Raw genomic sequence first — 55,382 nt, 5'->3', positions numbered from 1 at the left:
GCCGGGGGGTCGTCGTCGGTCACGCAGCGGAGTCTCACCATGCGGTGTCCGTGCTCCTTTCCGGGTCGGGCCACCGAGCCGGGGCCGGGGTGGACGGGCCGGCGTGCCGTGGCGCGCTCAGCGCCTCGAGCGCGGAGTCACGGTCGGCCGGGGGACGAGGGGTGGGCGCCGGGCCACTCGCCGGCGCGGTGTCCCCGGCGGGCCCGCGGCCGGCGGTGGTGACCAGCGCGGCCAGGCCGGTGGTCAGCGGTACGGCGGCCACCAGGCCGAGCGTCGCCACCGCGCTGCGGACGATCTCCTGAGCCAGGAACTCGCTGGTGAGGATCTCGCTCACCGACCGGCTGTCCACGGTCAGCAGGAGCAGCAGCGGCAGCGAGGCGCCGGCGTACGCCAGCACGATGGTGTTGACCGTGGAGGCGATGTGCGCCCGACCGACGCGGGTGGCCGCCCGGTAGAGCTGCAACCGGGACAACCCCGGGTTGGCGTGGGCCAGCTCGGTCACGGTGGCCGCCTGGGTGACGGTGACGTCGTCCAGCACGCCCAGTGAACCGATGATGATGCCGGCGAGGAGCAGGCCGTGCAGGTCCACGTCGCGCTGGTACATCGACAGCGTGGTGGCCTCCTCGCTGCCGAACCCGGTCAGGTGGGTGGCGGCGGTGGCCAGGCTGCCGAGCACGCCGGTCAGCACCAGGCTGCCCAGCGTGCCGAGCACCGCGACCGAGGTCTGCGCGGTGATCCCGTGGGTCAGGTACAGCACCACGAACATGATCAGTGCGGAGCCGGTGATCGCGATCAGCAGTGGTGAACCGCCCGCCGAGATGCCGGGGACGACGAAGGCCAGCAGGATCGCGAAGCTGGCGGCCAGGCCGGCCAGCGCCGCCAGCCCGCGCAGCCGGCCGAACGCCACGATCGCCGCCGCGAAGAGCGCCACCAGCCAGAGCAGTGGCTTGCCCCGCTGGTGCTCGGCGATGTTGTAGCTGCTGGCCGTCGGGTCCGCCGGATCGGTGAGCTTGACCAGCACGATCTCGTCGCCGACCGCCACCGTGGGGGCCCCCGGCCCGGCCGGCATCGGGGTCTGGACCCGTTTCCCGGCGTCCGGGCCCTGCTCGACGCTGACGGTCACCGTGCCGCACGGCCCGGTGGCCATCCCCGGCGTCCCCTCGGGGACCTCCGGGGTCGGTGGGCACGGCTCGCTCACCACCCGGGTCACCGTGCCGTGGGAGCGCGGCACGTCACCGCCCCGGTCCTGCTCCCGGACGTCCCGTGGCCAGAGCGCCAGCGCGGCGACGACCGTGATGACGAAGAGCGGTACCACCGTCGCGACGAGGATCCGTCGCACCCGGGGTGGGGTGGACGGAGCGGGACGGGTGTGGTCGGCGCCCATGGCGAGTCTCCTGACGGTCCGGGGCGGGGTACGTGTCAGTCAGCCGGTCGGTTCACCGGCGGGACCCGCGCGCCGGGACACGTACCGGAGTGTCTCCCGGCGTGCCGGCGTCGTCACGTACCGCGAGCGGCGGCGCGCCCAGCCGCTTGATGCCGCCCACGGGCGCCCGCCCCGGCGCGGTGCGCGGGGCGACGGTGGCGGTGGGCGGCGGGTCATCGTCGCCGAATGGTAGCCAGGACCGTCGCGGGTGGCTCGACTCGGACCGGTCCCGTCCGGGTCGGCCGCTGCCGGACGAGGGTTCGGCTAGCGTGGTGGGGTGCGGACGGCGAAGCTGGCGGAGACCGGGTGGTGGGCCCGGCTGCTGCTGCTCGCCTGCACCCTGCTCGGCCTGGCCGCCATGCACACCATCGGCCACGGCGCGCACGCCGAGGGCGCCCACCCGATGGCCCACGGCACGCACGCCGATGGGGCCTACCCGTTCGTTTACGGCGCGCACGCCGATCAGGCATACCCGCTGGCCCACGGCGCGCACGCCGATGAGGCCCACCTGGTCGGCCGCGGCGCGCACGCCGAGGGCGCGGCTGCGGTCGGCGGCTGCGCCGGTGACCACTGCGCCGGGGCGGTGGCGTCGCCGGCCGGTGACGCCGGCGGTCACCCGCACCTGTGGACCGTCTGCCTGGCGGTGATCGGCGCTCTCGCGGTCACGCTGCTGCTGGCGGCGCTGCTGCTCGGCTGGACCCGGCCCGCCGTCGGGGACCGCGGCCCGTCCCGGCCCTCGCCGGGGCCGCGCGCCCCGCCGGGCCGCCCGCTCGGGCTCCGGCTCGCCACGGTGTCGGTGCTGCGCACGTAGGAGGGCCCGACGCGGCTGTACCGCGTCCGCCGTCCGTTGCGTAGCTGTCCACACCGAAAGGACCTGATCGTGTTCACCCGTACCAACGCGCGCCGTGCCGCTCTGGCCGGCGTCACCCTGACCGCCGCTCTCGCCCTGGCCGCCTGCGGCGGCGACGACCACCAGGCCGGTTCCGGCCACGACATGCCGGGGACGGGCGCCACCGGCGCCCCGTCGGCGAGCGCGTCCGCCGGCTTCGGCGACGCCGACGCGATGTTCGCCCAGATGATGATCCCGCACCACCAGCAGGCGGTGCAGATGTCGGAGCTGGCCGGGACCCGGGCGCAGGACCCCGAGGTCAAGCAGCTCGCGGCGCAGATCAAGGCCGCCCAGGCGCCGGAGATCGCCACGATGACCGGCTGGCTCACGGCCTGGGGGCGTCCGGTCCCGTCGGCGAGCCCGGCGGGCGGGCACCTGCCGGGCATGGACCACGGCATGCCCGGGATGATGTCGGACGCCGACATGGCGAAGCTGGCGGCCGCCTCCGGTCAGGAGTTCGACCGTCAGTTCCTGACCATGATGATCGCTCACCACCAGGGGGCGATCACCATGGCGAAGGAGGAGATCGCGAACGGCGTCAACGCCGACGCGAAGTCCATGGCCCAGCAGATCGTCGCCGCCCAGCAGGGCGAGATCGAGACGATGAACAAGATCCTCGCCCGGCTCTGAGCGCCCGGTCGGGGGCACCGCCGGGTGCCCCCGACCGGTCAGCCGCGCTTCATCAGGCGGCCGACGGCGGCCATCATCTCGCCGGCCATCTCGTCGGCGCGGCCCTCCGCGGCGCCCTCGCGCATGCAGTGCCGGGCATGTCCGTCGAGCAGGCCCAGGCCGACCTTGTCCAGGGCGGCCTGGATGGCCGAGATCTGGGTGAGCACGTCGATGCAGTAGCGGTCGTCCTCGACCATCTTCTCGATGCCGCGGACCTGCCCCTCGACGCGGCGCAGCCGCGCGAGCAGCTGGTCCTTGCTGGCGGTGTAGCCCCGGGTCGGGGTGCTCGGTGTGGTCATGGCGACAAGGATAGCTTACCCCTAGGGGGTATGCTACTGTCACTGGCGAGCTACCCCTGGGGGGTATAGCATCGGCTTCAGGGAGAGGAGAACTGCCATGGTCACCACCACGTACCAGGTGCAGGGCATGACCTGCGGGCACTGCGTCAACTCGGTGAGCACCGAGGTGGGCGCGATCGAGGGCGTCAAGGACGTCCAGGTCGACCTGGCCACCGGCCGGGTCACCGTCAGCAGCGAGAGCCCGTTGGACACCGACTCCGTGCGCGCCGCGGTCGACGAGGCCGGGTACGACCTCGTCGAGGCGTGACGGGTCACCGACCCGAGAACCGAGGTACCACGATGAACACGGCGACCAAGCTGAGCGGCTTCGCGCTCGGCCTCGCGGCGGTGTTCGGCACGGCGTACGGGGCCGGCCAGCTGGCCGGCCCCGTCACCCCGGCGGCCGAGACGCGCCACGATTCCGCCACCGGCGACTCCCACTCCGCCACCGACTCCCACGCCACCGACTCCCACGGCGCCGATCCCCAGGGCGGCCACGACGGCGCGGCCGACGTCGGCCTGCCCGGCGGCCTGCTCGTCTCCGACCGTGGTTACACCCTGCAACCGCTGGTCGCCCCGACCGGCCAGTTCGCCTTCCGGGTCACCGGCCCGGACGGCGCGCCGGTCACCCGCTACGACGTGGCGCACGACAAGCGGATGCACCTGATCGTCGCCCGCCGCGACCTCTCCGGCTTCCGGCACGTCCACCCCGAGCTGGGCGCGGACGGCACCTGGCGGGTCGACTCCCCACTGGCCGGGCCGGGCGTCTGGCGGGCCTTCGCCGACTTCACCCCGTCGGGCGGGGAGCCGCTCACCCTCGGGGTCGACGTGACCGTCCCCGGCCCGGTCGAGGCCCGGCCGCTGCCGGCCCCGGCGACCAGCACCACCGTCGACGGCTACACGGTCACCCTGGCCGGCGCCGCACAGCCCGGGCGCAGCAGCCCGCTCACCCTGACCGTCAGCCGGGACGGCCGGCCCGTCACCGACCTGGAGCCCTACCTCGGCGCGTACGGGCACCTGGTGGCGTTGCGCCAGGGCGACCTGGCGTACCTGCACGTGCACCCGGAGGGCGCGCCCGGCGACGGGCGGACCCCGGCCGGGCCGGCGGTGACCTTCTCCGCCGAGGTGCCGTCCGCCGGCACCTACCGGCTCTACCTGGACTTCCGCCACGGCGGCGCGGTGCACACCGCCGAGTTCACCGTGGTGGCCGGTCAGGAGGTGACGCGATGACCTCGACCGCCAAGTCGTTGCCGATCGCCCCGAACCAGATCGAACTCGCCATCGGCGGGATGACCTGCGCGTCCTGCGCCGCCCGGATCGAGAAGAAGCTCAACCGGATGGAGGGCGTGACCGCGACGGTCAACTACGCCACCGAGAAGGCCACCGTCCGGTACGCCGACGAGGTCACCCCGGACGAGCTGATCGCCACGGTGGAGAAGACCGGCTACACGGCCGTCCTGCCGCCCCCGCCCGCCGCGGCCGGGGCGCAGCCGGCCGGCGAGCCGGTGGACGAGCTGCGCGGCCTGCGTACCCGGCTGTGGGTGTCGGTCGCGCTGGCCGTCCCGGTGATCCTGCTGGCCATGGTCCCGGCCTGGCAGTTCACCTACTGGCAGTGGCTGTCGCTGACCCTGGCCGCCCCGGTCGTCTGCTACGGCGGCCTGCCGTTCCACCGGGCCGCCTGGACCAACCTGCGGCACGGTGCGGCGACCATGGACACCCTGGTCTCGCTCGGCACCCTGGCCGCCTTCGGCTGGTCGCTCTGGGCGCTCTTCCTCGGCGACGCCGGGATGCCCGGCATGACCCACCCGTTCCGTTTCGACATCACCCGTACCGACGGCGCCGGCAACATCTACCTGGAGGCGGCGGCCGGGGTCACCGTGTTCATCCTGGCCGGCCGCTACTTCGAGGCCCGCGCCAAGCGGACCGCCGGCGCCGCCCTGCGTGCCCTGCTGGAACTGGGCGCGAAGGACGTGGCGGTGCTGCGCGGCGGCGGGGAGGTCCGGATCCCGGTCGACCAGCTCGCCGTGGGGGACCGGTTCGTGGTCCGCCCGGGCGAGAAGATCGCCACCGACGGCGTGATCGACGAGGGCACCTCGGCGGTGGACGCCAGCATGCTCACCGGCGAGTCGGTACCGGTCGAGGTCGGGCCGGGCGACGCCGTGGTCGGCGCGACCGTGAACGCCGGCGGTCGGCTGGTGGTCACCGCCACCCGGGTCGGGGCGGACACCCAGCTCGCCCAGATGGCGAAGCTGGTCGAGGAGGCGCAGACCGGCAAGGCGGCCGTGCAGCGGCTCGCCGACCGGATCTCCGGCGTCTTCGTCCCGATCGTGATCGCCCTGGCGGTGGGCACCCTCGGCTGGTGGCTGGGGAGCGGGGCCGGCCCGACCGCCGCGTTCACCGCCGCGGTGGCCGTACTGATCATCGCCTGCCCCTGCGCGCTCGGCCTGGCCACCCCGACCGCCCTGCTGGTCGGTACCGGTCGCGGCGCCCAGCTCGGCATCCTGATCAAGGGGCCGGAGGTCCTGGAGTCCACCCGCCAGGTCGACACTGTGGTGCTGGACAAGACCGGCACCGTCACCACCGGCCGGATGACCCTGGTCGACGTGCTTCCCGCCGTCGGCGGGGACGGCGCCGAGCTGCTCCGGCTGGCCGGGGCGCTGGAGGCCGGCTCCGAGCACCCGATCGCCCGGGCCGTCGCCGCCGGGGCGGCCGAGGCGGGGGAGTTGCCCCCGGTCACCGGCTTCGGCAACGTCGAGGGGCTCGGCGTCGCCGGCACCGTGGAGGGCCGCGAGGTGGTCGTCGGTCGGCTCCGGTTGCTGCGGGAGCGGGGTCTCGACGTACCCGAGGAGGTCGCGCGGGCGGCGAGCGGCGCGGAGGCCGCCGGCCGGACGGCGGTGGTGGCCGGTTGGGACGGTCGGGCCCGGGGCGTCCTCGCGGTCGCCGACGTGGTCAAGCCGACCAGCCGGGCGGCGATCGCCGGGCTGCGCGGGCTGGGCCTGACCCCGGTGCTGCTCACCGGCGACAACGCCACCGTGGCGGAGGCGGTCGCCACCGAGGTGGGCATCGACCAGGTGATCGCCGAGGTGCTGCCCGCCGACAAGGTGGACGTGATCAAGCGGCTCCAGGCCGAGGGGCGGACCGTGGCCATGGTCGGCGACGGGGTCAACGACGCCGCCGCCCTCGCCCAGGCCGACCTGGGCCTGGCCATGGGCACCGGCACCGACGTGGCCATCGAGGCGTCCGACCTGACCCTGGTCCGGGGCGACCTGACCGCGACGGTCGACGCGATCCGGCTCTCCCGGCGGACGCTGCGCATCATCAAGGGCAACCTGTTCTGGGCCTTCGCCTACAACGTGGCCGCCCTTCCGCTGGCCGCGGGCGGGTTGCTCAACCCGATGATCGCCGGGGCGGCGATGGCCTTCTCGTCGGTCTTCGTGGTGGCGAACAGCCTGCGGCTGCGCCGGTTCCGCCCGGTCGCCTGACCCTCCGCTGATCACGTTCGGTGATCGGTGGGCGAAGGTGGTGTTTCCCTGATCGGGCACGGGGGTACATCCGGGGCGTCGGAGGAACTGCTATCTGGAGGTTCGCATGGGCATCGACGACAAGATCGACAACGCGTCCGAGAACACCGCCGGCAAGGTCAAGGAAGGCCTCGGTCGGGCGACCGACGACGAGCGCCTCGAGGCCGAGGGTCGTAACGACCAGGCCAAGTCGAACCTGAAGCAGGCCGGCGAGAAGATCAAGGACGCCTTCAAGAGCTGACCTACGTCTTTCCGCCACGCCGGGCCGACATCACGTCGGCCCGGCGTGGCGTGCGCCCGGCCGGTCACCCCGTCCCGCCGCACCCGCCCGGCTGTCGCCCGGCGCCGGAGACAGCGGAGAGTGATCAGCCCGGGTTGCTGGGCCGCCCGGCACCGCGTCCGGCGAACCGCCGGGCTCGTTGCCCCCGACGACGCCCCGTCAGGACCCAGGTTCGCGGCGGGACGACCGGGCCTCGCTCCACGCCGACAAACGCCGTCCCCGCCGGACGGCCGACCACCGAACGGGGAACCGATGTTCCGCAGCTCCGCCAGCACGCTCGCCCTGGTGACCCTCGCCGCCCTCGCGGCCGGCTGCCAGAGCACCGGGAACGACCAGCCGCAGAGCGCCCCCGCCAGCGCCGGCGGCACCCCCACCGTCAGCGCCAGCGCCGCGCCGACCGTCAGCGCCTCCCCGTCCACCGCGAGCGCGGCGAACACCGCCTCGGTCTGCCGGGCCGTCGATCAGCTGATCATCGACGGCAGCCGGCGGATCGCCGACGACTCGGCGGCGGCGAACGCCCGACAGCTCACCCCCGAGCAGCTCAACGGCCAGCTCAAGGGCACTCTGGCCCGGCTCGCCGACGACATCCGCGACCAGGCCGCCCGGGCCCGGGACCCGCGGATCAGGAAGCTGGTGACCACGGCCGCCGAGCGGATCGACGCGGGCGCCGAGGCGACCAGCCCGGCGACGTGGATGGCGACCAGCTTCGTCGCCATCCCGCAGCAGCTCAGCCGCGACTGCCGGGTCTGACCGGCCCGTCGCCGCTGGGGCGGAGCACCCGGTACGTCACGTGCGTGACGGTCGGGCCGGCGACCACCGAGACCTGCTCCAGCCGCGGATCGCCCACCTCCTCGAAGAGGCGCCTTCCCGAGCCGAGCATGATCGGCACGATGTGCAGCTGGAGGGTGTCCAACAGCCCGGCGGCGAGGAACTGCCGCACCGTGCTGGCCCCGCCGGCCACCGACACTGCCTTGTCGCCGGCCACCTCCCGAGCCTGCCGCAGCGCCGACTCCACCCCGTGGGTGACGAAGCGGAACTCCGTCCCGCCCCGCATGGCCAGCGGCTCGCGCGGATGGTGGGTGAGCACGAAGACCGGCGTCCGCCACGGCGGTTCGTCACCCCACCAGCCGGTCCAGTCCAGGTCCCACGGCCCGTCACCGCCGCCGAACATCCCGCGGCCCATCACGTACGCCCCGATGTCCCGGGTCATCTCGTCGACCACCTCGGCGTCGACGTTCCGCTCCCCGCCGGGCAGCCCGTGCCGGTCCCGCCAACTGTCCACCTTGAAGAACCACTCGTGCAGGCGCAGCCCGCCCCGGCCCAGCGGGTCCTGGAGGCTCTGCTCCGGCCCGGCCACGTACCCGTCCAACGACATCGAGATCTGACAGCTCACTGTTCCCATGCCGGGTGGACTCCCGGCGGCGCCGAAACTCATCGGCCGGCACCGAGCCGGGCGGCCCGCAGTTCCAGGTACCGCCGCTCGGGCACGCTGGTGGTACGCCGGGCGGCCTCCCGGTACGCCTCCCGCGCCGCGTCCGTCTCCCCGGCCAGCTCCAGCAGGTGGGCCCGGACGGCGGCCAGCCGGTGGTGGCCGGCGACCCGTTCGTCCGCGTCCAGCGGGGCGAGCAGGGCGAGCCCGGCGCGGGGACCGTCCACCATGGCCACCGCGGCGGCCTGGTTGAGGGTGACCACCGGGTTCGGCGCGACCGCGGCGAGCACCCGGTAGAGCGCGACGATCTGCGGCCAGTCGGTCTCCGCCGTCGACGGCGCCTCGGCATGCACCGCGGCGATCGCCGCCTGGAGCTGGTACGGCCCCGGCGGCGACCAGGTCAGCGCCTCTGTCACCAGGGCCACCCCCTCGTCGATCGCCGCCCGGTCCCACCGGCCGCGGTCCTGCTCGGCCAGCGGGACCAGCTCCCCGTTCGGCCCGGTCCGCGCCGCCCGGTGGGCGTCGGTGAGGAGCATCAGCGCGAGCAGTCCGGCCACCTCGCCGTCGCCGGGCAGTGCCCGGCGCAGCTGCCGGGTCAGCCGGATCGCCTCGCCGGTCAGCTCGGCCCGGTGCAGCTGGGTGCCGCTCGACGCGGTGTAGCCCTCGTTGAAGATCAGGTAGAGCACCTGGAGCACCGCGCGCAGCCGCTCGTCCCGCTCGGCCGGCGAGGGCAGCGCGAAGCGTGCCCCGGCCGCCTCGATCCGCTGCTTGGCGCGGCGGATCCGCTGGCTCATCGTCGGCTCCGGCACCAGGTGCGCCGCGGCGATCTGCGCGGTGCTCAGCCCACCCACCGCCCGCAGGGTCAGCGCCACCTGCGCGGACCGGCCCAGCGCCGGATGGCAGCAGAGCAGCAGCAGGGTGAGGCTGTCGTCCTGCCCGGACGGTGCGTCGTCGGCGGGCGGGGCCACCGTGGCGTACGCCGGCTCGCGGAGCGCCACCGCGGCCTCGCGCTCCCGGCGGGCCCGCTCGCTGCGCCACTCGTCGGTCAGCCGTCGGCCCGCGACGGTGAGCAACCAGCCGCGCGGGTGCTCCGGCACGCCCTGCTCCGGCCAGCGGGTGGCCGCCGCGAGCAGCGCCTCCTGCACCGCGTCCTCGCAGGCGGAGAAGTTGCCGTGCCGGCGGACCAGGGTGCCGAGGACCTGCGGCGCCAGGGCGCGCAGCAGGTCCTCGACCGCCCGGCTGGTCACATCTCGGTCCCGGCCTGCTCCATCATCGGCCGCACCTCCAGCACGCCGAAGCCCATCCGGACGTCGGGCCAGCGGGCGGCGATCTCGGCGGCCCGCTCCGGGCTGTCGCAGTCGACGGTCAGGTAGCCGGCGAACTGCTCCTTGCTCTCCAGGAACGGCCCGTCGGTGACCTCCGTCCGGTCGCCGGCCAGCCGGACCGTCCGGGTCTGCGCCGGGTCGGCCAGCGCCTCGCCGCCGACCAGTTCCCCGGACGCGGTCAGCTCCGCCATGATCTCGTCGACCTCGCCGAAGAGGGCGGTGCGCTCCTGCTCGCTGAGCCCCTCGACGAAGCCGGGGCGGTTCCAGATCAGCAACATGTACTTCACGACGGTGCTCCTCGGGTCGGGCCACGGCGTGGCCTCTCAAGAGGGGATCGGCGCCGGCGCCGCGGATCCGACAGCCCCACCGGAGGATCTTCCCCCAGATTCAGCGCCGGCCGGTGACGGGCCGCGCCGGCCGCCCACCCGCCTGGAGCGAGGCCCGGTCGGCGGCGGAGGTGCCGGAGTGCCAGCCCTCGGCGTCCCGGACGGTCAGCCGGGCCCGGGTGAGCCCGGGGAAGAGGGTGTCCATCCGCTCGCGGACCGCGTCGGAGCGGGCGGCCAGCACGGGGAGCAGGCGCTCCGGCCCGGCGGCCTCAGCGGCCTGCCGGTTCGCCTCCTCGGTCGCGGACCGCAGCCGCTCGCCGATCCGCAGCGCGAACGCGTTGAGGAACGACTCGTCGTACGCCTTGGTGCGCCGGCCCGCCGCCTTCCGCTCGCTTCGGCCGCGCAGCATGGCGGTGGTGGCCTGGAGCAGCAGCGAGGTGTAGAGCAGCTCGACCGCCTCCAGGTCGCCCGCGAAGCCGAGCACGGTGGCGAAGCCGAGGTCGTCGGACCAGACCGCCTCGCACCGGTTCGCCGCCGCCACCTCCTGCACCAGCAGCGCCTTGGCCCCCGCGTACGGGGCCTCGGTGCCGAGCCGGACCCCGCCGGGCTGGTCGGGGCGTTCGGCGCTCGCCTCGACCAGCGCCCGGTCGAGGCTGTGCCGGGCGATGAGTTCCTGTGCCTTGCCGGTGAGCGCCTCCGCCTCGGCGGGGAAGGTGGTGGACTCGGCCTTGGCCAGCAACGCCCGGACCCGGTCCAGCATCCGCGACCCGCTCCGCCCGGCGGGCCCGCTCCGGACCGCCAACGCCGCGCCACTGCCGGGCGGCGGGCGCAGCACCGCGATCGGGGGCAGGCCGGCGAGCAGCGCCAGCACCTCGACCGCGTCGCGCAGCGCGGTGATCCGGTCCTCACCCTCCCGGGCCGCCCAGCGGGCCAGCCAGCCGGCGTCGTCGTCCCACCAGATCCGGGCGTCGAGGCTGTCGAGCTGTTCCGCCCACCACTGCGGCACCTCGCCGGTCTGCGCGCGACGCTGGGCGGCGAGCGCGTCCACCACGAGCCGGCCGGCGCGCGGGCCGAGGCGGCGGGACACGATCCGGGCCACGTCGACCGGCTGCCAGCCGCGCGGCCAGAGCCGGGACAGGGCGGCGACCAGGCGACCGAGCAGGGCGGCGTCCACCGCCGCCGCGCCGTCCGTGGCGCCGGTGCCGACCACGAGGCGGTCCAGCTTCCGCTCCGCGTCACGTACGTCGGTGCCGCGCACCGCCGCGACCGCGGCGGCGATGAGGGCGTCGGCGTCCGGCACGGGTGGTCCTTCCGAGAGGGATGACGGCCGGCAGGTGTCCGGATCGTCGGGAGTGTCTACCGGCCAACGGTACCGGGTGGGGAATCGGTGCCCGGATCACTCATCCGCGCGGGCTCCGCCCCCGTACTCCTGTCCGCAGTGACCGACCGGGACGGAGGCGAGAGTGGCGAGCCTGACCGTGAGCGGGGCGGCCGAGCGGGGCCGGCACCGGGGGCGCCGCCGGGCCGGCGGGCTTGCCGTGACGGTGGTGCTGGTCGTCGCGCTCGCGGCCGGTGGCGCCTGGGCCGCCCGCCGGGGCGGCGGCGACCTCGTCCAAGACCTGATCGGCGACATCCGCCGCGACCCGGCGAAGGGCCGCCCGGCGGCGGCCGCCGGGCCGGCCGCGCCCACCACCGTCCCCGGCGGGCCGTCGGCCCCTCCCGCCCCGCCGGCGCTGCGCTACCCCGAGCGGGGTACGGGCACCTGGCGGACCGCCACCGCCACCGGCAGGGTGGCCGGCCAGGAGGGGGAGCTGCTGCGCTACCGGGTGGCGGTGGAGGGCGGCATCGACGACGTGGACGTGGAACGGTTCGGCCGGGAGGTCGCCGTGGTGCTGGCCGACCGGCGGGGCTGGACGGCCGACGGCCGGTGGCGGCTGCAACGGGTCGGCCCGGACACCCCGGCCGACTTCACCGTGATGCTGACCACCCCGGTCACCCGGGGCGAGCTGTGCGGCGACCCCGCCGACCACTACACGTCCTGCCGCAACGGCGACCGGGTGGTGGTCAACGTGGCCCGCTGGGCGCGCGGGGTGCCCGGCTTCGGCGGCGACCTGGCCACCTACCGGTCGTACGTGCTCAACCACGAGGTGGGGCACCGGCTCGGCCGGGGTCACGAGCGCTGCCCGACGGCGGGCGGCCCGGCGCCGGTGATGCAGCAGCAGACCCTCGGCCTGCACGGCTGCCTGCCCAACGCCTGGCCGCAGGTGGACGGCGCGCCGCACGCCGGCCCGCCCGGCGAGTACGACGATCCGATCCCCCCGGAGGGCTGACCGGGGACCGTAGGTGCGTTTCACCGCGAGTGTCGTTAGGCTGGCCCGAGCCGATCTCCGCCTTCTGCTACGAGGGAACGAGGCCGGCCGACGCAGGGAGCAGCGAAGTGCACGCGGAAGGACCGCACCTTCAACCCTCGTCGACGACAGGTCTCCAGGTCACCCCGGTCCGAGTGGACGCCGGGCGGCTGCGGGTGCGGGTCGCCGGCGAGGTCGACCTGGCCACCGCCGGAGAGTTCCGGGACGGCCTGAACTCCGCTCTCGACGGGCTCACCGGCACCGTCGTCGAGGTGGACCTCGACGAGGTCCGGTTCCTCGACTCCTCCGGCATCCTCGTCCTGCTCAACGCCCACGCCCGCGCGGCCGGGCAGGACTGCCCGCTGATCGTGACCAATCCGCGGCCGGGCGTCCTGCGGGTCCTGGAGATCACCGGCGTGACCGCCCTGCTCGGCGTCGGCTGACCCGCCTCACCCGGACGCCGGCAGCTCCCCGGTCTCCACCAGCCGGTGGGCCACCTCGACCAGCTTCACGTTGCACCGCTGGCTCGCAGCCACCAGCCGCCCGAACGCCTGCTCGCCGGTGAGCCGGTGCCGTTCCATCAGGATCCCCTTGGCCTGGCCGATCAGGTCCCGCACGTCCAGTGCCCGGTTGAGCTGGGCGACCCGGCGCGCGTCGCCGATCGCGACGGCGGCATGGGTGGCGAGCAGCAGCCCGATCCCTTCCGACTCGGCGTCGAACGCGTGCGGCATCGGGGCGTACATGTTCAGCGCGCCGAAGCTGTCCCGGGCCAGGTAGAGCCGGACCGACATCATGCTGCCCACACCGAGGCCGGACGCCCGGGGGTTGAACTCCGGCCACCGGCCGCCGACGCCGGTGTCGGGCAGGTGGACGAGCCGCTCCGCCGCCAGGGCGGTGAGGCAGGGGCCCTGACCGGTCGCGTACTGGGCGTCGTCCACCTGGCGTACCAGGTCGTCGGTGGCCGCGGTGGTCCGCCAGCCGCGCCGTCCGGCCGGCTCGGTGATGCCGGCGTGCCGGGCGCCCGGCACGGTGTCGGCGGCGGCCCGGGCGACGGCCTCCAGGGTCTCCTCGACCGTGCCGGCCGACTGCAGCTCCCGGGCGAGCCGGGACAACCGGACGGCGAGCGGATCGATCCGGGTCACCTGGCCGGTGAAGGTGAGCGTCGGCTCAGCACCCGGTGCGGGAGGGGTGTCCAACTGGCTGTCGTGCGGCACGGCATCTCCTCCCCACTGGCTACGCGGGAGGCCGGCGGCGTTCCCGGTGTGGTTGCTGGCCAGTTCCGTACCCGCCACCGGCGTACGCCAATCCGGGGCGCGCGTCACCCCCGGGGCCCCGGATCGGCGGCGGCGGCCGCCGCCGGGTGAATACTGGCCGGGTGGAGAGCACCCCGCCCCGCCTCCTGCTGGTCGAGGACGATCCCGCGCTGGCCGGACTGCTCGCCGACCTCCTGCACGAGGAGGGCTACGCCGTGGACGTGGTCGGCGACGGGCACCGCGGCCTGCACCAGGGGCTGACCCGGGACTACCAGCTGATGGTGGTCGACCGGGGGCTGCCCGCCCTGGACGGGCTGGACCTCGTGGTCCGGCTGCGCGAGCACGGGGTGGGCTGTCCGATTCTCCTGCTCACCGCCCGGGGCGGCGTCGACGACCGGGTGGCCGGCCTCGACGCCGGCGCGGAGGACTACCTGGTCAAGCCGTTCGAGGTGCCCGAGCTGCTGGCCCGGCTGCGCGCCCTGCGCCGGCGCCACCCCGACGCCGCGCACTGGCTGCCGCTGGGCAGCCGCCGCCTCGACGTGACCAACCGCCGGGTGCTCGACGGCGCCGACGAGATCCCGCTCTCGGCCCGCGAGTTCGCGGTGCTGCGCGCGCTGGCCGGGCGGCCCACCCGGGTGTTCACCCGCGAGGAGCTGCTCCGGGCCGCGTTCACCGGTGCCGACGCGCCGGGCACCGTCGACGCCTGCGTCCACCACCTGCGCCGCAAGCTCGGCCGGGACACCGTCCGTACGGTGCACGGGCTCGGCTACCGGCTCGGTACGGCCTGACGCCGGTGGACGAGACGCGGCTGATCCGGGCCCGCCGGCGCAGCGTCGCCCAGACCGCCGGCGCGATCGGCGTCGTCCTGCTGCTGGTCGGCGCGTTGATGTTCGTGCTGACCAGCCGTCAGCAGTCCCAGGCCCTCGACGACGAGCTGGGCCAGGTCCTCGTCGCGGCGGAGGACGTCGACGACCCGCCGCCCGGCCAGTATCTGGCCCGGGAACGGCCGGGCGGCGGCACCGAGCTGACCCCGGGCGCCCCCGGGGCCCTGGCCGCGGTGCTCGTGCCGGCACTGGGCCGGCCGCCCGGCCGGTTCGACGCCACGGCGGGTGACGACCGGCCGGTCCGGGTGCTCGTCGGGCGGCACCCCGACGGCAGCCGATGGGCCGTGGCCGCCGATCTGCGACCGCTGCGCCGGGAACGCGACCAGCTGGTCGGCGTGCTGCTCCTGACCGAGCTGGCCGGGCTGGCCGGCGCGCTGGTGGCGGCCGCGTTGCTGGCCCGTCGGGCGGTGGCCCCGCTGGCCGCCGCGCTGACCCTGCAGCGCCGCTTCGTCGCCGACGCCTCGCACGAGCTGCGCACCCCGCTGACCGTGCTGCACACCCGGGCGCAGCTGCTGGCCCGGAAGGGGCGTACCGAGCCGGCGGGGCGGCTCACCGACCAGCTGGACCAGCTGGTGACCGAGACCCGGGCCCTCGGCGAGGTGGTGGAGGATCTGCTCGTCTCGGCGGCGGCCGAGCACCAGCCGCTCCCGGAGACCGTGGTGGACCTGGCCGGGATCGCCCGCGAGGTGGTGACCAGCATGTCCCTGTACACGCGGGGGCGGCAGGTCGAGCTGGTGCTGGCCGTCGACGGGCCGGCCGAGGTGCGTGGGACGCGTACCGCGCTGCGACGGGCGGTGACCGCCCTGGTGGACAACGCGGTCGGCCACGTCCCCGCCGGCGGCCACGTACGGGTCAGCGTGCGCGCCGAGGGCGGCCGGGTGCGGGCCGAGGTGGCCGACGACGGGGTGGGGCTGGACCCGGCCGACACGGACCGGCTCTTCGACCGTTTCGCGCACGGGCGCTCCGGTGCCGGCCGCCGCTTCGGGCTGGGCCTCGCGTTGGTGCAGCACGTCGCGCGGGCGCACCACGGATCGGTCGAGGTGGCCGGGGCGCCGGGCGAGGGCGCGACGTTCACGCTGGTGCTGCCGTCCGCCTGAGGGAGGCGCAAGAAATTCGCAAGGAACGGTGGGCACGGTGGCCGCGGAGAAGGACCGACACCGAGGAGAGAACGTGCCCGACACCGTCAACGGCCTGCCCGTGCACCCGCTCGTGGTCCACGCCGTGGTCGTACTGCTGCCCCTGGCCGCGCTCGGCGTGATCGCCCTCGCCGTCCGGCCGTCCTGGCGGGGACGCTTCGGTCTCCTCGTGGTGCTGGCGGCGGCGCTGGCCACCGCGGCGATCCCGCTGGCCACCGAGAGCGGTGAGAGCCTGGAGCGCCGGGTCGGCGACCCGGGCCGGCACGCCGAACTCGGCGACACGGTGCTCTGGTTCGCCCTGCCGCTGCTGGCCGTCGCGGTCGCCCTGTTCTGGCTGCACCGGCGGGCCGCCCGCCCGACCGGCGAGCCCGGGTCGTCCCGGCCGGGCGCGCTGGGTGTGGTGGTCGCGGTGCTGGCCGTGCTGATCGGGGTGGCCAACCTGGTGCAGGTGTACCGGGTCGGCGAGTCCGGCGCGAAGGCCGTCTGGAGTGACACCCCGGCGCAGGCGACCAGCCAGGGGCGCTGAGGCTCAGTCCGGCGGGCCCTGCCAGCGGACCAGCAGCACGGTCGCGTCGTCGCGCAGCTTGTCGTCCTGGTACGCGAGGATGGCGTGCACCAGGCGCCGGGCGGTCTCCGGCAGCGGCAGGTCGTCGGCGAGCGCCTTCACGGTGAAGTCGATCAGCCGGTCGACGCCGAACGGCTCGCCCTCGACGGAGCGCGCCTCGATGATCCCGTCGGTGTAGAAGAGCACGTCGTCACCGGGCTCCAGCGCCTCCTCGATCACCACCGGGGCCCGCAAGTCGCCGAGGGTGACCGGCAGCGCCGTGGGGGTGGGCAGCACACTGGCGACCTTTCCCCGGCGCAGCACCAGCCCGCTCGGGTGCCCGGCGGAGATCACCCGCAGCCGGCCGGTGCGCTGGTCGAGCTCGGCCAGCACGCCGGTGATCATGCCCCGCCGGTCGTGCCCGCGCACGGTGGTGTCGATGTGGTGGTAGGTGGCGGCCAGGTCCATGCCGCTCCGACGGGCGTTGCGGTACGCGGCCAGCGCCAGGCTGGCCAGCATCACCGCCCGCATGCCGCCCTGCGAGCCGTGCCCGACCGCGTCGAAGAGCGCGAGGTGGGCGGTGTCCCCGTTGACCGCGTAGTCGAAGGCGTCGCCGCCGACGTCGTAGCTGGGCTCCAGCACTCCGCTGATGGTCATCCGGCCGGTGGAGAAGGTCAGCGGCGGCAACTGGGCGCGGAGCATCTCGGCGGCCAGCCGCATCGGCGCCCGCCGGCGGACCCGTTCGACGCTGTCGCTGTAGAGCGCCCGGGTGACGACGAGCTCGGCGAGGAGCGACGCGGCCGTCTCGAACCTGGAGTAGTGCTCCTCCGCCACCGGCTCCGCGGAGATCACTTCGACGACGCCCATCCGCTCCAGGCCGTCGAGGAGCGGCACCCAGAGCCGGGCCGCGCCCGGCTCGCCCTCGGCCGGGAAGGGCCGCATCAACCCGTACGCCCGGCCGGCGAGCGTGCCATCCACGGCGATCACGTCCCGCTCGGGCGTCTCGTCGTCCCGCATCGGCAGCAGTTCCCGCTGCTCGTGGTCGACCAGGTAGAGGACCACGTCGGTGGCGCCGAGCTCGACCGCCGCCTGCCGGGCCAGCAGGGGCAGGTCCTCCGGGCGGGCGTGGTGGGCTCGGTTCAGCAGCCCGCGTAGCGCTTCCCGCTCGCTCATCTCGCCTCCGTCTCCGGCCTTCGCGGGCGGTTCGGCCACCAGCCGGGCCGGAAGGGCGGCGGGTGGGTGGGGCGGTCAGCGCCGGGGGAAGGCGGCCCAGATGTTCTTGGTGCACTCGCTGGCGTACCAGCCCACGTCGAGGGAGACCGCCATGGCGATCTGGAGTCCCCGGCCGCCGGCGCCGAGCGGGCGGGTGTGGGCCAGCTCCGGGATGGTGCTCAGGTCGTGGTCGGCGACGTCCAGGACGAACCGGTCGTCGTCGCTCATCAGCCGGACGATGGTGGGCGGCCGGCCGTGCTTCAGCGCGTTGGTGGCCAGCTCCGTGGCGACCAGGAGGACCAGCTCGGGCACCTCGCCGGCGGCCCGGTCACCGGCAGCAGGACCCGTGCCGGGTCGGACCGGACGTCCGGAGCCGCGACCGGCTCGAACAGGGGGTCCCGGCGGTGCGTGATTGTTCTACGCTCGTCCATGTGAGCGAGCTGCTTCCCGAACCGCTGCACCCGTCGCGGCTGCGCGCCTCCAACGCGGACCGGGAGCGGGTCGCGGCGGTGCTGCGCGAGGCCGCCGGGGAGGGCCGGTTGGACCTGCACGAGCTGGACGAGCGGCTGGCCCGGCTCTACGCCGCCCGGACGTACGCCGAGCTGGAGCCCCTGACGTACGACCTGCCGGCGGTCGGGGCGCCGCCGGTCCCGGTGCCGATGGTGGCGTCGCACGACGGCCTGGCCCCGGTCTCGACCGGCGGCGTGGCGGTGATGAGCCGCTTCGAGCGCACCGGCCGGTGGAGCGTGGGGCGGGAGTTCGGCTGCGTCGCGTTCTGGGGCGGTGGGCTGGTGGACCTCCGGGATGCGGTCTTCGTCGCGGGCGGGGTGCACATCCGGGCGATCGCGATCATGGGCGGCATCGAGATCTGGGTGCCGGAGGACGCCACGGTGCACGTGACGGGGCTGGGCATCATGGGCGGCTTCGACCACGCCGCGGCCGGTGCCGGCGCTCCGGGCGCCCCGACCGTCACCGTCGGCGGGCTGGCGTTCTGGGGTGGGGTGTCGATCGAGCGACGGCCCTCCGACCGGGAGGCCCGGCTGCGCAAGCTGGAGAAGAAGCGCAGGAAGCTGGAGAACCGGTCGTCGTTCGACGAGTGATCGACTTCTCCCGGCGGGCCCGGGTGCGCGGCGTGGCCATCGGGTAAGGGACGGAGCAGCCCCGATGAAGGAGGTACGCCCATGACCCGCGTCGCGGTCACCGGAGGCAGCGGCAAGCTCGGCCGGGCCGTCGTCGGCGAGCTGGTCGACCAGGGGTACGAGGTGGTGAACCTCGACCAGGTGCCGTCCACCGAGCCGCGCTGCCCGTTCACCCGGATCGACCTGGGCGACTACGGGCAGGTGCGGGAGGCGTTCACCGGGATCGACAGCCGGTACTCCGGGCTCGACGCGGTGGTGCACCTGGCCGCCATCCCGGGGCCGGGGGTCACCGGGAACGCGGCCACCTTCACCCACAACATCACCGCGACGTACCACGTCTTCGCGGCGGCCAGGGCGGCCGGCATCCGCAACGTGGTGTGGGCGTCCAGCGAGACGCTGCTGGGCCTGCCCTTCGACACGCCGCCGCCGTACCTGCCGGTGGACGAGGAGTACCCGGCCCGGCCGGAGACCTCGTACGCGCTGGCCAAGCACCTGGAAGAGCAGATGGTGGCCCAGTTCTGCCGCTGGGACCCCGAGCTCAAGGCGATCGGGCTGCGCTTCTCCAACGTGATGGAGCCCGACGACTACGCGGCCTTTCCCGGCTACGACGCCGACCCCCGGTTGCGGATGTGGAACCTGTGGGGCTACATCGACGCCCGGGACGGGGCGCAGGCCGTGCGCCGGGCGCTGGAGCACCGGGCCACCGGGATGGACGTCTTCGTCATCGCCAACGCCGACACCGTGATGAGCCGGCCCACCGCCGAGTTGGTCGCCGAGGTCTTCCCCGACGTCCCGGTCCGCGGGGAGCTGTCCGGCAATGCCACGCTGCTCTCCATCGACAAGGCCCGCCGGGTGCTGGGCTACGAACCCCGGCACGGCTGGCGGGAGCGGTAGGGGCGCGCCGAACGGTGACCCTGGTCACTCGGAGTGGCCGCAGCGCCGGAAGCGGTCCGGCTACTGAGCGTGATTGGCCGGCGGACGGCGCTGGTCTGGGCTACCGGGCGGTGTCGACCTGGGGTCAGTTGAGATACCGTCGGCCTGTGATCGTCGAGGAACACTGGTGGAACGGGGACGCGTCGTCCCGAGGGCGACGCGACGTGTACATCCGCACCGATGGGCGGCGCTGGGAGGTGCAGGCCCAGATCGGCGGCACCTACGGCCGGTCGAAGGTGCAGGAGTGCCCGAGCCGTAGCGCGGCGAGCATCCTCGCCGGGGCCTGGCGCGGAGGTAATCCGGGCTGGCGGGAACTGCCCAGCTGAGCGGGGCCGCCCGGGTCAGGCGGTGGGTCCGCGGTGGGTGGTCGCGGGCGGGAAATACAGCCGTACGCTGGTGCGGCTCCGGTCGGTGTGTGTGGTGACCACGTCGGCGAGCTGGCGGGCCAGCCAGAGACCCCGACCGCCCGCCTTCCCGGCCCGGTCCGGGTGGCGGTAGCCGGCCGCCGGTGGGATCCGCCGGCCACCGGCGTCGTCGACCTGCGCGATCAGGGTGTCCCGGTGACTCCAGCAGCGCAGCCGGACCGGAAGTGCGCCATGGACGAGGGCGTTCGTGGCGACCTCGGTGACGGCGACGACGAGATCCCCGATCGCCTCGACGTCGAACGACCGCTCGTGCGCCCAGGCGCGCAGCACCCCGCGGAGCGGGGCGAGCTCGTCGAGGCTGGTGAGGCCGACGTCGAGCTCCACCACCGGCGGGGTCGGCTCCAACGGCACCTCGGCGCGCACCGCGAGGTAGTCCGTGGTGGCGAGGAAGGCGGCGTTCGGCACCCGACCGGTCTCGGTGAGTTCGTGGCTGTGCAGGCTCCGGACACCCTCGATGACGAGCGTCGGGTGCCGGCGGCTGTCCCACAGACAGGTGACCGGGCAGTCGTACCCGGCGTACGCGTCCGCGCAGGCCGACTCGTACGACAGGTGCGCGGCGGCCCGGTCGGGGGAGCCGGGGTGGGCGTCGGTGACCACGTCGGGTTCCGTGATCACGTGGACCGGGTTGCCGCTGGCGTGCTGTGCGGCGAGATACCGGCGAAGCCCCTCGTACGCCAGGCCCAGCCGCACCCCGAAGGTGTCGTGCCCGCCCCACTCCAGCCGGTCCGCCAGCGCCCCTAGGCTCGCCCGGACCAGCCTCTCGACCTGCCCGCCGACGACGAGGAGCACCCGCTCCTGGGCGTCGAGCGAGCGACGCAGGTACGGGATCAGCCGGGTCCGCACAGTGTCGTCCGAGTCGACGATCAGCGCGGTGTGGACGAACGGGTCCGACGCCGGGACGACGTGACCCGGCATCAGCGCGCCGCCACCGTGAGCGGGGCCCGGGGGAAAGGCGGTTCGGTCACGTGACACACGCCTTCCGAGGTGATCGCGGCGGCCGTATCGGGGTGGCCGCCCGCTCGGGCGCACAGGCCCGTTGGCCGAGCGTAGCGCGCCTGGTCGCGGACCGCTGGCTGTGCGTGGCGCCCCGGCCCGCACGGGGCCGGGGCGCCATCGGCACGTCAGGCCCGGCGGATCCAGAACGTCAGGCCGAGCGACTCGTCGGTGAACGGCTCCGGGTCGGCCCACGACGGCTCCCCGTCGGCGCAGTCCGCCGCCAGCACCTCCTCGGCCACCAGTTCCCGGTGCTCGGCGAGGGCCAGCGCGGTCTCCTCCCGGCTCGCCCGGTAGCGCAGCACGATCCGGTCGGTCACCTCGAGGCCGCTGCTCTTGCGGGCTTCCTGGATCTGCCGGATGGCGTCCCGGGCCACGCCGGCCCGGCGCAGCTCGGGGGTGAGGTGCAGGTCCAGCGCCAGGGTGGCGCCGGCGTCGCTGGTGACCGCCCAGCCCTCCCGGGGCGTCTCGACGACCACCACCTCGTCCGGGCCGAGGGTGACGGCCTCGTCGCCCACCAGCACGGTCGCGGACCCGGACTCCCGCAGGGAGTCCTTGAGGGCGGCGGCGTCCGTCGCGGCGATGGCCGCGGCCACCTGCTGCACCGCCTTGCCGAACCGCTTGCCGAGGGTACGGAAGTTGGCCTTGGCGGTGGTGTCCACCAGCGAGCCGCCGGCCGCGCCGACCGAGGTGACCGAGCCGACGTTCAGCTCGGCGGCGATCTCGGCCAGCAGGTCCGCGGGCAGCTCCTCGAAGCCGTTGGCCGAGGCCAGCGCGCGGGCGAGCGGCTGGCGGACCTTCATCCCCGAGTCGGCCCGGGCCGCCCGGCCCAGCTCGACCAGCCGGCGGGCGACCGCCATCTGCCGGGACAGCGCCGGGTCGATCAGCGACTCGTCGGCGACCGGGTACGTGGCCAGGTGCACCGACTGCGGCGCGCCCGGGGTCACCAGCACGACCATGTCCTGCCAGACCCGCTCGGTGATGAACGGGGTGAGCGGGGCGAGCAGCAGGGTGACGGTGTGCAGGGCCTCGTGCAGGGTGGCCAGGGCCGCCCGGTCGCCCCGCCAGAACCGCCGCCGGCTGCGCCGGACGTACCAGTTGGACAGGTCGTCGATGAAGGCGGCGAGCAGCCGGCCCGCCTGGTGCGTGTCGAACCCGGCCATCGCGGCGTCGACCTGCTGCACCAGCGTGTTCAGCTCGGAGAGCACCCACCGGTCGAGCACCGGCCGGTCGGCCGGCGCCGGGTCCTCGGCCGACGGGGTCCAACCGGCGGTCCGGCCGTACAGGGTCTGGAAGGCGACCGTGTTCCAGTAGGTCAGCAGGATCTTGCGGACCACCTCCTGGAGCGCGGTGTGCCCGACCCGCCGGGCCGACCAGGGGGAGCCGACGGCGGCCATGAACCAGCGCACCGCGTCCGCGCCGTGCTGGTCCATCAGCGGGATCGGCTCCAGGATGTTGCCGAGGTGCTTGGACATCTTCCGGCCGTCCTCGGCCAGGATGTGGCCGAGGCAGACCACGTTCTCGTACGACGACCGGTCGAACACCAGCGTGCCGATCGCCATCAGGGTGTAGAACCAGCCCCGGGTCTGGTCGATCGCCTCGGAGATGAACTGGGCGGGGTAGCGCTCGACGAACAGCTCTTGGTTGCGGTACGGGTAGCCGAACTGGGCGAACGGCATGGAACCCGAGTCGTACCAGGCGTCGATCACCTCGGGCACCCGGCGGGCCTCGGCGCCGCAGTGGCAGGCGAAGGTCACGTCGTCGATGAACGGCCGGTGCGGGTCGAGCCCGGTCACGTCGGAGCCGGTCAGCTCGCTCAGCTCGGCCAGCGAGCCGACGCAGGTCAGGTGCTCGTTCGGGCAGCGCCAGATCGGCAGGGGGGTGCCCCAGTAGCGCCGCCGGGACAGCGCCCAGTCGACGTTGTTGTTGAGCCAGTCGCCGTACCGGCCGTGCTTGACGGTGGCCGGGTGCCAGGTGGTGCGCTCGTTTTCGCGCAGCAGGGCGTCGCGGACGGCGGTGGTCCGCACGTACCAGGAGGGCTGGGCGTAGTAGATCAGCGCGGTGTGGCAGCGCCAGCAGTGCGGGTAGCTGTGCTCGTACGGGACGTTGCGGAAGAGCAGCCCACGGGCGGCGAGGTCCTCGACGAGCGGCCGGTCGGCGTCCTTGAAGAACAGCCCGCCGACCAGCGGGACCTCCGGGGCGAACCGACCGTTGGTCTGCACCGGGTTCACCATCGGCAGCCCGTACGCCCGGCAGCTGGCCAGGTCGTCCGCGCCGAAGGCGGGCGCCTGGTGGACCAGGCCGGAGCCGGTGTCGGTGGTGACGAACGGCGCGAGGATCACGATGTGCGCGTCGTCGATCTCGACCAGGTCGAACGGGGCGCGGTAGCTCCAGCGCTCCAGCTCCTTGCCGGTGAACGTCTCGCCGGTGAGGTCCCAGCCCTCGCCGAGCGCCTGGGCCAGCAGCGGCTCCGCCACGACCAGCTGCTCGTTGCCGTCGGTGGCCACCACGTACGTCACATCCGGGTGGACGGCGACCGCGACGTTCGACGGCAGGGTCCACGGGGTGGTGGTCCAGACCAGCAGGGAGGCGCGGTCGGCCAGCGGGCCGGAGGTGAGCGGGAACCGGACGTATACCGACGGGTCGACGACCGTCTCGTACCCCTGGGCCACCTCGTGGTCGGAGAGGCCGGTCTCGTCCCGCGGGCACCACGGCGTGACCCGGAAGTCCTCGACCAGCAGGCCCTTGTCGAAGATCTGCTTGAGCGACCACCAGACGGACTCGATGTACTCCGGGTCCATGGTCCGGTAGGCGTCGTCCATGTCGACCCAGTAGCCCATCCGCTCGGTGAGCCGGGCGAACGCGTCGGTGTGCCGGGTGACCGACTCGCGGCAGCGGGCGTTGAACTCCGCGATGCCGAACTTCTCGATGTCCTGCTTGCCGGAGAAGCCGAGTTCCTTCTCGACGGCGAGCTCCACCGGCAGGCCGTGGCAGTCCCAGCCGGCCTTCCGGGCGACGTGGAAGCCCTTCATCGTCTTGTAGCGCGGGAAGACGTCCTTGAAGACGCGCGCCTCGATGTGGTGGGCGCCGGGCATGCCGTTGGCGGTTGGCGGCCCCTCGTAGAAGACCCACTCCGGGCGGCCCTGGGACTGCTCCAGGCTGCGCGCGAAGATGCTGTTGGCGTGCCAGAAGTGCAGGACGTCGTGCTCGAGCCCGGGTAGATCGACCTGGGTCGGTACGCTGCGGTACATCGCTCCTCCGTCGGATGCATGTGCGGTTGCTCCGGCGGAGGGACGAGGCCAGCGGCCCCGCGGTACCACCCTCCTTGGCCGCGTACGGCCCTCTCGTTTCAGGTGCGGTCGGTTCTACTCGGCCTCGGGCCTTTCCTCCGACGGCTCCGGGGTGATCTTCCCGCCGCGCAACACCCCCGGGCTTCCACCGCCCCCGGGTCGCTCCTGGCTGCGTGCTGCGGTACTCGTCCCCATCTGCGCCTTGCGGTCGCATCTTAACGCAGCCGCAGGCGCGGCGACCACGCGGAATCCGTTTCCCCGGCGTGCCGCCCCGCCGGTCACGGCCGGCAGTAGACGTCGCCCGAGTTGACCTCGTGGGGCAGCGCGGCCAGGTACGCCGCCACGCGCGCGGCCGACGACCAGCCCGGGAGGTCGAAGCGCATCTCGTCACCGAGCGCGACGGTGAAGCGGTGGAATCCGAGGGCGACGGCCCGGTCGAGGCAGCGCCGGGCCGCGGTGCGCTCGATGGTGGTGAACTCGAAGGAGAGCGCGGGCAGGGTACGGCCGAGCCCGGCCAGCACCTCGTCCTCGAAGCCCTCGACATCGATCTTGGTGAAGGCCGGTACGCCGTACTCCTCGATCAGCGAGTCGAGGGTGACCGAGGTGACGGCGAGGTCGACGTCCCAGGTTTCGTCCTCCCACCCGCCGGCGCCCTCGGCCGCGCGGAGGAAGTGCGCCGAGGCGGTGGAGACCGTGGGGTTGGCGGAGTTCACGTGCAGCCGCACCACGCCGACTCGCGCGCCACAGGCCGCCTCGACCACGGTCACCCGGTCGTCGCCGGCGTAGAGGGCGCGCAGCGCGCGGGCGCAGAGCGGTTGCGGTTCCAGGGCCACGACCCGCCCGCCCAGCCGACGGAAGCTGCGGACCCGGTCGCCGACGTGTGCCCCGACGTCGAGGACCAGGTCGCCGGCCCGGACGAACGGGGCGTAGAACGCGTCCATGGCCGCCGCCCGGGCGGGGTCGCCGTAGGCGAGATCGAGGGACCGGCGCAGGACGGCGGTGGCCGGATCGGCCTTGAGCGCCGCGACTGTGGCCTTTCGGTCGTACACCCGCGAACCATAACTTTTCTCATTACAAGGGGCGCCTGATTCGACCCTGCTCCAAGGGAAACCGAAAGTTAGATTTGTCTTGACAAGAAAAGTTGTCGGTGCGAGAGTCAAGGCATGTTCGACATCGCAGTGATCGAGGATCCGGCGGCGGCCGAGGCGTCGCTGGACCCGATGCGAGCCCGGCTGCTGGCCGCTCTCGCCGAACCCGCCTCGGCCACGATGCTCGCCGCCCGCGTCGGCCTGCCCCGGCAGAAGGTCAACTACCACCTCCGGGCCCTGGAGCAGCACGGCCTGATCGAGCTGGTGGAGGAGCGCCGCAAGGGCAACGTCACCGAGCGGGTCATGCGGGCCACCGCGGCGTCGTACGTGATCTCGCCCGCCGCCCTCGCCGCCGTACGGCCCGATCCGTCGTCGTCGCCCGACCGGCTCTCGGCGCGCTGGCTGCTCGCCGTCGCCGCCCGGCTCGTGCAGGACGTCGGCGCGCTCATCACCGGCGCCGACCGGGCGAGGAAGCCGGTGGCGACCTTCGCCGTCGACGCCACCGTCCGGTTCGCCTCGGCGCGGGACCGGGCGGCATTCGCCGAGGAGTTGGCGTCCACGGTCGCCGCCCTGGTCGGTCGCTACCACGACGAGCGGGCCCCGGGCGGCCGCGAGCACCGGGTGATCCTCGCCCTGCACCCCAGCGTCAACCCCACCACCGGCACCGAGTCCGAGGAGTCCTGAGATGACCGCCGTGAACAGCCCGAACATCGTCCGGACCGCGCCGCTGGGCGTCACCTCCCGGCACCGCCGGCAGCGCGCCTGGTCCGTGGGCGCCGCCGTGGCGGCGAACAGCCTGCTCTACCTGGTCGCCCGTGCGGCCGGCACCGACTTCCGGCTCACCGACCCCGGCGCCACCGAGGCGCACCAGCTGATCCTGCCGGAGATCGCCGTCTTCAGCCTGCTCTTCGCGCTGCTCGGTTGGGGCACCCTCGCGCTGCTGGAGCGCTTCACCCGGCACGCCCGGGTGGTGTGGAGCGGGCTGGCCGGGCTGGTGCTGGCGGCCTCCTTCGTCCCGATCTTCATCGAACAGGCCACCGTGGACACCCGGATCATGCTCTGCCTGCTGCACCTCGTGGTGGCCGCCGCGCTGCTGCCGATGCTGCGCCGGCCCGCAGTTGTCCGCTGACCCGCACAACGCGCCGCCCCGCGCGGTGGCCCCCTGCCGGCGGTCGTCCCGTACCGCCGGCGACCCGATCAGACCACGACCAGACCACAGACACCGGAAGGACACCACCATGGGACACCACTTCGAGCTGCACAAGGACGTCGAGCTGGCCGCCACCCCCGAGCAGGTGTGGGAGGCGATCGCCACCGGACCGGGCATCGACTCCTGGTTCATGGGGCGCAGCGAGGTGGAGCCGCGCGAGGGCGGACGGGCCCGGCTGACGATGGCCGGCCAGGTCGACGAGGCGACGGTCACCGGGTGGGAGCCCGGCAAGCGGCTCGCCCAGCGCAGCGAGACCGGCCCGGACGGCTCCTTCATGGCCATCGAGTACCTCATCGAGGGCCGTGACCAGGGCGGCACCGTGCTGCGGATGGTCCAGAGCGGCGTCCTCGGCGACAACTGGGAGACCGAGTACGAGGCGATGAAGGTCGGTTGGGACATGTACCTGGGGACGCTTGCGGCCTACCTGGCGCACTTCCCCGGCCGGGCCGGCGCCCCGGTCACGGTGTTCCGGCCGGCCGTCGGTGGCCCGGAGCGGGCCTGGGCGGCGGTGACCGGCGCCTTCGGCATCACCGGCCCGGTCACCGAGGGGCAGCCCGTCCGGCTCACCGTCGACGGCCTGCCGCCGATCGAGGGCGTCGTCGACCTCGCCGGCCTGCCGACCTACCTCGGGGTCCGCACCGACGACGCGCTCTACCGGTTCCTGCACTCCGGCGCCGAGCGGGGCGACGCCCTGGTCCTCGGGCACCACGTCTTCGCCGCCGACCAGGAGCCGGCCCGTACCCAGCAGGCCTGGCAGGACTGGGTGGACGCGCTGCCCCTCGGCTGAGCCCGGATGCGCGACCGACACACCGGAGCGGCCCCTCCCCGTCCTGGGGAGGGGTCGCTTCCGCCGACAGTTCGCTCGCGGATCGGCGTCGGTGCGGGAGAGCCTGTCGTTACCGGTGCTGCCCGGCTCTGACTGCGGTGATGGTGCTGATCAAGGCCGCGGGGCGTACGGTGGGCATGTCGCCCGGGTCTCCGGTGGCCGCCAGATGCCGTCGCCACCAGCCCGCACGGGGCGTTGAGCGACCGTCATCCCCATTCGGACACCGTGCTCGTCCTGAGGCTGATCGCCGACCATGTCCCGGCCGCAGGATTCCCCGGCCACCGCAGGCACCGGTTCGCCACGGCCTCGGCGGACGGCGGTGGGATCCGAGCGGCCCGTCCACACCGCCGTCCGTGAGCACGACCGTCCCGGACAACGTCCCAAAGGAGCACCGATGAGGATCGCCAAGCACCGGATCGTCGCCGTCCTACGCGAACGCGGCCAGCCGGCCCGAGCCGACTGGGTCGAGCGCGAACTGCCGGACCGGGTGGACCCGGCCAAGCACGTCGGGCTGCTCGCCACCCTGCGTCTCGACCCGGCCGACCTGGCCGACGCGCCGTCTTCGTGACGGTGGCGCTGCTCGGACCGGTCGCCTGACGGACACCCGCACCACTACCGCCCCTGAGAGCGGGTGGCCGGCCTGCTCGCCGGAGGGCGGGCGGGCCGTGGTGGGGACGTGACGCTCTTCGCGACGCTGGACTTCGTCACCTCGTCATCCTGGACGGTGTGTGGGCAGTTCGACCTGATGCACAACCACCTCGACTGGTTGCGCCGGCCTTCGCCGAGCACTGCCACGCTCCGCTGCTCACCACGGCTTCGCCGTTCGCCCGTGACGCCGGCCCCGGGCCGGTCATCTTCGGCCGGATCCATTCCCACGGGGCATCCCCACCGCCGTCGAGATCGCCCGCCGCGCCGGCCGGCCGCCCGCTGACCATCTGCGGCATCGTGCCGGACGAGCGGTACCTCGCCGAACAGGTGGTCCCGCACATCGACGGCGACGGGGTCGCCGTTCTGAAATCGGCGCCCCGCGCGGCAGCGCTTCGGCGCGGCTGCCCTGATCGCCGCGATGGTGGAATCCCGTCGCCCCCATCCCGTGCTGAGCCTGCCGACTGACGCCCAGAAAATCTATTGCCAAAGAACTAGATATCCTCGGAGACGCGAGGTAGCCTTCTTCACGTCGAGAGCAGAGAACCAAAGACGTGGACGATCGCTCGGCCGTGAGGTCACGACGGGCGCGGAACGATACGAGTAGCACGCAGCAAGGACAGCGAAGTAAGAGGAAAGGGAGGGCCGTACACCGTTGGATCGCCCGTCCTCGGCCGTCATCTCAGGCCGGGCGGACACCGCAGTTTCCATCGAACGAGAGGTGGTCTCCGGTCACGCATATGCGATCCCCGCATCCGACGCCGTCACATCTGGCGGGCGCGGATACGACAAGCCGACGCTCCTGTCGGCACATGGTGTTCTGACCCGTAACCCTGGGCCCCGGCGCGAGCGCCGGGGCCCTCGACGTGGAGGTGACATGGGGCAGAACCCCGATGACATGTTCGGCGACGAGGACTACCCCGCCTACACCATCGGCCAGGCGGCCGAGATGCTCGGCACCTCGCAGGAGTTCCTGCGACGCCTGGACGAGGCGAAACTGATCGACCCGCAGCGCTCCACCGGCGGCCATCGCCGCTACTCGCGCTACCAGCTGCGCCTGGCCGCCCGGGCCCGCGAGATGGTCGATCAGGGCACGGCCCTGGAGGCCGCCTGTCGGATCATCATTCTGGAGGACCAGCTCGAAGAAGCTCTTCGACGAAACGAGGAGCTGCAGCAACGCGACTGACCCCCTGCCCTCTCCACCGCCGGGCTCCCGCCCCCCGGGACGCCGGCATCGCGACGATCCGAGCGCAGGTCAGGCCAGCGTCGAGGCCCCGTCCTCGTGCGGCGTCGGACGCACGATCAGGTGTTCCAGTCCGGTCAGCATCAACACCGCATGAGCGGGGCTGTCGGGTGCCGCGGCGACCCGCAGCTGCGCCAGGTCCGCCGCGAGGTCGTGGAGGAGTTGCACGCCGGCACTGCTGAGGTGGCTGACGGCGGTGACGTCGACGGTCAGGGGAAGGCCCCCGCCTCGGCTGGCCTGCATGATCGCGGCACGGAGCGACGGCGAGGTGGCCATGTCCACCGGGCCGCGCACCGCAAGGGTCCGGCTGGCCGGTGCGTCGACGACGTGAGTCGTCATCTCATCGGCGGGGCGGCCCTGGACGCGACGGATCACCGGATGTGCGGCGCTGGCCACGGTGGTCGGATATCCGAGTCGGTAGCGCATGCCCACGGTGGTGCCGCTCTCGGCGTACTGAACCTCCAGGTGATCCACCAGGCCGCGGATCATCGCCAGGCCCCGACCGCGTCCGCCGGGGTCGGGCGCAGGGGGGCGCCACCGCCCCCGGTCGGCGCAGGTGAGGTGAACGACGCCGTGGCTGTCCAGGACGGCGTCCACCGAGAACACCTCGTTGCTGTGGGCCGGGTGGGCGTGCTCGATGGCGTTGCCGGCGGCTTCTCCCACCGCGTGGAGAAGATCGCTGACAGCTGGTTCGCCCGCGCCGAGGGTGCTCAGCCAATGGGTGATCTCCCGGCGCAGCGAGCGCAGTGCCGCAGGATCGGCGGGCAGGGTGAGGTGCATGGGTGGGACGGGTTCCGGCAGAAGGTACGCGGCCAGGAGTGTGGTGTCGTCGCGGTAACCGCCGTCGGCGAGGGTGAGGCGTTCGGCGACGAGGGTGCAGAGGCGCTCGGGCAGCCGCTCGGGAAGGGTGGTGTCGTCGCTGACGGCATCGCGCAGCGCGGCAGCCGCAGCGGCGGCCAGGGTGCGCGCGCCGTCGTCCAAGCTGCGGTGCGGTCGTTCGATCAGGCCGTCGGTGTACAGCAGCACGAGCTCGCCGGGTGCGAGCCGCATGGTGTGAACGGTGGCGGGGCCGGAGTTCGTGCCGAGTGGAGCGGCGGGAACCACGGGCACGAAGGTGGCATCACCTCCGGCCTTGGTCAGCAGCGGTGGCGGATGGGCGTGGCTGGCCACCTGCATGATGCCGGTGTCGGGATTGAGCACGGCGATGCAGGTGGTGGCCGCGCGAGTGGCATTGGAGTGGGCGGCGAACTCGTTGAGGACGGCGAGGGTCTGGGACAGGCCACTGCCGGCCTGCAGCGCTTGAAGCGCGACGGTGCGTAGTTGGCCCATGGCGGCAGCGGCGGGGGCGCCGTGTCCGACGACATCGCCCACGGCCAGCGCGATGCTGCCGTCGGGCAGGGGGACGGCATCGAACCAGTCGCCGCCGGCGACGAGGTCGCTGTTGGCGACCAGGTAGTGGGCGGCGACTTGAACGTGGGGCAGGACGGGCAGGACCTCGGGCAGCAGGCTGCGTTGCAGTTCGAGGATCAGGCGCGCCGCGTGCTGGTAGCGGCGTTCGGAGGTGGTGGCGGCGGACTCGGCGGCGCGCCGGGCGGCCACCACGTCGGTCGCGTCGACCGCCTGCACGATCACCCCTCGAATCGTGCCCTCGGGGTCCTGCCACGGGGCGATGTCGAAGGTGTAGAACGCCTCCTCCAAACTCCCGTCCCCGTCGCGGTCGGTGAGGATCCGCTGCTCGTAGCCCTGCGTGCGGATTCCGTGCAATGCCTGGTCGAGGAGTTCGAAGATCTGTTGGCCGGCAAGTTCCGGCACCGCCTGCTTGAACGGCTCACCGAACAGGTCGCTGCGGTTGCCGACGGCGGCACGCACCTCGGGATTCGCCGCCACCACCCTCAGGTCAGGGCCCTCGAAGACCCAGACGAATCCCGGGAGCTGCTCGAAGGCAGCCAGCGCCTTCCGAGGGTCGCCAGAGCTCCAGCGTGCATCCGGTTCTGCCATTCCCGCGCTGCCCCTCACCTGGCCTGAGAAGGGCCACATGTTGCCATACCCATCTCAGTTGCACACCAATCCACCGTCACGCCCGTGCCCTCTCGTGGCCGTGACTGCCGACCGCGGGTCAGCTACGGCGAACCCCACCACGTCGGGCACGAGCCCCAGGTGCGTTGTCAGAGACGTTGATCCTCGCCTTTCGGCGCACCGTCGCCAGCCTCAAGATGGTGACCGCCATCCAGCGAGAGCCTGGCAAGCACCGCCGACGCCTGGCCGACATCATCCTTTCGGCTAGGTTTCTGGCGACTAATGGCCTAGTCTCGGTTAAGACGTTGGCGCCGGCGAGGTGCAGCGCTGCCGGTGCGAAGCGGAGGAAAAGGCATGATCACCACGACTACTGACAGGCCCGCCCAGACAGACGTTCGCGCTCGGCACGATGCGGGGGCAGACTCTCCTGCCACGCAGCTCCTTCTCGCGATGTCGGCGCTCCCCGCCGACCACCCGTCGCGTGCCGCGGTTCGTGATCGTGCGATCGAGGCCTGGCTGCCGCTGGCCAACCACCTGGCGCGGCGTTACAGCGGTCGCGGCGAGCCGACCGGCGATCTGATCCAGACCGCGGCGGTGGGGCTGATCAAGGCGATCGACAAGTTCGACCCCTCGCGCGGTGTCGACTTCGCCGGCTACGCGATCCCCACCATCGTGGGCGAGCTGAAGCGGCACTTCCGCGACCGCACCTGGGACATCCGGGTGCCCCGCCGGCTGCAGGAGCTGCGGTTGGCGATCTCGGATGCCAACGGCGCCCTGTCGCAGAGCCTCGGCCGCTCGCCGACGGTCGCGGACATCGCCGCCCACCTCAAGCTCACCGAGGAAGAGGTGCTGGAGGGTCTGGAGGGTGCCCGCGCGTACAACGCGGTGTCGCTGTCCACCCCGGTAGGCGACGGTGAACGGGCCACCGAGCTGGGCGACATGCTGGGCGGTGAGGACGAGGAACTCGCCCTGGCCGAGCTGCGGGTGGCCCTCGGTCCGGCGCTGGCCACCCTCGACGCGCGTGAGCAGAAGATCCTCACCCTGCGCTTCTACGGCAACCAGACGCAGAGCGAGATCGCCGAGCAGGTCGGCGTATCCCAGATGCACGTGTCCCGGCTGCTGGCCCGCGCGCTGGCCAAGCTGCGCACGCAGTTGGTCGACTCCTACTGATCCGCACTCGGCCGCCATGGTGGTCGCGTCCGGTCAGGTGATCTGCCGGGACCTGCTGGCCTACCTCAGGTGACACCGCGAGCGGCGCCGGCCCTTCGAGGGGCGCCGGCACCGCTCGCGCGCGTCATCGCTTGGCGTGTTGCTTGGCCATCTCGGGCTGCTCGCCCTTGTTGACCCTCCGCAGCGCGTCGCGTAACTGCTGTTCGGTCATCTTGGAATTGCCCTCGATGCCGGCGTTGTGGGCCTGCTGGCGAAGATCGTGCAGCTGTTCCCGGTCGCCCATCTCGGCCTCCCCGTGGTGCGGTGGCGCGGGCGGCTCCGCGCGCCACTCCGCTCGTCGCCTTCCCGGGCCCGCCCGGACCAAACGGCCTCAGCGAGGCGATGCCGCGCCGGCGGGTTGGCCTAGGGTGGGAACGTGCGGGAAGGCGAGCTGCGGGACCTGGTCCAGCGCAGCCGGTGGCTGACCCGGGCACTGGGCGTCGTTCGGGACTCCGGCCTCCCGGACGCCTGGATCGGTGCGGGCGCGCTTCGCGACCTCGTCTGGGGCGAGCGGTACGGCGACGGGTTCGACCCGCTGTCGGTGCGCGACGTCGACGTCGTCTTCCTCGACCCGACGGACCTCAGCCGGGACAACGACCACCGTGCCACCCGGCGTCTGGTGGCGGCCTGGCCCGATCCGCCGTGGGAGGCGAAGAACCAGGCGGCCGTGCACACCTGGTATGCCGCGAAGTTCGGCGGCGACCCGGTGGCCCCGTTGCGCACCATCGCCGACGCGGTCGCCACCTGGCCCGAGTACGCCACCGCCGTGGCGGTACGCCTCGACGCCCACGACCGGGTCGCCGTCTGCGCGCCGCACGGCCTCGACGACCTGCTCGACGGGGTGTGGCGGCGCAACCCGACCAGGGCCAGCCCGGAGATCTCCCGGCAACGACTCGCCCGCCACCGCCCTGCCGAACGGTGGCCGGGCGTCCGCGTGGTGGCCTGAGCGGCGCGCTGGCGCGCCGCCCAGAGCTCGGGTCAGGCGTCGCGCTCGGCGAGGCTGCCCATCTTCACCGCGGTGAACACCGCGGCGGCCAGCGCGACGTCGGAGAGCAGCATGAGGCCGATGGCGTAGGAGCCCTGCGACCCGTAGACCCAGCCCATCACCAGCGGTGGGACGAATCCACCGAGCCCGCCGGCGGCACCGACCAGGCCGGTGACCGCACCCACCTGGTCGGCGGGGGCGACCTTGCCGACGAGGGCGAACACCGCGCCGCTGGCCGCGCCCAGCAGCACTGCCATCCCGAGCAGCGCGATCGTCGCCACCGGCATCAAAGCGGGCTGGAAGGCCTGGACCACCGCGAAGGCGGCGACCCCGCCGAAGCACCACACCAGCACCCGCACCGGGTGCACCCGGTCCGAGAGCCAGCCGCCCACCGGGCGGGCGGCCACGGCGAGCACCACGAACCCGGCGGTGCGCAACGCGCCGTCGGCGGCGCTCAGCCCGTAGGCGGTGCGCAGGTAGGCGGGCAGGTACACGCTGAAGGCCACGAACCCGCCGAAGCCCACCGCGTACAGGAAGCAGAGCTGCCAGGTCACGGTCAGCCGGCCGACCGTGGCGAGGCGCTGCCAGGCCGAACCGGCCGGACGTGCCCGGCCCGGCGCGTCACGCAGCAGCAGGAACGACAGGACCGCGTAAGCCGCCAGGATCGCCGCGACGAGCAGGAAGGGCGACCGCGCGCCGTAGGCGTCGGCGAGCCGGACCGTGGTGAAGTTGGCGATCGCGGTGCCGCCCATGCCGATGCCGAACACGCCGATGGCGAAACCGCGCCGCGCGGGTGGGTACCAGCCGGAGACCAGAGGGACGCCGACGGCGAAGGCGGTGCCACCGATGCCGAGGAAGAACCCGGTGACGATCAGCGCGCCGTAGGAGGAGACCGCGCTCAGGGTCAGCACCGGCACGATTGTGGCGAGCGTGACCAGCGGGAACACCACCCGCGCTCCGTACCGGTCGGTCAGGGCGCCGACCGGTATCCGGCCCAGCGAGCCGACCACCACCGGTACGGCCACCAGCAGCGACTGCGCGGCGAAGCTGAGGTCGAGGCGTTCCTTGATGCCCGGGCCGAGCGGACCCAGCAGCGCCCACGCCCAGAAGTTGACCAGGAAGCCGACAGCCGCCAGGGCGAGTTGGAGCGTCGCTCCGGACCGGTCCGGGGTGGCCGGGTTGCCGGGGGCCTGAGCTGGTGCCGGCAAGGTGTCGGTTGCCTGGCTGTCACGGCCGATACTCATCGCTGCTCTCCGTGGGGTCGTCGTGGTGTCGGGCCCGGGTCGACCGGAGGAATGCGTGGATTTCCCTTGCCCGCTATGAGCCTCGGCCCGCCGATCCGGCCCGGGCAGGGCCGGAAGTCCCTCATCGGCGGGAACGCCGGCCCGCAGTCGACGCGACCACTCATGGCAGGGTGAGCAGGCCCACGTGGTCGCCGGGTTGCCACCCCGGGGGTACGACGGCGAAGGCGTCCGCGGCAGCGGCGGCGCCGAGGTATCCGGGGTGGGCGCCATCGACGAGCCGCAGCCTCGCGTCCCGGCGTCGTACGGGCATGACGCGGGCGTTCCGGTCGTCCGGTTGCAGTGGATCGGCCAGCACCGCCGCGTCCAGCTCGGCCAGGGGCCGGCCAGCGAGAGCGGCGAGCAGCGGATCGACCAGGGTCAGCGCGGCGACCAGCGCGGCGTAGGGGTTGCCCGGCAATCCGACGATCCATCTCGGCCCGACCTGCGCCAGGACCTGAGGGTGCCCGGGGCGGCACGCCACCCCATCCACGTGCACGACGGCGCGCAGGCGTCGCAGCGCGAAGTGCAGCCCGTCCGCGGGACCCACCGACGACGCTCCACAGACGATGGTCACGTCGGCGTCGGTCGTGCTGTCCCGGATCGCCTCGGCGAACCAGTCGGGGTCGTCGCCGACCATCCGGGAGTCCAGCAACACCGCACCCCAGGCCGACAGGAGCGGAGCGAGCATCGGCCCGATGGCGTCGCGGACCCTGCCCCACCGGGGCGGACCGGTGGGGATCAGCTCGTCGCCGCTGATCACCAGCCGGACCCGGGGCCGCGCGCGGACCAGGAGGGTGTCGAGCCCTACGCTCGCGGCCAGCCCCACCGTCGCCGGGGTGACGCGCGAGCCCGCCGCCGCGACCTCCTGTCCGGGCTGCGCGTACTCACCGGCCCGGCGGATGTGCCGACGGTCGCCCGGGGCCGCGCGCACGACGTCGCCGATGCGGTCGGCGACCTCGTAGGGCACGACGCGGTCCGCGCCGTCCGGTACGGGCGCGCCCGTGGCGATCTCGACGGCGGCCTGCGCGGCCAGCGGCGCCACCGGGTGCGTGCGCCCGGCGAGAACCCGCCCGACGATCCGCCACGGACCATCACCCCGGACGGCGTACCCGTCCATGGCCGAGTTGTCGAAGCCGGGCACCGGAACCGCCGCACGCAGCGGAGCCGCCAGGGTCCGGCCGATCGCGGTCGCGAGCGGCACCGACTCCTCGGGCAGCGCCACCGGCAGGCTGTGCGCCAGCGCCCGCGCTGTCGCCCACTCGACGGCCCGGGTGCCGCCGGAGCACCGGGGTTGCGGGGTGCTCACCGTCGCGAGCGGCTGCGGTCGCCGCGGGGGGTGGGCAGCCGGGGCGGACCCTCCCAGCCGGGCCGGGTCGGCCGCAGCCCGGGCCGGTCGTCGCGGCTGCGGTAGACCACGTAGGGGCGAGTGGCGTAGCCGACCGGGGCACTGAAGGCGTGGACGAGCCGGGTGAACGGCCAGAACGCGAAGAGCGCGAAGGCGGCCAGGATGTGGATCTGGAAGCCGACCGGCACGCCGGCCATGACCTCCGGGTCGGGGCTCAGGTAGAACAGCGACCGGAACCACGGGGACACGGTCTCCCGGTAGTCGTAGCCGTCCCCGACCACGTTGGCCCGCACGGTGGCCAGCAGCCCCAGCACGATCACCCCGGCGAGGACCACGTACATCGCCTTGTCGTTGCGGGTGGTGGCGGCGAAGACCGGGCCGGTCAACCGGCGGCGGGCGATCAGGATGCCGAGCCCGATCAGCGTGCACAGGCCGGCCACCGTGCCGATGAACACGGCCATCAGGTGGTACGTGTGCTCGGTGACGCCGACCGCCTCCGTCCAGGCCTTCGGCACCACCAGACCCCCAATGTGTCCGATCAGGACCATCAGCACCCCGAAGTGGAACAGCGGGCTGCCCCACCGCAGGATGGTGCTCTCGTACAGCTGGGAGGAGCGGGTCGTCCAGCCGAACTTGTCGTACCGGTGGCGCCAGATCAGGCCGCCGACCAGGATCGCGATGGACAGGTACGGGTACACCACCCACAGCAGGATGTTCATCGGCGTCCTCCAGTCGTGTCGACCAGTCCGAATGGTTCGAGCCCGACCTGCTCCACCGGCGGCCCGGTTCGGGCCAGGCGGGCGGCGGCGGCGATGTCCCCGGGCTGGGCGGGCGGCAGCATCTCGCGGACCGCCTCCACCGCCTGCCGGTACACCGACTTCTCCCGTCCCAGCGCCTCGACCAGCAGGTCGAGGCCCACGCGGTTCTCCCGCAGCAGACGCCAGCCGGAGTCGTCGACGGCGGCCAGGTCGAGCACCGCGGGCAGGAAGTCGGGCAGCTCGCCGTCGACGACGGCCAGCCCGGCCGCCTTGTACGCGGCGGCGAAGTCGACCAGCGCCTCCCCGCGGCGGCGGGTGTCGCCGCAGGTGTAGTAGGTCAGGTGCAGGCAGCAGCGGCGGCGGAAGTCGAACACCTCCACGTAGGCGGCCCGCAGGTCGACCGGCGCGGCAGCCTCCCGGTGGGTGACCACCTCGCGCAGCGGCCCGGCGACCTCGGCCGGCAGGCCGTCGAGCGCGGCGCGCACGGTAGGCAGCGCCGCGAGAACCTCCTCGTCGGGGTAACGCAGCAGCAGGGACGCCGCGCGGGCGGCCACCGCCCGCCAGGTCGGCTGGTTCACGGCTTGCTCCCGTCGACGTGTTCAGGTTCCGGGTGGCGGGGCGGGAAGAGCCCCTTCGGGGTGCCCTTGCCGTCCCAGTTGAGCAGGTTGACCCGGCGCGGCTCGTCGCCCGGATCGGTGAAACTCTCGGCGGTCTGCCGGTCGCGCAGCATGTGGAACGTCTCCACCTGCACCGGCACCGGGGTGCCGGACGACTCCCCGAACGGCCCCTGGCCGTACGGGCCGCCGCCGCCCATCCCGGGGCCGCCCTCGTAGTCCAGGCTGCACTCGGTGGCGATCTTCTCCAGCCGGTGGGCGTCCTCGGCGTGCGCGGCGGGGATGACGTAGCGCTGCTCGTACTTGGCGATGGCGAGCAGCCGGTACATCTCGTCCATCTCCGCGCCGGTCATGCCGACCGCGGCGGCGATTGACTCGTCGCGCTCCTCGCCCAGGTTGATCCGGCGCTGGTAGGCGCGCATCGCGGCGAGCCGGTTCAGCACCCCGCGCACCGGCTCCGGGTCGCCGGCGGTGAAGAGCTCGGCCAGGTAGTCCACCGGGATCCGCAGCGCGTCGATGGCGCCGAAGAGGTTGCCGGCCTCCTCCGCGTCGTGGCCGGTCTCGCGCAGCACGTCGGCCACCGGCGACAGCGGCGGGATGTACCAGACCATCGGCATGGTGCGGTACTCCGGGTGCAGCGGCAGCGCCACCTCGTACTTCATGATGAGGTCCCAGACCGGGGAGCGCTGCGCGGCCTCGATCCAGTCGTCGGCGATGCCAGCCGCCCGGGCGGCCGCCACCACCTGCGGGTCGTGCGGGTCGAGGAAGACGGAGCGCTGCGCGTCGTACAGGTCGTGCTCCTCCTCCATCGCGGCGGCCTCGGCGACCCGGTCGGCGTCGTAGAGCATCAGCCCGAGGTAGCGCAGCCGCCCCACGCAGGTCTCGGAGCAGATGGTCGGTTGGCCGATCTCGATGCGCGGGAAGCAGAAGGTGCACTTCTCGGCCTTGCCGGTGCGGTGGTTGAAGTACACCTTCTTGTACGGGCAGCCGGTGACGCACATCCGCCAGCCCCGGCAGCGGTCCTGGTCGACCAGGACGATGCCGTCCTCGGCCCGCTTGTAGATCGCCCCCGACGGGCAGGAGGCCGCGCAGGACGGGTTGAGGCAGTGCTCGCAGATCCGCGGCAGGAAGAACATGAAGGTCTTCTCGAACTCCTGCTTCACCTGGCCGGAGATCTTCGCCAGCACCGGGTCACCGGCGGCGATCTCGTTGCCGCCGGCGAGCGAGTCGTCCCAGTTGGCGCTCCAGGTGATCTTCGTGTCCTCGCCGGTGAGCAGCGACTTCGGGCGGGCCACCGGGGTGTCGTCCCCGGCCGGCGCGTTGATCAGGTGCTCGTAGTCGTACGTCCACGGCTCGTAGTAGTCCTTCATGGACGGCAGCTTCGGGTTGGCGAAGATGCTGAACAGCTTCTTCAGCCGACCGCCGGAGCGCGGCTTGAGCTTGCCGGAGCGGGTCCGCACCCAGCCGCCCTGCCAGCGCTCCTGGTTCTCGTACGTGCGGGGGTAGCCCTGCCCGGGGCGGGTCTCCACGTTGTTGAACCAGACGTACTCGACCCCGGACCGGTTGGTCCACGCCTGCTTGCAGGTCACCGAGCAGGTGTGACACCCGATGCACTTGTCGAGGTTCATCACCATCGCCATCTGCGCCATCACCCGCATCAGTACTGCACCTCCTGGGAGCGACGGCGGATCACGGTGACCTCGTCGCGTTGGTTGCCGGTGGGGCCGAGGTAGTTGAACGCGAACGACAGCTGCGCGTACCCGCCGATCAGGTGGGTGGGCTTGACCAGCAGCCGGGTCAGCGAGTTGTGGATGCCGCCACGGCGGCCGTTGGTCTCCGACTTCGGCACGTCGATGACCCGCTCCTGGGCGTGGTACATGTAGACCGTGCCCTCGGGCATCTTGTGGGTGACCACGGCCCGGCAGACCACGACGCCGTTGCGGTTGACCGCCTCGATCCATTCGTTGTCCCGTACGCCGATCTTCTCCGCGTCGGTCTCGCTCATCCACATCGTCGGGCCGCCCCGGGAGAGGGTGAGCATGATCAGGTTGTCCTGGTACTCGGAGTGGATGGACCACTTCGAGTGCGGGGTGAGGTACCGGACGGTGATCTCCAGCTCCCCGTTGCGGCCGAGTCTCGGCTCGCCGAAGAGCTTGTGCATGTCGAGCGGCGGTCGGAAGATCGGCAGCGCCTCGCCGGCCTCGTGCATCCAGTCGTGGTCGAGGAAGAAGTGCTGCCGGCCGGTGAGCGTGTGCCAGGGCTTGAGCCGCTCGGTGTTGATGGTGAACGGGGAGTAGCGCCGGCCGCCGTGCTCGCTGCCCGACCACTCCGGGCTGGTGATCACCGGCACCGGACGGGACTGGGTGTCGGCGAAGGTGATCTGCTTGCCCTCGTGCTCGGCCGCCAGGTCCGCCAGGCGTACCCCGGTGCGCTTCTCCACGTCCTGGAAGCCGGCGGTGGCCACCCGGCCGTTGGTGGTGCCGGAGAGCGCCAAGATCGCCTCGCAGGCGTGCACGTCCTTCGCCAGCGACGGCCGCCCGTCGGCGGCGCCGCCGTGCACCTCGCCGTTCTTGCGGCGCAGGTACTCCACCTCCGGGCGGACGTCGACCGAGAAGCCCTTGCCGGTGGTGCCGAGGGTGTCCATCAGCGGTCCGAGCGCGGCCATCTTGTCGGCGATCGCGCCGTAGTCCCGCTCGACCACGACGAGCTTCGGCATGGTCCGGCCCGGCACCGGGGTCTCCCCGGTGACCGCCCAGTCGTGGACCCGGCCGTGCGGGGTCGCCATCGCGTCGGGGGTGTCGTGCAGCAGCGGCGCCGCGACCAGATCCTTGCGTACGCCCAGACGGGGCCCGGCGAGCGCGGAGAACGCCTTCGCGATGCCGTGGAAGGCGTCGAAGTCCGTCCGGGTCTGCCACGGCGGGTTGATCGCCGGGGTGAAGGCGTGCACGAACGGGTGCATGTCCGTGCTGCTCAGGTCGTGCTTCTCGTACCAGGTGGCGGCCGGCAGCACGATGTCGGAGAAGAGCGTCGTGGAGGTCATCCGGAAGTCCAGCGACAACAGCAGGTCGAGCTTGCCCTCCGGCGCCTCCTCCCGCCAGGTCACGTCCTTCGGCCGCAGCTCCTCCGGCGCCTCCTCGGCGCGCAGGTTCGCGTCGGTGCCGAGCAGGTGGCGCAGGAAGTACTCGTTGCCCTTGGCCGACGAGCCCAGCAGGTTGGCCCGCCAGACGGTCAGCACCCGCGGCCAGTTCTCCGGCGCGTCCGGGTCGGTGCAGGCGAACTTCACGTCTCCCTGGCCGAGCCGCTCGGCCACCCAACCCGCCGGGTCGTCCGGTCGGGCCGCGAGGGCCTCGTCGGCCAGGTCGAGCGGGCTGCGGTCGAAGGTCGGCATCGACGGCATCCAGCCCGACCGCGCGGACTGCGCCAGCAGGTCCATGGTGTGCTTGCCGGCGAACGCCCCGGTGCCGGTGGGGGAGGAGACCACGTCGGCGGAGTAGGTGTCGTAGCGCCACTGGTCGGTGTGCACGTACCAGAAGGCCGTGCCGATCATCTGCCGCGGCGGGCGGACCCAGTCCAGGCCGAACGCGAGCTGCGCCCAGCCGGTCGCCGGGCGGCACTTCTCCTGCCCGACGTAGTGCGCCCAGCCGCCGCCGTTGACGCCCTGGCAGCCGGTGAGGGTGACCAGCGCGAGGATCGCCCGGTAGGTGGCGTCGGAGTGGAACCAGTGGTTGGTGCCGGCGCCGAGCAGGATCATCGACCGGCCGCCGGAGCGGTCCGCGTTGTCGGCGAACTCCCGCGCCACCCGGGCCACCTGCGCCGCCGGCACCCCGGTGATCGGCTCCTGCCACGCCGGCGTGTACGGCGCCTCGACATCGTCGTACCCGGCCGCCCACTGGCCGGGCAGGCCGTCGCGGCCGACCCCGTACTGGGCCAGCAGCAGGTCGAACACGCTCGTCACCAGCTGACCCTCGACCATCCGGGTCGGCACGCCCCGGCGCAGCACCTGCGGGGTGTCGGTGTCGAACCGGGGCAGCTCCACCTCGACCGCGTCGCCCGCCCCGAGGCAGGTCAGCGCCGGCTCCAGGTCGCCCAGGTCCAGGTTCCACTGGCCCTGCTGCTCGCCCCAACGGTGGCCGAGGCTGCCCCGCGGCACGGCGGGCGCGTCGGTGGCCGAGTCCCAGAGCACCGTCTTGAAGGCCGCCTCCTTCCCGGTATCGCCCAGGTCCTCGGCGGTGAGGAACTTGCCCGGCCGGTACGCCCCGTCGGCCCCGGGCTCCAGGGTGACCAGGAACGGCAGGTCGGTGAACCTGCGGACGTAGTCGACGAAGCGGGGGGTGCGCCGGTCGACGAAGAACTCCTTGAGGATGACGTGCCCCATCGCCATCGCCAGGGCGCCGTCGGTGCCCGGCTGGGCGGGCATCCACTCGTCGGCGAACTTCACGTTGTCGGCGTAATCCGGGCTGACCACCACGACCTTCTGGCCCCGGTAGCGCGCCTCGGCCATCCAGTGCGCGTCGGGGGTACGGGTCACCGGGACGTTGGAGCCCCACATGACGAAGTAGGAGGCGTCCCACCAGTCCCCGGACTCCGGCACGTCGGTCTGGTCGCCGAAGACCTGCGGGGAGGCCACCGGCAGGTCGGCGTACCAGTCGTAGAACGACAGCATCGAGCCGCCGAGCAGCGACATGAACCGGGCGCCCACGGCGTGCGACACCATCGACATGGCGGGGATGGGGGAGAAGCCGGCCACCCGGTCCGGGCCGTACTCGGAGATGGTGTGCACGTGCGCGGCGGCGATCATCTCCTGGGCCTCGTCCCAGCCGATCCGGACCAGGCCGCCCTTGCCGCGCGCCTTCTGGTAGCGGCGGCGGCGCTCCGGGTCGGCCTGGATGTCCGCCCAGGCGGCCACCGGGTCACCGAGACGCTCCTTGGCCTCCCGGTACATCTCCACCAGCACACCCCGGGCGTACGGGTAACGCACCCGGGTGGGGGAGTAGGTGTACCAGGAGAAGGCGGCCCCGCGGGGGCAGCCGCGCGGCTCGTACTCCGGTCGGTCCGGCCCGACGCTCGGGTAGTCGGTCTGCTGCTGTTCCCAGGTGATGATGCCGTCCTTGACGTACACCTTCCAGGAACACGAGCCGGTGCAGTTGACGCCGTGGGTGGAACGGACGACCTTGTCGTAGGACCAGCGGTCCCGGTAGAAGGCGTCCGCCTCCCGACCGCCGATCTGATGCAATGTCCGGCCGTCGGCGGAGACCTCGGCCCGGCGCACCAGGCCGCCCACCGCCAGCAGCGCCCGTCCCGCACTCTCGGTCGCTCGCGACATACGCCTCATTCCTTCGATAGGGAGCCGTGATGCCCCACCCTCGCGGCGGTCGTGCCGGAGCGCAACCGCCAGCAGGGGGGGCGTCGCGGCAATCCTGCCGACGTACTACCTCGCGAAACCGGGCCAAAGGTCCCGAGATCATCAGGCGTTGTACCTGCGGGTCCGCGGCGGGACTTCGGGCCCGGTCCGGCGGTGACCGTGGTCCCTTGTCCCGGCGGTTGCCACCGGCCAGCGTCTGCTGCGTGACGCGGACAGCGGTGACGAACCAGACGAGCGACCAGGCAGCCGGCAGATCGGTACGGGTGCCCCGGCAGGATGTCGGGGAGCGCCCGTTCATCGTCATCTGGGAGGCCACCCAGGCCTGCCCGCTGGCCTGCCTGCACTGCCGGGCCTCCGCCCGCCCGGACCGGGACCGGGCCGAGCTGGACACCGACGAAGCCGTCGCGCTGATGACGCAGGTCGCCGACTTCGGTCGGCCGGCGCCGCTGTTCGTGATCACCGGCGGCGACCCGTTCCAACGCCCGGACCTGGAGACCCTGGTCCGGCGGGGCACGGAGCGCGGCCTGGCCGTCTCGGTGTCCCCGTCCGGGACGCCCACCCTCACCCGGGAGGCGCTCGCCGGGCTGCGCGCGGCCGGCGCGCGGGCGGTGTCGCTGAGCCTGGACGCCGCCACCGCCGCCGGGCACGACGGCTTCCGGGGCGTACCGGGGGTGTGGGACCTGACCGTGCGGGCCTGGCGGGACGCGGCCGAACTGGGGTTGAAGGTCCAGATCAACACCACGGTGACCCGGGACAACGTCCGCGACCTGCCGGAGATCGCCGGGCAGGTCCGGGACCGGGGCGCCATGCTGTGGAGCGTGTTCTTCCTGGTGCCGACCGGGCGGGGCGCCGCGTTGCGCGGCCTCGACGCGGCGCAGACCGAGGACGTGCTCAACGCCCTCTACGACCTCGGCGAGACCGTGCCGGTCAAGACCACCGAGGCGCACCACTTCCGCCGGGTCTGCCTGCAACGTGACGTGCTGGCCCGGCACGGCGAGGACCACGTCCGGGTGCTCGGGCTGGGCCCGCTCTACCGGGAGCTGCGCGGTCTGCTCGACGAGCGGGGGCTGACCGGCCGGCCGAGTCGACCCCGCCGACCCCCGCTGCGGGTCAGCGCCGGCAACGGCTTCGTCTTCGTCTCGCACCGCGGCGACGTGCACCCCAGCGGGTTCCTGCCGGTGACCGCCGGCAACGTGCGGCAGCGCTCGCTGGTGGACATCTACCGCGACTCCGAGCTGTTCACCGGGCTGCGGGACCCGGGGTTGCTCGGTGGGCGCTGCGGCGCCTGCGAGTTCCGGGCCGTCTGCGGCGGATCCCGCGCCCGGGCGTACGCCACCACCGGCGACGTCTTCGCCGAGGAGCCCGGCTGCGGCTACCAGCCCGGCTCCTTCCCGTACCCGCAGGAGGTGCCCATCGTTACGTGAGCCGCCACGGCCGGAGGTCCCGGACGAGCCGGGACTTCCGGCGCTGCTCCCGGAGGTTGTGCCGGGTGACCCTCAGGCATGATCTCGGTACGACAGGCCGCCTTCGACGTCTTCCGGGCCCACGGGCTCACCACCGTGTTCGGCAATCCCGGCTCCACGGAGCTGCCGATGCTGGCCGACTTCCCCGCCGACTTCCGCTACGTCCTCGGGCTGCAGGAGGGCGTGGTGGTCGGCATGGCCGACGGGTACGCCCAGGCCACCGGCCGGCCCGCGCTGGTGAACCTGCACAGCGCCCCGGGCGTGGCGACCGCCATGGGTGCGCTGGTGAACGCGGCCGCCGCGCACAGTCCGTTGGTGGTGACCGCCGGACAGCAGGTCCGGGCGCTGCTCACCGGGCCGGCGATGCTGACCAACCCGGAGCCGACGGTGCTGCCCCGGCCGCTGGTGAAGTGGAGCGTCGAACCGCCGCGCCCGCAGGACGTGCCGGCCGCCCTCGCCCGCGCCGTGCATCTGGCCATGCTGCCGCCGCGCGGGCCGGTGCTGGTCTCGCTGCCGATGGACGACTGGGCGGCCCAGGTCGACGAGGAGTCGGTCCGCGTGCTCGCCGGCCGGCGGGTCAGTGCCGCCGCCACCCCGGGCGCCGACCTGATCGGCCGCCTCGCCGCCCGGCTCGGCGCCGCCCGGTCCCCGGTGCTGCTGGTCGGAGCGGGCCTGGACAGCCCCGAGGGCTGGCAGGCGGCGGTGACCCTCGCCGAGCGGTGCCGGCTGCCGGTCCACTGGGCGCCACTGGAACCGCGCTGCGGTTTCCCCACCACGCACCCCGCATTCCAGGGCGTGCTGCCGGCGACCGAGGCCGGCGTGGGCAAGGCCCTGCGCGGTCACGACCTGGTGCTCGTCGCCGGGGCGAGTGCCTTCCGCTACTACCCGTACGTCCCGGGGCAGGTCCTCGGCCCCGACGCCGACCTGGTGCTGCTCACCGACGACCCGCAGGAGGCGGCACGGGCCTCGTACGGGCATGCGGTGCTGACCGACCCGGTGGCCGCCCTGACGATGCTGGCCGGTGAGGTCCCGGCGGCGCAGCGGGCGCTGCCCGCCCCGGGTCCCCGGCCCGAGCCGGTGGACCTGGCCGGACGGCCGCTCACCGCCGCCGCGGCCTACGCGACGATCGCCAGGGTGCTGCCGTCCACCGGCGTGCTGGTCTGCGAGTCGGTGTCGAACATGCGCGACTGCCAGGACCAGATCCGGCTCTCCCGGCCCGGCAGCTACCACAGCCCGGCCGGGGCCAGCCTCGGCTTCGGCGTGCCGGCGGCCATCGGCGTGCAGCTCGCCGACCCGGGCCGGCCCGTGGTGGCCGTGGTGGGCGACGGCGCGTTGCAGTACGCCGTACCCGCGCTGTGGAGCGCCGCCCGCTACCAGGTGTCGCTGACCGTGGTGGTACTGCGCAACGACCGGTACGCCGTCCTGGAGGACTACTGCGACTTCCTGGCGGTGACGGGGGTGCCGGGCCTGCGGGTGCCCGGCATCGACAGCGTGTTGCTGGCACGGGGTTACGGTGTGCCGGCGGTACGGGCCGACGGCGCGGATGCTCTGGCCGCCGCGCTGCGGGACGGCCTGGCCCGACCGGGTCCGACGCTGATCGAGGTGCCGGTGGGCGGCTCCGCCGAGACGCACTGGTGACGGCGGGGGCGCGGGCGGGGACAGCACGCTCGACCCCGCAGAAATCACCCGAACGGGGACCTGAGACCCGCTCGGGTTCGGGACCTGATCCTCTCCTCGACGGCCACCGACCGGGGCAGTGTGATCGGCATGATCACAGTTCTGCTCGCCGTCGCGGGCATCCTCCTCCTGGTCGCCGGCCCCGTCATGATCGCGCAAGGCCTCCTCGGGCGGCACAGCGTCGCCCGGGAGCTGCACCACCAGAGGATCGCCTTCCCCTCGGGCGGCCTGCCCGCCCCGCTCGCCCGGTACGCCGATGCTCCGGTACGCACCGGCGCCCAGGCCCGCGCCTACTCGGACCTGATCGCCGGTCACGTCGCCAAGGCCACCGGGGGTCTGACGTACGCGGAGATCGCTCAGGAGTGCATGGCGGGCGAACGGGACGAGCGGCTCGACCGGCTGCGGCAGACCGCGTTCATGGGGGAGACGTTGCGCGGGGCGCTGCTCGGGGCCTATCAGGCGTGGCAGATCACCGCCCTGGTGATCGGGCTCGGGGCACTCGTCGTGCTGGTCGGGGCGGTCTTCCTCGCCCTGGCGGCGCACCTCGGGTGACGGGTGGGGCCGTCCGGGGCGGCCGGCGCGTCCCGGCCGACCCGCTCACCCGTCGTCGGAGCTGGTGAACAGGGGCGTGCTCAGGTACCGCTCACCGGTGTCGGGCAGCACCACGACGAGGGTCACGCCCACGTGCTCCGGTCGCCCGGCGACCATGCGGACGGCGTGCAGGGCAGCCCCGCTCGGCACGCCCGCGAGCAGTCCCTCGGTGCGCGCCAGCCGACGCGCCGTCGCCCGGGCCTGCCCGACATCGACCGGCACGACCTCGTCGTACACCGTGGTGTGCCGCCCGTGCCCACCCCGGCTACCAGCAGGTCGACCGCCCGGTGTCCGTCCGGCTCTCCTCCGCAGTGGTAGCCGTTGGGCGGCGTCGGCTGCGCCCGGGCCGGCTCACCTGGCCGCCTCGGCCGTCGGGGTGATCCGGTCCCAGGCCGGGATGGGCAGGGAGATCACCGCGGCCGGGAAGAGGCCGTGCTCCTCGTTGTCGATGTGCCGGTGCAGCCGGTCGAGGGCGGCCAGCACCCCGGGCCAGTCCGGGTCGGCCCGGTCGACGGTGCCGAGCACGCCGTGGATGTCGTCGTGCTCCGCGCAGAGCTTCGCCACCGCCTCGGCCAGGCTGCCCTCGGCCCGCAGCTCCACGAAGAGGCCGTCCTCCTCGGTGGCGGTGTGCGGCATCAGCAGGGCGAGCAGGTCGTCGAGCGCGATCAGGGCGTCGTCAGCGCCGCCGTGCACCGCCGTGCGGAGCCGGCCGGCGGCGTTCGCGATCGCCTCGTGCTCGGCCGAGAGCCGGCCGATCAGTGGGAACTCCCGACAGCCGCAGTAGTTGCACACGAGCGTTCATCTCCTGACCACGAGGGGTGGGCGACTCCATCGTGCGTGCCGTCAACCCCGGTCAGCAGGGCCGAACGGCCCCGTACGCCGGGACGGCGGGCCCTGACCCCCACCGTCCCGGCGCCGGCAGACTGCTCAGACCGTCACCGGCTGGCGGGACAGCCGGATCTGCCACACCTCCGGTCCGTCCTGCAGCCACTCGGTGGTCATGCCGCCGCCGTAGCGGGCCTCGACCTCGGCCAGCAGCGGGCGGGGCGCGTGCGGCGCGACCAGCACCAACGCGCCGCCGGCGGGCAGCGCGTCCAGGGCCGCGAGCACCCGCCCGTGGCGCTGGTCGTGCGGCAGCAGCCGGACGTCCAGCCGGGGGTCGATGCTCAGGGTCGGGGCCGGCGCGTCGGCCGGTGCCCGGTCGCCGCCACAGCCGCAACCACCCCCGCCGCAACCGCCCTTGTCCGACCCTTCCGAGGAGCCGAGCAGATCGTGCATACCCTCCAGCAACGTCGCCAGCGAGACGTCCGCCGCGTCCACCAGCACCGGGACGATCAGGTCGTTCTCCTTGGCCAGGTGGACCGCGAAGAGGGCGGCGAGGGCGCGGGCGGTGGCGGCGAGGCGTACCGGCCGGTTGCCGGTCTCCAGCTCGGCGACCAGGCCGGTGATCGCCTGGTGCTCGTCGAGCATGCCCCGCACCAGCAGCGCGGCCTCGGTCCGCTCACCGGCGGCGGCGTAGAGCGAGCCCTCCTCGGCGTGCGCGTGCGGCAGCAGCTCGTCGCGGAGCCACCCGAGCAGCTCGTCGCGGTGCCGGAGCGCCCCGGCGGCGTCGCCCCGGTCGGCCGCGTCCAGCACTTCTCCGACGTGCCGGTCGAGGTCGGCGGCGAGCTGGGCGTGGTGCCGGACGACGGCCTGCGCGGCCTGCTGGTCGGCCGCGGAGCGTGAGGCGGACATGGAACCCTCCAGGGTTTTGCGGGTGAACGACGTTGTAACGTTATCTAACGTGGAAACCCCGAGAACAGGGCCGGCCGGCGAGACGATCGACTCCCACCGCCATCGGGCCCTCGGCACCGCCAGCCGGGCCTCGATCCTCGAGATGGTGCGCGCCGCCGGCGCCGGCATGACGATCGCCGAGGTGGGGGAGCGCACCGGCCTGCACCTCTCCACGGCCCGCGCCCACCTCGACCGGCTGGTCGACGCCGGGCTGTTGGTCAAGGCGCGGGCCAGCGGCGGCCAGCCCGGCCGGCCGGCGTGGCGCTACCGGGTGGCCATCGCCGAGGCCCCGGCGCCCGCGCCGTACCGGGCGCTCGCCGCCGCCCTGCTCGACCACCTGTCCCGCCGCGGCCACGGCGACGTCCGGGCCGAGGCCACCCGCGCCGGCCACGACTGGGGGCGCCACCTCGCCGCCGCCACCCCGCCCGGCAGGGAGCCGGTCGACACCCTGCTCGACGTCCTGCGCGGGCTGGGCTTCAGCCCCCGCCTCCACGAGACGGCCGACGGGACGACCGAGATCCACCTGCACACCTGCCCCTTCCTGGAACTGGTCAACCGCAACCCCGACGCGATCTGCGCGCTGCACGTCGGCGTCGTCCGAGGCACGCTCGAACACGCCGGCGCCCCACCGGCCGGCGCCGTGCTCGAACCGTTCGGCGCGCCCGACGCCTGCGTGGTGCGGCTGGCCCTGCCGAATACCACTGAAGAGCCGGCATGAACCCCCGGCCGGTCGCCGTACGCTGGCGGCTCCCCGTCCTCGCGGCCGGCGGATTCGCCCTGGTGAGCGGCCTCTACGCCGCCCTGCTCCTGCTCGACCTGCCGGTGCCCGCGCCGGACGCGCCGCTGGAGCAGGTGCACGGCCCGCTGATGGTGCTCGGCTTCGTCGGCACCCTGGTGGCGCTGGAACGCGCGGTGGCGCTCCGCGCCCGCTGGGCCCTGCTCGCGCCCGCCTGCTCCGGCGCCGGCGGGCTGGCGCTGGTGCTGACCGGGCCGAGCCTGCCCGGTCGACTGCTGCTCATGACCGCCTCGGTGCTGTTGCTGCTGATCTATTGGCAACTGTGGCGGCGGCAACCGGGTCCGGCCCTGCTGGCCCAGGCAACCGGCGCGCTGAGCTGGTACGCGGCCACCCTGCTCTGGCTCGCCGGCTTCGGCGTGCCGGAGATCGTGCCCTGGCTCGCCACCTTCGTGGTGGCCACCATCGCCGGGGAGCGGCTCGAACTCGCCCACCTCACCCTGACCCGGCACGGCGAACGCTGGTTCCTCGCCGCACTCGGCGCGCTGACCGCCGGGGTCACCGCCACCGCGCTGTGGCCGTCCGTCGGCGCGTACCTGTTCGGGGTCGGGTTGCTCGCGATCGTGGCCTGGTTGGTGGTCCACGACGTCGCCCGCCGCACGGTGCGCGCCACCGGCCTGCCCCGCTACGTCGCGGTCGGGCTGCTCGCCGGGTACGCCTGGCTGGGGCTGGCCGGCCTGCTCTGGGCCGGCGCCGGCCCGGTCACCGACGGCCCGCGCTACGACGCCACCCTGCACCTGGTCTTCCTGGGTTTCACCATGTCGATGATCTTCGTGCACGCCCCGGTCATCCTGCCGGCGGTGCTGCGTCGCCCGCTGCCCTACCGACCCTGGCTGTACGCCCCGCTGGCCCTGCTGCACGCCACCCTGGCGGTCCGGGTCCTGGTGGGTGACGCGCTCGGCGTGCAGACCGTGTGGCGCTGGGCCGGCCTGGGCAATGTCCTCGCGGTACTCGGCTTCGTCGGCTGCGCCGTCGCCGCCGCGCGCGGCACGGACCGGGGGCGCACCCGCCCGGCCGCCGTCCCACCGGCCGTGGCGGCGGTGCAGTGATGGCCCGCGCACTCGGCGACCCCGCCCCGAACGGCGCCGCACCGTTCCCCGCCGGCCTGTTCCCCGCCAGCCCGTCTCCCGCCGGCCCGTCCCCGGCCGAGCCCGCCGGCCCGTCCCCGGCCGACCCCGGCGGTCCCGCCCCGGCCGCCGGATCGGCTGCGGCGGCGGGGACCGGGCGGGCCGGCTGGCACCGCAGGGTGGCGGCGCTGCCGCTGGCCTACCTGGCCGCGCTCGTCGTGCTCGGCTTCGTCCACCCCTTCCTGCCGGCCTGGCGCTGGGCGGCCATCCACCTGCTGCTGCTCGGCGCGGTCAGCAACGCCATCCTGGTGTGGAGCGCCCACTTCGCCGCGGCGGTGCTGCGCGCCCCCGCACCGGACGGCCGCCGCGCCCAGGCCGCTCGGCTCGTCACCCTCAACGTGGGTGTGCTGGCGGTCCTCGTCGCCGGGACGGTCGACCGGCCGTGGCTGGGCGTGAGCGGCGCCGCGCTGGTCTTCGCCGCGGTCGCCGCCCACCTCGTCGGGCTCGCCCGGCGGCTGCGGCGCGCCCTCCCGGCCCGCTTCACCGTCACCGTCCACTACTACCTGGCGGCGGCCGTCGCGCTGCTCGTCGGCGTGCCGGTCGGCGCCTGGATGCTGGTGGTCGACGACGCTCTGCGCCCCCGGCTGGTGCTGTTCCACGCGCACGTCAACCTGCTCGGCTGGGTGACGCTGACCGTGCTCGGCACGCTGCTGACCCTCTGGCCGACCGTGCTGCGCGCCCGGATGGCCGACGGGGCGGTCCGCGCCGCCACCGTCGCGCTCCCGCTGGCGGTGACCGGTCTGGCCCTGCTCGGTGTCGGCGTGCTCGCCTGGTGGCGGGTCGTCGCCGCAGCCGGGCTGGCCCTGTTCACCCTCGCCGCGCTGGTCGCCCTGCGTCCCGCGCTGGCCGTCGCGCGGGTCCGGCCCCCGAACGCCTTCGCCGGTTGGTCGCTCGCGGCGGCCTCCTGCTGGCTCCTGGCCGCTCTCGGCATGGACGCCGCGACGCTGCTGTCCGCCGACGGTCCCGCCACGGCCGCCGACCGGTTCCACGCCGTGCTGCTGCCGCTGCTGGTCGGTTTCGTCGCGCAGGTCCTCGTCGGCTCGCTGAGCCACCTGCTGCCCATGGTGCTCGGCGGCGGACCCGGACCGGTACGCCGACGCACCGACCTGCTGCAGCGGCACGGTGCGCAACGCGTCGCGACGGCCAACGCCGCTCTGGTGGTCTTCGTCCTGCCCACCCCGCCCTTCGTCCGCATCACCACCTCACTGCTGATCCTCGTCGTGCTGGTGCAGTTCCTCGTACCGGCCGCCCGGGTCCTGTTCACCGCCCGGAGGTAAGCCGTGTCCGCGCACCCCGAGACCCCCGCTCCCCGCCCGCTCGGCGGGGCCGCCGTCGGTCTCGCCCTCGTCCTCGTCGCCGTTCTCGTCGGGGTGGCCGCGCAGCGCGTCTCCGAGGGCGCGTCGGTGTCGGCTGCCGCATCCGCCGTCGCACCCACCGGACACACCACCACGGTCACCGTGGTCGCCGACGGGATGCGCTTCCACCCCGACCGGATCGACGTGCCACCGGGCGACCGGCTGGTCATCGAACTGACCAACCGGGACCACCGCCGGCACGACCTCGTCCTCGACTCCGGGGCGAAGACGCCGCCGATCGCCCGGGGCGGCGCCGCGCGGCTGGACGCGGGCGTGGTCGGAGCCGAGGCCCAGGGCTGGTGCTCACTGCCCGGCCACCGGCAGGCCGGCATGACCCTGCGGATCGTCCCGACGGGATCGGCGCCCGCGGGCCACCCGGCGGCGGACGGCACGGCGGCGCCGCACCTCGATGCGATGGCCGACCCCGGCGACGCCTTCGTCGCCCGGGACGCCGTCGCGCCGGCCACCCCGCCCGGCCGGCTGCACCGGCGAGAGCTGCACGTCAGGGAGATCCAGCGGGAGGTCGCGCCCGGCGTACGGCAGCGGTTGTGGACCTTTGACGGCACGGTCCCCGGCCCGGTGCTGCGCGGCAGGGCCGGCGACACCTTCGAGATCACCCTCGTCAACGACGGCACCGTCGACCACGGCATCGACTTCCACGCCGGCGCCGTCGCCCCGGACGAGGTGATGCGCCCCATCGACCCCGGGCAGCGACTCACCTACCGCTTCACCGCCACCCGCGCCGGCATCTGGATGTACCACTGCTCGACCATGCCGATGCTGCACCACATCGGCAACGGCATGTACGGCGCGGTCATCGTCGACCCGCCCGACCTGCCCCGGGTCGACCGCGAGTACGTCCTCGTGCAGTCCGAGCTGTACCTCGGCCCGGACGGCGAGCCCGGCGACCTCGCCAAGATGCAGGCGGAGCGTCCCGACGCCGTCGTCTTCAACGGCTACGTCGCCCAGTACGCCCACCGGCCGCTACCCGCCCGCGCCGGCGAACGGGTCCGCGTCTGGCTGCTCGACGCCGGCCCCAGCAGGGACAGCTCCTTCCACGTCGTCGGCACCCAGTTCGACACCGTCTACCGGGAGGGACGCTGGGAGAACCGACCGGCCGACCCGGGTGGCGCCCAGGTGCTCGGGCTCGGTCCGGCCGCCGGTGGCTTCGTCGAGCTGGTCTTCCCCGAGCCCGGCCACTACCCCTTCGTCAGCCACGCCATGGTCGACGCCGAACGCGGCGCCCGTGGCCTCTTCGAGGTGAGGTGACGCCATGTCCACCGCCGTCATGACCACGCCACCGGTCAGGTCCCGTCGCCGGATCCGTCGTTTCCTGCCGCCGCAGCACGGCGCCTGGGCGATGCTGCTGCTCCCGTACACCGTGGGGGTCGTGCTGGTCGGCCCGCGCTGGCCGCACCTGCCGCTGCTGGGCGCCTGGCTGGCCGGCTACCTGCTGTCGTACTACGTCTTCCAGGCCGTCAAGACCCGCCGGCCGGGCCGGTTCGCCGACCAGCTGCTGGCCTACGGCCTCGTCACGGCGCCGCTGGCGGCGGCGGTGCTGTTCGCCCGGCCGGCGGTGCTCCGGTACGCCCCGGTCTACGCCCTGCTGCTGGCCGTCAACGCCGGGTACGCCTGGCGACGGCGGGAGCGGGCCCTGCTCAACGACCTCGCCTCGGTGGCGCAGAGCTGCCTGCTGGTCTTCGTCGTGGCCACCATCGCCGGGGTGCCCCTCGTCGACGTGGCCCCCGCCTTCCTGGCCCTGCTGCTCTACCTCGTCGGCACCGTCCTGTACGTCAAGACCATGATCCGGGAACGCGGGCACCCCGGCTACCTGCGCCTCTCCATCGGCTTCCACGCTGCCGCACTGGTCGTGGCGCCCTGGCTGGATCTGCTGCTCGTGCCGGCTTTCGTGGTGCTGCTGGCCCGCGCCGTGATCCTGCCGGGTCGGCGACTGCGTCCGGTCCAGGTCGGAATGATCGAGATCGGCTGCTCCCTGCTCGTGCTGACCCTGCTGCTGGTCGCGTTCTGACCCGCCCCCGATCGCGTCCATCCGGCCGCCACTGATGGCTCAATCAGTGAACCTCGCAGGTCAGGGTTAGTAGATCAGCGGGCGGTGGGTACTTCTTTCCACCGTGGAGAAGATGAACAAGCGTTACGTCGGGCGCGTGCCGCCGGCCGAACCGGCCCCCGCCGATGGAAAGGTGGCCAGGGTTCTGCCGGCGCGGAGGCCGGGCCGGTCCGCCGGACCCGGCAGCGTCCGCGGCGTCGCGGCCCCGACCGGACGGACCGTCGTCCGTCGCGCGGTCGCGCCGACCGGGCCGGCCGTCGTCCCTGGCGAGGCTGCGCCGGCCGAGCCAGCCGTCGTCCCTGGCGAGGCTGCGCCGGCCGGGCCGGCCGTCGTCCGTGGCGTGGCCGCGCCGGCCGGGCTGGCCGTCGTCCCCGACAGTGCCGCTCCCGTGGAGTCGCCCGGGCGGCACGGCGGGGCCGCCCCGGTGAAGCCGGCCGCCGTCGACGAGCCGGTCGACGGGGCCACCGCGCTGCTCAAGTCGCCCGACGTGACGGCGGCGATCTTCGTGGACGGCTCCGGACGCCGGGGCCGCCTGCTGCGCCGCACCGTGTACGCGCTGGTGGCGTTCGCTCTCCTGCTCATCCTGGCGTTCTGGCTCGTCCAGGGTGTGGACGCGTTCGGGTCGACGAGCTGATGGCCGTCTGGCGTGGACACCGGCGGGTGGGCGGCACCGACGAGGTCGTGCCGTCATCCCCACCGGCCGCCTCGTCAGCGGGGGAGCGGCGGCAGCGCCGAACCAACCGCCGACGGTGGGCACTGGCGGCGGTGGCCACGTTCATCCTGCTGAACCTGCTCGCCGTCGGGGCGTACGCGAACGCGCGCTTCACCCCCGACCACCAGAGCGGCACTCCGGTCGGGACCGGCGCGGTGCCGGCGGTGGTCCGCGACGGCGGGACGGTGGTCGACCCGCGCGGCGGCAAGCTGGACGCCCGGCGAATGCCCGCGCGGACCATCGCCCTGACGTTCGACGACGGTCCGGATCCGACGTGGACGCCCAAGGTGCTCGACGTGCTGAGCCGACACCACGCGCCGGCCACCTTCTTCGTGGTGGGCTCGCAGGTCAGCCGGCACCCCGAGCTGGCGGAGCGGATGGCCCGCGAGGGTCACGAGCTGGGCATCCACACCTTCACCCACCCGCAGATGGCGGACCTGCCGTCCTGGCGGCGCAAGCTGGAGTACTCGCAGACCCGGGCCGCCATCGAATACGCCACGGGCGTCGACACCTCGCTGGCCCGCCTGCCGTACTCCAGCGGGGTGGACTCGCTGGACGACACGAGCTGGCCGCTGGTGCGGCAGTCCGGCCGGTGGGGCTACGTGTCGGTGTTCAACGACACCGACAGCCAGGACTGGGCCCGCCCCGGCCCCGATGCGATCATCCGCAACGCCACCCCGGAGGGGAACCGGGGCGCGGTCGTCCTGATGCACGACAGCGGCGGTGACCGCGCGCAGACCATCGCCGCGCTGGACCGGTTCATCCCCGAGATGCAGGCCCGCGGCTACCGGTTCACCACCGTCTCCCAGGGGCTCGGCTGGCCGTCGGCCCGCGCGGCCCGGCCGGACGCCGCCGACCAGGCCCGCGGCGCGCTGGTCGTCT

The 55,382-nt window shown here is 73.8% G+C and carries 55 protein-coding genes (1 of these 55 running past the window's edge); 32 read left to right on the top strand and 23 right to left on the bottom strand.

Annotation, left to right across the window (positions count from 1 at the left end; genetic code table 11):
* Positions 1–34: 34 nt before the first annotated feature.
* A complete protein-coding gene (locus V6U81_RS13390; protein WP_334488762.1) occupies positions 35–1,384 on the bottom strand; it encodes a YibE/F family protein in 1,350 nt (449 codons plus the stop codon).
* A gap of 316 nt (positions 1,385–1,700) precedes the next feature.
* On the opposite strand from V6U81_RS13390, the gene V6U81_RS13385 reads away from it, so the two are divergent.
* Together V6U81_RS13385 and V6U81_RS13380 are read left to right on the top strand one after the other, a co-directional pair.
* The gene (locus V6U81_RS13385) at positions 1,701–2,234 is read left to right on the top strand and encodes a hypothetical protein (protein WP_334488759.1); all 534 of its coding nucleotides are present in this window, start codon (positions 1,701–1,703) and stop codon (positions 2,232–2,234) included.
* Positions 2,235–2,303: 69 nt separating this feature from the next.
* Complete coding sequence (locus tag V6U81_RS13380; protein ID WP_334488756.1) at positions 2,304–2,942, top strand: DUF305 domain-containing protein; 639 nt, start codon at positions 2,304–2,306, stop codon at positions 2,940–2,942.
* A gap of 38 nt (positions 2,943–2,980) precedes the next feature.
* Here V6U81_RS13380 and V6U81_RS13375 read toward each other — a convergent pair whose 3' ends face one another.
* Positions 2,981–3,280: a metal-sensitive transcriptional regulator gene (locus V6U81_RS13375; RefSeq protein WP_334488753.1), complete on the bottom strand. Its 300-nt coding sequence runs from the start codon at positions 3,278–3,280 to the stop codon at positions 2,981–2,983.
* Positions 3,281–3,377: 97 nt separating this feature from the next.
* Here V6U81_RS13375 and V6U81_RS13370 point away from each other — a divergent pair, with 97 nt between their 5' ends.
* The 5 genes from V6U81_RS13370 (at position 3,378) to V6U81_RS13350 (ending at position 7,870) form a co-directional block, all read left to right on the top strand.
* Positions 3,378–3,587 carry a heavy-metal-associated domain-containing protein gene (locus tag V6U81_RS13370; RefSeq protein ID WP_334488750.1) on the top strand — a complete coding sequence of 70 codons (210 nt, stop codon included), beginning with the start codon at positions 3,378–3,380 and terminating at the stop codon, positions 3,585–3,587.
* 32 nt (positions 3,588–3,619) lie between these two features.
* On the top strand, positions 3,620–4,549 hold the full coding sequence (locus V6U81_RS13365) for a hypothetical protein (RefSeq protein ID WP_334488747.1): 930 nt from the start codon (positions 3,620–3,622) through the stop codon (positions 4,547–4,549).
* Positions 4,546–6,801, top strand: coding sequence for a heavy metal translocating P-type ATPase (locus tag V6U81_RS13360; RefSeq protein WP_334488742.1), 2,256 nt, complete (start codon positions 4,546–4,548; stop codon positions 6,799–6,801). The genes V6U81_RS13365 and V6U81_RS13360 overlap by 4 nt, the downstream gene beginning before the upstream one ends.
* A 106-nt stretch (positions 6,802–6,907) precedes the next feature.
* Positions 6,908–7,081 (top strand): CsbD family protein, encoded by a 174-nt coding sequence (locus V6U81_RS13355; protein WP_334488739.1) that lies wholly within the window; start codon positions 6,908–6,910, stop codon positions 7,079–7,081.
* Between the two features lie 291 nt (positions 7,082–7,372).
* Positions 7,373–7,870: a hypothetical protein gene (locus V6U81_RS13350; RefSeq protein WP_334488736.1), complete on the top strand. Its 498-nt coding sequence runs from the start codon at positions 7,373–7,375 to the stop codon at positions 7,868–7,870.
* Here V6U81_RS13350 and V6U81_RS13345 read toward each other — a convergent pair.
* From V6U81_RS13345 to V6U81_RS13330, 4 genes are all read right to left on the bottom strand, one after another.
* Positions 7,848–8,522, bottom strand: coding sequence for a dihydrofolate reductase family protein (locus V6U81_RS13345; protein WP_334488734.1), 675 nt, complete (start codon positions 8,520–8,522; stop codon positions 7,848–7,850). The genes V6U81_RS13350 and V6U81_RS13345 overlap by 23 nt on opposite strands.
* Before the next feature lie 29 nt (positions 8,523–8,551).
* The gene (locus tag V6U81_RS13340) at positions 8,552–9,796 is read right to left on the bottom strand and encodes an RNA polymerase sigma factor (RefSeq protein WP_334488732.1); all 1,245 of its coding nucleotides are present in this window, start codon (positions 9,794–9,796) and stop codon (positions 8,552–8,554) included.
* The gene (locus V6U81_RS13335; RefSeq protein WP_334488780.1) at positions 9,793–10,152 is read right to left on the bottom strand and encodes a YciI family protein; all 360 of its coding nucleotides are present in this window, start codon (positions 10,150–10,152) and stop codon (positions 9,793–9,795) included. Before V6U81_RS13335 ends, V6U81_RS13340 begins: the two co-directional genes overlap by 4 nt.
* A gap of 109 nt (positions 10,153–10,261) precedes the next feature.
* A complete protein-coding gene (locus V6U81_RS13330) occupies positions 10,262–11,500 on the bottom strand; it encodes a DUF2786 domain-containing protein (protein ID WP_334488730.1) in 1,239 nt (412 codons plus the stop codon).
* Between the two features lie 163 nt (positions 11,501–11,663).
* Between V6U81_RS13330 and V6U81_RS13325 the strand changes: the two genes are divergently transcribed.
* Positions 11,664–12,530 carry a DUF3152 domain-containing protein gene (locus V6U81_RS13325; protein WP_334488727.1) on the top strand — a complete coding sequence of 289 codons (867 nt, stop codon included), beginning with the start codon at positions 11,664–11,666 and terminating at the stop codon, positions 12,528–12,530.
* A 107-nt stretch (positions 12,531–12,637) separates the two neighbouring features.
* Positions 12,638–12,991: an STAS domain-containing protein gene (locus tag V6U81_RS13320; protein WP_334488724.1), complete on the top strand. Its 354-nt coding sequence runs from the start codon at positions 12,638–12,640 to the stop codon at positions 12,989–12,991.
* A 6-nt stretch (positions 12,992–12,997) separates the two neighbouring features.
* Here V6U81_RS13320 and V6U81_RS13315 read toward each other — a convergent pair whose 3' ends face one another.
* On the bottom strand, positions 12,998–13,762 hold the full coding sequence (locus tag V6U81_RS13315) for a GAF and ANTAR domain-containing protein (RefSeq protein ID WP_334488721.1): 765 nt from the start codon (positions 13,760–13,762) through the stop codon (positions 12,998–13,000).
* 161 nt (positions 13,763–13,923) lie between these two features.
* Here V6U81_RS13315 and V6U81_RS13310 point away from each other — a divergent pair, with 161 nt between their 5' ends.
* The 3 genes from V6U81_RS13310 to V6U81_RS13300 all read left to right on the top strand — a co-directional run bounded on the left by V6U81_RS13310 (position 13,924) and on the right by V6U81_RS13300 (position 16,347).
* Positions 13,924–14,589, top strand: coding sequence for a response regulator transcription factor (locus V6U81_RS13310; RefSeq protein WP_334488719.1), 666 nt, complete (start codon positions 13,924–13,926; stop codon positions 14,587–14,589).
* A 5-nt stretch (positions 14,590–14,594) separates the two neighbouring features.
* A complete protein-coding gene (locus tag V6U81_RS13305) occupies positions 14,595–15,782 on the top strand; it encodes a sensor histidine kinase (protein ID WP_334488716.1) in 1,188 nt (395 codons plus the stop codon).
* Positions 15,783–15,855: 73 nt separating this feature from the next.
* Positions 15,856–16,347 carry a DUF2231 domain-containing protein gene (locus V6U81_RS13300; RefSeq protein ID WP_334488713.1) on the top strand — a complete coding sequence of 164 codons (492 nt, stop codon included), beginning with the start codon at positions 15,856–15,858 and terminating at the stop codon, positions 16,345–16,347.
* 3 nt (positions 16,348–16,350) lie between these two features.
* Here V6U81_RS13300 and V6U81_RS13295 read toward each other — a convergent pair whose 3' ends face one another.
* Positions 16,351–17,538, bottom strand: a complete 1,188-nt coding sequence (locus V6U81_RS13295) for a PP2C family protein-serine/threonine phosphatase (RefSeq protein WP_334488710.1) — start codon at positions 17,536–17,538, stop codon at positions 16,351–16,353.
* Between the two features lie 75 nt (positions 17,539–17,613).
* The gene (locus V6U81_RS13290) at positions 17,614–17,889 is read right to left on the bottom strand and encodes an ATP-binding protein (protein ID WP_334488708.1); all 276 of its coding nucleotides are present in this window, start codon (positions 17,887–17,889) and stop codon (positions 17,614–17,616) included.
* Positions 17,890–18,008: 119 nt separating this feature from the next.
* Between V6U81_RS13290 and V6U81_RS13285 the strand changes: the two genes are divergently transcribed.
* From V6U81_RS13285 to V6U81_RS13275, 3 genes are all read left to right on the top strand, one after another.
* Entirely contained in the window at positions 18,009–18,677 is a 669-nt protein-coding gene (locus V6U81_RS13285) for a DUF1707 SHOCT-like domain-containing protein (protein WP_420884017.1), read from the top strand.
* Positions 18,678–18,758: 81 nt separating this feature from the next.
* Entirely contained in the window at positions 18,759–19,610 is an 852-nt protein-coding gene (locus tag V6U81_RS13280) for an NAD-dependent epimerase/dehydratase family protein (RefSeq protein ID WP_334488704.1), read from the top strand.
* Positions 19,611–19,756: 146 nt separating this feature from the next.
* The gene (locus V6U81_RS13275; RefSeq protein ID WP_334488702.1) at positions 19,757–19,975 is read left to right on the top strand and encodes a hypothetical protein; all 219 of its coding nucleotides are present in this window, start codon (positions 19,757–19,759) and stop codon (positions 19,973–19,975) included.
* A 15-nt stretch (positions 19,976–19,990) separates the two neighbouring features.
* Here V6U81_RS13275 and V6U81_RS13270 read toward each other — a convergent pair whose 3' ends face one another.
* From V6U81_RS13270 to V6U81_RS13260, 3 genes are all read right to left on the bottom strand, one after another.
* On the bottom strand, positions 19,991–20,989 hold the full coding sequence (locus tag V6U81_RS13270; protein ID WP_334488699.1) for an ATP-binding protein: 999 nt from the start codon (positions 20,987–20,989) through the stop codon (positions 19,991–19,993).
* A 206-nt stretch (positions 20,990–21,195) separates the two neighbouring features.
* The gene (ileS, locus tag V6U81_RS13265; RefSeq protein WP_334488697.1) at positions 21,196–24,318 is read right to left on the bottom strand and encodes an isoleucine--tRNA ligase; all 3,123 of its coding nucleotides are present in this window, start codon (positions 24,316–24,318) and stop codon (positions 21,196–21,198) included.
* Positions 24,319–24,635: 317 nt separating this feature from the next.
* On the bottom strand, positions 24,636–25,406 hold the full coding sequence (locus V6U81_RS13260) for an FkbM family methyltransferase (protein WP_334488695.1): 771 nt from the start codon (positions 25,404–25,406) through the stop codon (positions 24,636–24,638).
* 114 nt (positions 25,407–25,520) lie between these two features.
* Between V6U81_RS13260 and V6U81_RS13255 the strand changes: the two genes are divergently transcribed.
* The 5 genes from V6U81_RS13255 to V6U81_RS13235 all read left to right on the top strand — a co-directional run bounded on the left by V6U81_RS13255 (position 25,521) and on the right by V6U81_RS13235 (position 29,312).
* Positions 25,521–26,129, top strand: coding sequence for an ArsR/SmtB family transcription factor (locus V6U81_RS13255; protein WP_334488692.1), 609 nt, complete (start codon positions 25,521–25,523; stop codon positions 26,127–26,129).
* 1 nt (position 26,130) lies between these two features.
* Entirely contained in the window at positions 26,131–26,574 is a 444-nt protein-coding gene (locus V6U81_RS13250; protein ID WP_334488690.1) for a DUF6069 family protein, read from the top strand.
* 109 nt (positions 26,575–26,683) lie between these two features.
* Positions 26,684–27,442: an SRPBCC family protein gene (locus V6U81_RS13245; protein ID WP_334488687.1), complete on the top strand. Its 759-nt coding sequence runs from the start codon at positions 26,684–26,686 to the stop codon at positions 27,440–27,442.
* Between the two features lie 433 nt (positions 27,443–27,875).
* Positions 27,876–28,049 carry a hypothetical protein gene (locus tag V6U81_RS13240; RefSeq protein ID WP_334488684.1) on the top strand — a complete coding sequence of 58 codons (174 nt, stop codon included), beginning with the start codon at positions 27,876–27,878 and terminating at the stop codon, positions 28,047–28,049.
* A gap of 954 nt (positions 28,050–29,003) precedes the next feature.
* Complete coding sequence (locus V6U81_RS13235; RefSeq protein WP_334488682.1) at positions 29,004–29,312, top strand: MerR family transcriptional regulator; 309 nt, start codon at positions 29,004–29,006, stop codon at positions 29,310–29,312.
* Between the two features lie 69 nt (positions 29,313–29,381).
* Here the strand turns inward: V6U81_RS13235 and V6U81_RS13230 are convergent, their stop codons facing one another.
* Positions 29,382–31,367: a SpoIIE family protein phosphatase gene (locus tag V6U81_RS13230; RefSeq protein ID WP_334488679.1), complete on the bottom strand. Its 1,986-nt coding sequence runs from the start codon at positions 31,365–31,367 to the stop codon at positions 29,382–29,384.
* A 372-nt stretch (positions 31,368–31,739) separates the two neighbouring features.
* On the opposite strand from V6U81_RS13230, the gene V6U81_RS13225 reads away from it, so the two are divergent.
* Positions 31,740–32,555: a SigB/SigF/SigG family RNA polymerase sigma factor gene (locus V6U81_RS13225; RefSeq protein ID WP_420884016.1), complete on the top strand. Its 816-nt coding sequence runs from the start codon at positions 31,740–31,742 to the stop codon at positions 32,553–32,555.
* 124 nt (positions 32,556–32,679) lie between these two features.
* Here the strand turns inward: V6U81_RS13225 and V6U81_RS13220 are convergent, their stop codons facing one another.
* Positions 32,680–32,838: a hypothetical protein gene (locus V6U81_RS13220; protein ID WP_334488672.1), complete on the bottom strand. Its 159-nt coding sequence runs from the start codon at positions 32,836–32,838 to the stop codon at positions 32,680–32,682.
* A gap of 132 nt (positions 32,839–32,970) precedes the next feature.
* Between V6U81_RS13220 and V6U81_RS13215 the strand changes: the two genes are divergently transcribed.
* The gene (locus tag V6U81_RS13215) at positions 32,971–33,540 is read left to right on the top strand and encodes a nucleotidyltransferase family protein (RefSeq protein WP_334488668.1); all 570 of its coding nucleotides are present in this window, start codon (positions 32,971–32,973) and stop codon (positions 33,538–33,540) included.
* A gap of 32 nt (positions 33,541–33,572) precedes the next feature.
* Here V6U81_RS13215 and V6U81_RS13210 read toward each other — a convergent pair whose 3' ends face one another.
* The 6 genes from V6U81_RS13210 to V6U81_RS13185 all read right to left on the bottom strand — a co-directional run bounded on the left by V6U81_RS13210 (position 33,573) and on the right by V6U81_RS13185 (position 42,902).
* Positions 33,573–34,823 carry an MFS transporter gene (locus V6U81_RS13210; protein WP_334488666.1) on the bottom strand — a complete coding sequence of 417 codons (1,251 nt, stop codon included), beginning with the start codon at positions 34,821–34,823 and terminating at the stop codon, positions 33,573–33,575.
* 160 nt (positions 34,824–34,983) lie between these two features.
* A complete protein-coding gene (locus V6U81_RS13205) occupies positions 34,984–36,168 on the bottom strand; it encodes a molybdopterin molybdotransferase MoeA (protein WP_334488665.1) in 1,185 nt (394 codons plus the stop codon).
* On the bottom strand, positions 36,165–36,926 hold the full coding sequence (gene narI / locus V6U81_RS13200) for a respiratory nitrate reductase subunit gamma (protein ID WP_334488663.1): 762 nt from the start codon (positions 36,924–36,926) through the stop codon (positions 36,165–36,167). Before narI ends, V6U81_RS13205 begins: the two co-directional genes overlap by 4 nt.
* Positions 36,923–37,543, bottom strand: a complete 621-nt coding sequence (gene narJ / locus V6U81_RS13195) for a nitrate reductase molybdenum cofactor assembly chaperone (RefSeq protein WP_334488660.1) — start codon at positions 37,541–37,543, stop codon at positions 36,923–36,925. Before narJ ends, narI begins: the two co-directional genes overlap by 4 nt.
* Positions 37,540–39,237 (bottom strand): nitrate reductase subunit beta, encoded by a 1,698-nt coding sequence (gene narH, locus V6U81_RS13190; protein WP_334488657.1) that lies wholly within the window; start codon positions 39,235–39,237, stop codon positions 37,540–37,542. Before narH ends, narJ begins: the two co-directional genes overlap by 4 nt.
* On the bottom strand, positions 39,237–42,902 hold the full coding sequence (locus V6U81_RS13185; protein WP_334488655.1) for a nitrate reductase subunit alpha: 3,666 nt from the start codon (positions 42,900–42,902) through the stop codon (positions 39,237–39,239). Before V6U81_RS13185 ends, narH begins: the two co-directional genes overlap by 1 nt.
* Positions 42,903–43,144: 242 nt before the next feature.
* On the opposite strand from V6U81_RS13185, the gene V6U81_RS13180 reads away from it, so the two are divergent.
* The 3 genes from V6U81_RS13180 to V6U81_RS13170 all read left to right on the top strand — a co-directional run bounded on the left by V6U81_RS13180 (position 43,145) and on the right by V6U81_RS13170 (position 46,633).
* A complete protein-coding gene (locus V6U81_RS13180) occupies positions 43,145–44,365 on the top strand; it encodes a TIGR04053 family radical SAM/SPASM domain-containing protein (RefSeq protein WP_334488652.1) in 1,221 nt (406 codons plus the stop codon).
* A 78-nt stretch (positions 44,366–44,443) separates the two neighbouring features.
* Positions 44,444–46,042 carry a benzoylformate decarboxylase gene (gene mdlC, locus V6U81_RS13175; protein WP_334488650.1) on the top strand — a complete coding sequence of 533 codons (1,599 nt, stop codon included), beginning with the start codon at positions 44,444–44,446 and terminating at the stop codon, positions 46,040–46,042.
* 129 nt (positions 46,043–46,171) lie between these two features.
* Complete coding sequence (locus tag V6U81_RS13170; protein WP_334488647.1) at positions 46,172–46,633, top strand: hypothetical protein; 462 nt, start codon at positions 46,172–46,174, stop codon at positions 46,631–46,633.
* Between the two features lie 45 nt (positions 46,634–46,678).
* Here V6U81_RS13170 and V6U81_RS13165 read toward each other — a convergent pair whose 3' ends face one another.
* From V6U81_RS13165 to V6U81_RS13155, 3 genes are all read right to left on the bottom strand, one after another.
* Positions 46,679–46,894, bottom strand: a complete 216-nt coding sequence (locus V6U81_RS13165) for a hypothetical protein (protein WP_334488644.1) — start codon at positions 46,892–46,894, stop codon at positions 46,679–46,681.
* 129 nt (positions 46,895–47,023) lie between these two features.
* On the bottom strand, positions 47,024–47,464 hold the full coding sequence (locus tag V6U81_RS13160) for a hemerythrin domain-containing protein (protein ID WP_334488642.1): 441 nt from the start codon (positions 47,462–47,464) through the stop codon (positions 47,024–47,026).
* Positions 47,465–47,599: 135 nt separating this feature from the next.
* Positions 47,600–48,406 carry a DUF2249 domain-containing protein gene (locus V6U81_RS13155; protein ID WP_334488640.1) on the bottom strand — a complete coding sequence of 269 codons (807 nt, stop codon included), beginning with the start codon at positions 48,404–48,406 and terminating at the stop codon, positions 47,600–47,602.
* Between V6U81_RS13155 and V6U81_RS13150 the strand changes: the two genes are divergently transcribed.
* The 7 genes from V6U81_RS13150 to V6U81_RS13120 all read left to right on the top strand — a co-directional run.
* Positions 48,405–49,163 (top strand): helix-turn-helix transcriptional regulator, encoded by a 759-nt coding sequence (locus tag V6U81_RS13150; protein ID WP_420884015.1) that lies wholly within the window; start codon positions 48,405–48,407, stop codon positions 49,161–49,163. The genes V6U81_RS13155 and V6U81_RS13150 overlap by 2 nt on opposite strands.
* Entirely contained in the window at positions 49,160–50,287 is a 1,128-nt protein-coding gene (locus V6U81_RS13145) for a hypothetical protein (RefSeq protein WP_334488636.1), read from the top strand. The genes V6U81_RS13150 and V6U81_RS13145 overlap by 4 nt, the downstream gene beginning before the upstream one ends.
* A complete protein-coding gene (locus V6U81_RS13140) occupies positions 50,287–51,642 on the top strand; it encodes a hypothetical protein (protein ID WP_334488634.1) in 1,356 nt (451 codons plus the stop codon). Before V6U81_RS13145 ends, V6U81_RS13140 begins: the two co-directional genes overlap by 1 nt.
* 3 nt (positions 51,643–51,645) lie before the next feature.
* Positions 51,646–52,989, top strand: a complete 1,344-nt coding sequence (locus V6U81_RS13135) for a multicopper oxidase domain-containing protein (protein ID WP_334488632.1) — start codon at positions 51,646–51,648, stop codon at positions 52,987–52,989.
* A 4-nt stretch (positions 52,990–52,993) separates the two neighbouring features.
* The gene (locus V6U81_RS13130) at positions 52,994–53,749 is read left to right on the top strand and encodes a YwiC-like family protein (protein WP_334488630.1); all 756 of its coding nucleotides are present in this window, start codon (positions 52,994–52,996) and stop codon (positions 53,747–53,749) included.
* 379 nt (positions 53,750–54,128) lie between these two features.
* The gene (locus V6U81_RS13125; protein WP_334488627.1) at positions 54,129–54,422 is read left to right on the top strand and encodes a hypothetical protein; all 294 of its coding nucleotides are present in this window, start codon (positions 54,129–54,131) and stop codon (positions 54,420–54,422) included.
* A 131-nt stretch (positions 54,423–54,553) separates the two neighbouring features.
* Positions 54,554–55,382, top strand: the beginning of a protein-coding gene (locus V6U81_RS13120; RefSeq protein ID WP_334488624.1) for a bifunctional polysaccharide deacetylase/glycosyltransferase family 2 protein. Its footprint extends 1,244 nt past the window's final position; the window shows 829 of its 2,073 coding nt (coding positions 1–829); it begins with the start codon at positions 54,554–54,556; its stop codon lies off the right edge, out of view.

The organism is Micromonospora lacuserhaii (assembly GCF_036902735.1).
Taxonomy (GTDB): Bacteria; Actinomycetota; Actinomycetes; order Mycobacteriales; family Micromonosporaceae; genus Micromonospora.
The sequence above is the reverse complement of the archived record's forward strand: the minus strand, read 5'-3'. Positions and strand labels throughout refer to the sequence as shown.

What these genes read in the sequence shown, in the direction of transcription:
- V6U81_RS13390 (WP_334488762.1), bottom strand. Translation starts at nt 1,384, where the DNA reads ATGGGCGCCGACCACACCCGTCCCGCTCCGTCCACCCCACCCCGGGTG.
- V6U81_RS13375 (WP_334488753.1), bottom strand. Translation starts at nt 3,280, where the DNA reads ATGACCACACCGAGCACCCCGACCCGGGGCTACACCGCCAGCAAGGAC.
- V6U81_RS13370 (WP_334488750.1), top strand. Translation starts at nt 3,378, where the DNA reads ATGGTCACCACCACGTACCAGGTGCAGGGCATGACCTGCGGGCACTGC.
- V6U81_RS13365 (WP_334488747.1), top strand. Translation starts at nt 3,620, where the DNA reads ATGAACACGGCGACCAAGCTGAGCGGCTTCGCGCTCGGCCTCGCGGCG.
- V6U81_RS13360 (WP_334488742.1), top strand. Translation starts at nt 4,546, where the DNA reads ATGACCTCGACCGCCAAGTCGTTGCCGATCGCCCCGAACCAGATCGAA.
- V6U81_RS13355 (WP_334488739.1), top strand. Translation starts at nt 6,908, where the DNA reads ATGGGCATCGACGACAAGATCGACAACGCGTCCGAGAACACCGCCGGC.
- V6U81_RS13350 (WP_334488736.1), top strand. Translation starts at nt 7,373, where the DNA reads ATGTTCCGCAGCTCCGCCAGCACGCTCGCCCTGGTGACCCTCGCCGCC.
- V6U81_RS13345 (WP_334488734.1), bottom strand. Translation starts at nt 8,522, where the DNA reads ATGGGAACAGTGAGCTGTCAGATCTCGATGTCGTTGGACGGGTACGTG.
- V6U81_RS13335 (WP_334488780.1), bottom strand. Translation starts at nt 10,152, where the DNA reads ATGTTGCTGATCTGGAACCGCCCCGGCTTCGTCGAGGGGCTCAGCGAG.
- V6U81_RS13295 (WP_334488710.1), bottom strand. Translation starts at nt 17,538, where the DNA reads ATGAGCGAGCGGGAAGCGCTACGCGGGCTGCTGAACCGAGCCCACCAC.
- V6U81_RS13280 (WP_334488704.1), top strand. Translation starts at nt 18,759, where the DNA reads ATGACCCGCGTCGCGGTCACCGGAGGCAGCGGCAAGCTCGGCCGGGCC.
- V6U81_RS13270 (WP_334488699.1), bottom strand. Translation starts at nt 20,989, where the DNA reads ATGCCGGGTCACGTCGTCCCGGCGTCGGACCCGTTCGTCCACACCGCG.
- ileS (WP_334488697.1), bottom strand. Translation starts at nt 24,318, where the DNA reads ATGTACCGCAGCGTACCGACCCAGGTCGATCTACCCGGGCTCGAGCAC.
- V6U81_RS13255 (WP_334488692.1), top strand. Translation starts at nt 25,521, where the DNA reads ATGTTCGACATCGCAGTGATCGAGGATCCGGCGGCGGCCGAGGCGTCG.
- V6U81_RS13250 (WP_334488690.1), top strand. Translation starts at nt 26,131, where the DNA reads ATGACCGCCGTGAACAGCCCGAACATCGTCCGGACCGCGCCGCTGGGC.
- V6U81_RS13245 (WP_334488687.1), top strand. Translation starts at nt 26,684, where the DNA reads ATGGGACACCACTTCGAGCTGCACAAGGACGTCGAGCTGGCCGCCACC.
- V6U81_RS13240 (WP_334488684.1), top strand. Translation starts at nt 27,876, where the DNA reads ATGAGGATCGCCAAGCACCGGATCGTCGCCGTCCTACGCGAACGCGGC.
- V6U81_RS13235 (WP_334488682.1), top strand. Translation starts at nt 29,004, where the DNA reads ATGGGGCAGAACCCCGATGACATGTTCGGCGACGAGGACTACCCCGCC.
- V6U81_RS13230 (WP_334488679.1), bottom strand. Translation starts at nt 31,367, where the DNA reads ATGGCAGAACCGGATGCACGCTGGAGCTCTGGCGACCCTCGGAAGGCG.
- V6U81_RS13225 (WP_420884016.1), top strand. Translation starts at nt 31,740, where the DNA reads ATGATCACCACGACTACTGACAGGCCCGCCCAGACAGACGTTCGCGCT.
- V6U81_RS13220 (WP_334488672.1), bottom strand. Translation starts at nt 32,838, where the DNA reads ATGGGCGACCGGGAACAGCTGCACGATCTTCGCCAGCAGGCCCACAAC.
- V6U81_RS13210 (WP_334488666.1), bottom strand. Translation starts at nt 34,823, where the DNA reads ATGAGTATCGGCCGTGACAGCCAGGCAACCGACACCTTGCCGGCACCA.
- narI (WP_334488663.1), bottom strand. Translation starts at nt 36,926, where the DNA reads ATGAACATCCTGCTGTGGGTGGTGTACCCGTACCTGTCCATCGCGATC.
- narH (WP_334488657.1), bottom strand. Translation starts at nt 39,237, where the DNA reads ATGCGGGTGATGGCGCAGATGGCGATGGTGATGAACCTCGACAAGTGC.
- V6U81_RS13185 (WP_334488655.1), bottom strand. Translation starts at nt 42,902, where the DNA reads ATGTCGCGAGCGACCGAGAGTGCGGGACGGGCGCTGCTGGCGGTGGGC.
- mdlC (WP_334488650.1), top strand. Translation starts at nt 44,444, where the DNA reads ATGATCTCGGTACGACAGGCCGCCTTCGACGTCTTCCGGGCCCACGGG.
- V6U81_RS13170 (WP_334488647.1), top strand. Translation starts at nt 46,172, where the DNA reads ATGATCACAGTTCTGCTCGCCGTCGCGGGCATCCTCCTCCTGGTCGCC.
- V6U81_RS13150 (WP_420884015.1), top strand. Translation starts at nt 48,405, where the DNA reads ATGGAACCCTCCAGGGTTTTGCGGGTGAACGACGTTGTAACGTTATCT.
- V6U81_RS13155 (WP_334488640.1), bottom strand. Translation starts at nt 48,406, where the DNA reads ATGTCCGCCTCACGCTCCGCGGCCGACCAGCAGGCCGCGCAGGCCGTC.
- V6U81_RS13145 (WP_334488636.1), top strand. Translation starts at nt 49,160, where the DNA reads ATGAACCCCCGGCCGGTCGCCGTACGCTGGCGGCTCCCCGTCCTCGCG.
- V6U81_RS13140 (WP_334488634.1), top strand. Translation starts at nt 50,287, where the DNA reads ATGGCCCGCGCACTCGGCGACCCCGCCCCGAACGGCGCCGCACCGTTC.
- V6U81_RS13130 (WP_334488630.1), top strand. Translation starts at nt 52,994, where the DNA reads ATGTCCACCGCCGTCATGACCACGCCACCGGTCAGGTCCCGTCGCCGG.